Annotated in this window: 52 protein-coding genes and 4 pseudogenes; 25 read left to right on the top strand and 31 right to left on the bottom strand. The window is 69.5% G+C overall.

Annotated elements, in window-relative coordinates; translation table 11 throughout:
• Nucleotides 1–451 precede the first annotated feature (451 nt).
• Complete coding sequence (locus tag ACIPSA_RS27960; RefSeq protein WP_402639208.1) at nt 452–583, bottom strand: hypothetical protein; 132 nt, start codon at nt 581–583, stop codon at nt 452–454.
• A gap of 85 nt (nt 584–668) precedes the next feature.
• On the opposite strand from ACIPSA_RS27960, the gene ACIPSA_RS27955 reads away from it, so the two are divergent.
• From ACIPSA_RS27955 to ACIPSA_RS27935, 5 genes are all read left to right on the top strand, one after another.
• Entirely contained in the window at nt 669–974 is a 306-nt protein-coding gene (locus ACIPSA_RS27955; protein ID WP_402639207.1) for a hypothetical protein, read from the top strand.
• A gap of 893 nt (nt 975–1,867) precedes the next feature.
• Entirely contained in the window at nt 1,868–2,782 is a 915-nt protein-coding gene (locus ACIPSA_RS27950; protein ID WP_402639205.1) for a phosphotransferase, read from the top strand.
• Entirely contained in the window at nt 2,779–4,722 is a 1,944-nt protein-coding gene (locus ACIPSA_RS27945) for an ATP-binding cassette domain-containing protein (RefSeq protein ID WP_402639203.1), read from the top strand. Before ACIPSA_RS27950 ends, ACIPSA_RS27945 begins: the two co-directional genes overlap by 4 nt.
• Before the next feature lie 359 nt (nt 4,723–5,081).
• On the top strand, nt 5,082–5,570 hold the full coding sequence (locus ACIPSA_RS27940; protein ID WP_402639201.1) for a hypothetical protein: 489 nt from the start codon (nt 5,082–5,084) through the stop codon (nt 5,568–5,570).
• A 117-nt stretch (nt 5,571–5,687) separates the two neighbouring features.
• Complete coding sequence (locus ACIPSA_RS27935; RefSeq protein ID WP_402639198.1) at nt 5,688–6,488, top strand: maleylpyruvate isomerase family mycothiol-dependent enzyme; 801 nt, start codon at nt 5,688–5,690, stop codon at nt 6,486–6,488.
• A gap of 121 nt (nt 6,489–6,609) precedes the next feature.
• Here ACIPSA_RS27935 and ACIPSA_RS27930 read toward each other — a convergent pair whose 3' ends face one another.
• On the bottom strand, nt 6,610–7,218 hold the full coding sequence (locus ACIPSA_RS27930) for a TetR/AcrR family transcriptional regulator (protein WP_402639196.1): 609 nt from the start codon (nt 7,216–7,218) through the stop codon (nt 6,610–6,612).
• Nucleotides 7,219–7,264: 46 nt separating this feature from the next.
• Between ACIPSA_RS27930 and ACIPSA_RS27925 the strand changes: the two genes are divergently transcribed.
• Entirely contained in the window at nt 7,265–7,729 is a 465-nt protein-coding gene (locus tag ACIPSA_RS27925) for an SRPBCC family protein (protein ID WP_402639194.1), read from the top strand.
• Between the two features lie 81 nt (nt 7,730–7,810).
• A complete protein-coding gene (locus ACIPSA_RS27920) occupies nt 7,811–8,653 on the top strand; it encodes a replication-relaxation family protein (protein WP_402639192.1) in 843 nt (280 codons plus the stop codon).
• 123 nt (nt 8,654–8,776) lie between these two features.
• On the opposite strand, the gene ACIPSA_RS27915 is transcribed toward ACIPSA_RS27920, so the two are convergent.
• Nucleotides 8,777–10,225, bottom strand: coding sequence for an MFS transporter (locus tag ACIPSA_RS27915; protein WP_402639190.1), 1,449 nt, complete (start codon nt 10,223–10,225; stop codon nt 8,777–8,779).
• Between the two features lie 75 nt (nt 10,226–10,300).
• Between ACIPSA_RS27915 and ACIPSA_RS27910 the strand changes: the two genes are divergently transcribed.
• Nucleotides 10,301–10,774 (top strand): winged helix-turn-helix transcriptional regulator, encoded by a 474-nt coding sequence (locus ACIPSA_RS27910; protein ID WP_402639311.1) that lies wholly within the window; start codon nt 10,301–10,303, stop codon nt 10,772–10,774.
• On the opposite strand, the gene ACIPSA_RS27905 is transcribed toward ACIPSA_RS27910, so the two are convergent.
• The 8 genes and pseudogenes from ACIPSA_RS27905 to ACIPSA_RS27870 form a co-directional block, all read right to left on the bottom strand.
• Complete coding sequence (locus ACIPSA_RS27905) at nt 10,762–10,971, bottom strand: hypothetical protein (protein WP_402639188.1); 210 nt, start codon at nt 10,969–10,971, stop codon at nt 10,762–10,764. The genes ACIPSA_RS27910 and ACIPSA_RS27905 overlap by 13 nt on opposite strands.
• A gap of 157 nt (nt 10,972–11,128) precedes the next feature.
• Nucleotides 11,129–11,710: a hypothetical protein gene (locus ACIPSA_RS27900; RefSeq protein WP_402639186.1), complete on the bottom strand. Its 582-nt coding sequence runs from the start codon at nt 11,708–11,710 to the stop codon at nt 11,129–11,131.
• Between the two features lie 155 nt (nt 11,711–11,865).
• Nucleotides 11,866–12,303: a helix-turn-helix domain-containing protein gene (locus ACIPSA_RS27895; RefSeq protein WP_402639184.1), complete on the bottom strand. Its 438-nt coding sequence runs from the start codon at nt 12,301–12,303 to the stop codon at nt 11,866–11,868.
• Nucleotides 12,304–12,429: 126 nt separating this feature from the next.
• Nucleotides 12,430–13,023: a hypothetical protein gene (locus ACIPSA_RS27890; protein WP_402639182.1), complete on the bottom strand. Its 594-nt coding sequence runs from the start codon at nt 13,021–13,023 to the stop codon at nt 12,430–12,432.
• 420 nt (nt 13,024–13,443) lie between these two features.
• Nucleotides 13,444–14,028, bottom strand: coding sequence for a DUF6434 domain-containing protein (locus ACIPSA_RS27885; RefSeq protein WP_402639180.1), 585 nt, complete (start codon nt 14,026–14,028; stop codon nt 13,444–13,446).
• 5 nt (nt 14,029–14,033) lie between these two features.
• Nucleotides 14,034–14,336: a hypothetical protein gene (locus tag ACIPSA_RS27880; RefSeq protein ID WP_402639178.1), complete on the bottom strand. Its 303-nt coding sequence runs from the start codon at nt 14,334–14,336 to the stop codon at nt 14,034–14,036.
• A gap of 383 nt (nt 14,337–14,719) precedes the next feature.
• Nucleotides 14,720–15,253, bottom strand: a complete 534-nt coding sequence (locus ACIPSA_RS27875; protein ID WP_402639176.1) for a hypothetical protein — start codon at nt 15,251–15,253, stop codon at nt 14,720–14,722.
• Nucleotides 15,254–15,312: 59 nt separating this feature from the next.
• A pseudogene (locus ACIPSA_RS27870) lies at nt 15,313–16,019 on the bottom strand (hypothetical protein); the annotation flags it as partial.
• Nucleotides 16,020–16,206: 187 nt separating this feature from the next.
• On the opposite strand from ACIPSA_RS27870, the gene ACIPSA_RS27865 reads away from it, so the two are divergent.
• Complete coding sequence (locus ACIPSA_RS27865) at nt 16,207–16,560, top strand: VOC family protein (RefSeq protein WP_402639174.1); 354 nt, start codon at nt 16,207–16,209, stop codon at nt 16,558–16,560.
• Between the two features lie 351 nt (nt 16,561–16,911).
• Here the strand turns inward: ACIPSA_RS27865 and ACIPSA_RS27860 are convergent, their stop codons facing one another.
• Nucleotides 16,912–17,250, bottom strand: coding sequence for a hypothetical protein (locus ACIPSA_RS27860; protein WP_402639172.1), 339 nt, complete (start codon nt 17,248–17,250; stop codon nt 16,912–16,914).
• 479 nt (nt 17,251–17,729) lie between these two features.
• Here ACIPSA_RS27860 and ACIPSA_RS27855 point away from each other — a divergent pair, with 479 nt between their 5' ends.
• Nucleotides 17,730–17,915, top strand: coding sequence for a hypothetical protein (locus tag ACIPSA_RS27855; protein ID WP_402639170.1), 186 nt, complete (start codon nt 17,730–17,732; stop codon nt 17,913–17,915).
• Between the two features lie 69 nt (nt 17,916–17,984).
• Nucleotides 17,985–18,197, top strand: coding sequence for a hypothetical protein (locus ACIPSA_RS27850; RefSeq protein ID WP_402639168.1), 213 nt, complete (start codon nt 17,985–17,987; stop codon nt 18,195–18,197).
• Nucleotides 18,198–18,334: 137 nt separating this feature from the next.
• On the opposite strand, the gene ACIPSA_RS27845 is transcribed toward ACIPSA_RS27850, so the two are convergent.
• The gene (locus ACIPSA_RS27845; RefSeq protein ID WP_402639166.1) at nt 18,335–18,571 is read right to left on the bottom strand and encodes a hypothetical protein; all 237 of its coding nucleotides are present in this window, start codon (nt 18,569–18,571) and stop codon (nt 18,335–18,337) included.
• Nucleotides 18,572–18,609: 38 nt separating this feature from the next.
• On the bottom strand, nt 18,610–18,750 hold the full coding sequence (locus ACIPSA_RS27840) for a hypothetical protein (protein ID WP_402639164.1): 141 nt from the start codon (nt 18,748–18,750) through the stop codon (nt 18,610–18,612).
• Between the two features lie 301 nt (nt 18,751–19,051).
• Between ACIPSA_RS27840 and ACIPSA_RS27835 the strand changes: the two genes are divergently transcribed.
• The gene (locus ACIPSA_RS27835; RefSeq protein WP_402639162.1) at nt 19,052–19,198 is read left to right on the top strand and encodes a hypothetical protein; all 147 of its coding nucleotides are present in this window, start codon (nt 19,052–19,054) and stop codon (nt 19,196–19,198) included.
• A gap of 58 nt (nt 19,199–19,256) precedes the next feature.
• Here the strand turns inward: ACIPSA_RS27835 and ACIPSA_RS27830 are convergent, their stop codons facing one another.
• Nucleotides 19,257–20,195, bottom strand: a complete 939-nt coding sequence (locus ACIPSA_RS27830) for an Ig-like domain-containing protein (RefSeq protein WP_402639160.1) — start codon at nt 20,193–20,195, stop codon at nt 19,257–19,259.
• Nucleotides 20,196–20,553: 358 nt separating this feature from the next.
• Here ACIPSA_RS27830 and ACIPSA_RS27825 point away from each other — a divergent pair, with 358 nt between their 5' ends.
• Nucleotides 20,554–20,712, top strand: coding sequence for a hypothetical protein (locus ACIPSA_RS27825; RefSeq protein ID WP_402639158.1), 159 nt, complete (start codon nt 20,554–20,556; stop codon nt 20,710–20,712).
• Here ACIPSA_RS27825 and ACIPSA_RS27820 read toward each other — a convergent pair.
• Nucleotides 20,694–23,864, bottom strand: coding sequence for a BTAD domain-containing putative transcriptional regulator (locus tag ACIPSA_RS27820; protein ID WP_402639156.1), 3,171 nt, complete (start codon nt 23,862–23,864; stop codon nt 20,694–20,696). The two genes, ACIPSA_RS27825 and ACIPSA_RS27820, sit on opposite strands and share 19 nt — an antisense overlap.
• A gap of 509 nt (nt 23,865–24,373) precedes the next feature.
• On the opposite strand from ACIPSA_RS27820, the pseudogene ACIPSA_RS27815 reads away from it, so the two are divergent.
• The 4 genes and pseudogenes from ACIPSA_RS27815 to ACIPSA_RS27800 form a co-directional block, all read left to right on the top strand.
• A pseudogene (locus tag ACIPSA_RS27815) lies at nt 24,374–24,811 on the top strand (FAD-dependent monooxygenase); the annotation flags it as partial.
• Nucleotides 24,812–24,870: 59 nt separating this feature from the next.
• On the top strand, nt 24,871–26,391 hold the full coding sequence (locus ACIPSA_RS27810; protein WP_402639153.1) for an FAD-dependent oxidoreductase: 1,521 nt from the start codon (nt 24,871–24,873) through the stop codon (nt 26,389–26,391).
• 300 nt (nt 26,392–26,691) lie between these two features.
• Nucleotides 26,692–27,300, top strand: coding sequence for a GDSL-type esterase/lipase family protein (locus ACIPSA_RS27805; RefSeq protein WP_402639151.1), 609 nt, complete (start codon nt 26,692–26,694; stop codon nt 27,298–27,300).
• Nucleotides 27,301–27,399: 99 nt separating this feature from the next.
• Nucleotides 27,400–27,939 (top strand): GNAT family N-acetyltransferase, encoded by a 540-nt coding sequence (locus ACIPSA_RS27800; protein ID WP_402639149.1) that lies wholly within the window; start codon nt 27,400–27,402, stop codon nt 27,937–27,939.
• Here ACIPSA_RS27800 and ACIPSA_RS27795 read toward each other — a convergent pair.
• Together ACIPSA_RS27795 and ACIPSA_RS27790 are read right to left on the bottom strand one after the other, a co-directional pair.
• Nucleotides 27,872–28,543 (bottom strand): hypothetical protein, encoded by a 672-nt coding sequence (locus ACIPSA_RS27795; RefSeq protein ID WP_402639147.1) that lies wholly within the window; start codon nt 28,541–28,543, stop codon nt 27,872–27,874. The genes ACIPSA_RS27800 and ACIPSA_RS27795 overlap by 68 nt on opposite strands.
• On the bottom strand, nt 28,531–28,794 hold the full coding sequence (locus tag ACIPSA_RS27790; protein ID WP_402639145.1) for a hypothetical protein: 264 nt from the start codon (nt 28,792–28,794) through the stop codon (nt 28,531–28,533). The genes ACIPSA_RS27795 and ACIPSA_RS27790 overlap by 13 nt, the downstream gene beginning before the upstream one ends.
• 475 nt (nt 28,795–29,269) lie before the next feature.
• On the opposite strand from ACIPSA_RS27790, the gene ACIPSA_RS27785 reads away from it, so the two are divergent.
• The gene (locus tag ACIPSA_RS27785; protein ID WP_402639143.1) at nt 29,270–29,923 is read left to right on the top strand and encodes a TOPRIM nucleotidyl transferase/hydrolase domain-containing protein; all 654 of its coding nucleotides are present in this window, start codon (nt 29,270–29,272) and stop codon (nt 29,921–29,923) included.
• 692 nt (nt 29,924–30,615) lie between these two features.
• Here ACIPSA_RS27785 and ACIPSA_RS27780 read toward each other — a convergent pair.
• From ACIPSA_RS27780 to ACIPSA_RS27770, 3 genes and pseudogenes are all read right to left on the bottom strand, one after another.
• A pseudogene (locus tag ACIPSA_RS27780) lies at nt 30,616–31,032 on the bottom strand (oxidoreductase); the annotation flags it as partial.
• Between the two features lie 133 nt (nt 31,033–31,165).
• Nucleotides 31,166–32,035, bottom strand: coding sequence for an aldo/keto reductase (locus ACIPSA_RS27775; protein ID WP_402639141.1), 870 nt, complete (start codon nt 32,033–32,035; stop codon nt 31,166–31,168).
• A gap of 110 nt (nt 32,036–32,145) precedes the next feature.
• Nucleotides 32,146–33,411 carry an MFS transporter gene (locus ACIPSA_RS27770; protein ID WP_402639139.1) on the bottom strand — a complete coding sequence of 422 codons (1,266 nt, stop codon included), beginning with the start codon at nt 33,409–33,411 and terminating at the stop codon, nt 32,146–32,148.
• A gap of 137 nt (nt 33,412–33,548) precedes the next feature.
• Between ACIPSA_RS27770 and ACIPSA_RS27765 the strand changes: the two genes are divergently transcribed.
• Both ACIPSA_RS27765 and ACIPSA_RS27760 read left to right on the top strand, forming a co-directional pair.
• On the top strand, nt 33,549–34,100 hold the full coding sequence (locus ACIPSA_RS27765) for a TetR/AcrR family transcriptional regulator (RefSeq protein ID WP_402639137.1): 552 nt from the start codon (nt 33,549–33,551) through the stop codon (nt 34,098–34,100).
• Nucleotides 34,101–34,350: 250 nt separating this feature from the next.
• Entirely contained in the window at nt 34,351–35,460 is a 1,110-nt protein-coding gene (locus ACIPSA_RS27760; protein ID WP_402639135.1) for an alkene reductase, read from the top strand.
• A gap of 22 nt (nt 35,461–35,482) precedes the next feature.
• On the opposite strand, the gene ACIPSA_RS27755 is transcribed toward ACIPSA_RS27760, so the two are convergent.
• Nucleotides 35,483–35,707 (bottom strand): hypothetical protein, encoded by a 225-nt coding sequence (locus tag ACIPSA_RS27755; RefSeq protein ID WP_402639133.1) that lies wholly within the window; start codon nt 35,705–35,707, stop codon nt 35,483–35,485.
• 206 nt (nt 35,708–35,913) lie between these two features.
• On the opposite strand from ACIPSA_RS27755, the gene ACIPSA_RS27750 reads away from it, so the two are divergent.
• Complete coding sequence (locus ACIPSA_RS27750) at nt 35,914–36,855, top strand: D-2-hydroxyacid dehydrogenase family protein (RefSeq protein WP_402639131.1); 942 nt, start codon at nt 35,914–35,916, stop codon at nt 36,853–36,855.
• Nucleotides 36,856–37,685: 830 nt separating this feature from the next.
• Nucleotides 37,686–38,591 (top strand): MBL fold metallo-hydrolase, encoded by a 906-nt coding sequence (locus tag ACIPSA_RS27745; protein WP_402639129.1) that lies wholly within the window; start codon nt 37,686–37,688, stop codon nt 38,589–38,591.
• Nucleotides 38,592–38,801: 210 nt separating this feature from the next.
• Here ACIPSA_RS27745 and ACIPSA_RS27740 read toward each other — a convergent pair whose 3' ends face one another.
• Nucleotides 38,802–39,362: a TetR/AcrR family transcriptional regulator gene (locus ACIPSA_RS27740; RefSeq protein ID WP_402639127.1), complete on the bottom strand. Its 561-nt coding sequence runs from the start codon at nt 39,360–39,362 to the stop codon at nt 38,802–38,804.
• Between the two features lie 90 nt (nt 39,363–39,452).
• Here ACIPSA_RS27740 and ACIPSA_RS27735 point away from each other — a divergent pair.
• Nucleotides 39,453–40,935 (top strand): annotated as a pseudogene (locus tag ACIPSA_RS27735) (MDR family MFS transporter).
• A gap of 46 nt (nt 40,936–40,981) precedes the next feature.
• Here the strand turns inward: ACIPSA_RS27735 and ACIPSA_RS27730 are convergent.
• Nucleotides 40,982–42,070, bottom strand: coding sequence for an aldo/keto reductase (locus ACIPSA_RS27730; RefSeq protein ID WP_402639125.1), 1,089 nt, complete (start codon nt 42,068–42,070; stop codon nt 40,982–40,984).
• 164 nt (nt 42,071–42,234) lie between these two features.
• On the opposite strand from ACIPSA_RS27730, the gene ACIPSA_RS27725 reads away from it, so the two are divergent.
• The gene (locus ACIPSA_RS27725) at nt 42,235–42,621 is read left to right on the top strand and encodes a DUF4440 domain-containing protein (protein WP_402639123.1); all 387 of its coding nucleotides are present in this window, start codon (nt 42,235–42,237) and stop codon (nt 42,619–42,621) included.
• A gap of 235 nt (nt 42,622–42,856) precedes the next feature.
• Nucleotides 42,857–43,363, top strand: a complete 507-nt coding sequence (locus ACIPSA_RS27720; protein WP_402639122.1) for a GNAT family N-acetyltransferase — start codon at nt 42,857–42,859, stop codon at nt 43,361–43,363.
• A 178-nt stretch (nt 43,364–43,541) separates the two neighbouring features.
• On the opposite strand, the gene ACIPSA_RS27715 is transcribed toward ACIPSA_RS27720, so the two are convergent.
• The 7 genes from ACIPSA_RS27715 to ACIPSA_RS27685 all read right to left on the bottom strand — a co-directional run bounded on the left by ACIPSA_RS27715 (nt 43,542) and on the right by ACIPSA_RS27685 (nt 55,108).
• Nucleotides 43,542–46,412, bottom strand: coding sequence for a glycosyl hydrolase family 95 catalytic domain-containing protein (locus ACIPSA_RS27715; RefSeq protein ID WP_402639120.1), 2,871 nt, complete (start codon nt 46,410–46,412; stop codon nt 43,542–43,544).
• 191 nt (nt 46,413–46,603) lie between these two features.
• On the bottom strand, nt 46,604–47,554 hold the full coding sequence (locus tag ACIPSA_RS27710; RefSeq protein WP_402639118.1) for an ROK family protein: 951 nt from the start codon (nt 47,552–47,554) through the stop codon (nt 46,604–46,606).
• On the bottom strand, nt 47,551–49,254 hold the full coding sequence (locus tag ACIPSA_RS27705; RefSeq protein WP_402639116.1) for a class I mannose-6-phosphate isomerase: 1,704 nt from the start codon (nt 49,252–49,254) through the stop codon (nt 47,551–47,553). The genes ACIPSA_RS27710 and ACIPSA_RS27705 overlap by 4 nt, the downstream gene beginning before the upstream one ends.
• A gap of 7 nt (nt 49,255–49,261) precedes the next feature.
• Nucleotides 49,262–51,961: a hypothetical protein gene (locus ACIPSA_RS27700; protein WP_402639114.1), complete on the bottom strand. Its 2,700-nt coding sequence runs from the start codon at nt 51,959–51,961 to the stop codon at nt 49,262–49,264.
• Nucleotides 51,958–52,875, bottom strand: a complete 918-nt coding sequence (locus ACIPSA_RS27695) for a carbohydrate ABC transporter permease (protein WP_402639111.1) — start codon at nt 52,873–52,875, stop codon at nt 51,958–51,960. Before ACIPSA_RS27695 ends, ACIPSA_RS27700 begins: the two co-directional genes overlap by 4 nt.
• The gene (locus ACIPSA_RS27690; protein WP_402639108.1) at nt 52,872–53,762 is read right to left on the bottom strand and encodes a carbohydrate ABC transporter permease; all 891 of its coding nucleotides are present in this window, start codon (nt 53,760–53,762) and stop codon (nt 52,872–52,874) included. The genes ACIPSA_RS27695 and ACIPSA_RS27690 overlap by 4 nt, the downstream gene beginning before the upstream one ends.
• Before the next feature lie 74 nt (nt 53,763–53,836).
• Nucleotides 53,837–55,108 (bottom strand): ABC transporter substrate-binding protein, encoded by a 1,272-nt coding sequence (locus ACIPSA_RS27685; RefSeq protein WP_402639105.1) that lies wholly within the window; start codon nt 55,106–55,108, stop codon nt 53,837–53,839.
• Nucleotides 55,109–55,111: the final 3 nt, after the last annotated feature.

Raw genomic sequence — 55,111 nt, 5'->3', positions numbered from 1 at the left:
TCCTGTAGGTCCCCGCCGCAGTCGTCGCCGCCCGGCTGGTCGCGGTACTGCTGCTGGCAACCGGCGGGGGCAGCTGGTCACCCACCGCTTCCTGCTCGGCCTGCCGGTCGCGGCCGGGGCGTCGGCTCTGGTCCTGGCCACGACGATCGGGATCTTCCTCCAGCCCCGACGCCGCTTCACCCTGCCCCCCCCCCGCGCACGGCACCGTACGACTGTCCTCTGGCAAGAGGATCGACGCACTCACCTTCAACGGCACCAACCCCGGCCCGGAACTGCTGCTCGAAAGGGCCAGTCGGTGGAGGTCACCCTGCACTGGCACAGCGTGGACGTCTAACGCTTCGTACCCGACCGCACCGACACGTACTGGTACCACACGCACCCGGACTCCGAACGCACTCTGGAACGCGGCCTGTTCGATGCGCCTCTCCCAGAGGACGGCCAGCAGGGCGCGCTACAGAGCGTGTTCACTCATCTGCGGCCGGGCGGAGAGGACCAGATCGGCGCCCTCGACCCAACCGGCAGCGCCGAACGCCGCGCGGTCGCGGCCGGCCTCCCGGTGACGGGACACCGCGTTCCGGGTCACCGCCCACGACGGCAATCGGATCGGCGAACCGGGAGAACTGAAGCCGGGCACGGGCCTGTTCCTCGCCGCCGACGGCCACTACGACGTGGCCTTCACCATGCCGGACGGCCCGGTGACGCTACGGCTGGACACCTCCGAGATCCTCGACAAGGCCGGCCTCGCCGTCAGCCCCGACGGGCGCGCCGAGCCCGCCACGCTGAAGCGGGGTAAGCTCTTCGACCGCCTGTCGTACTCGTTCACCTTCACCGGGTACGCATGCGCATCACCGCCCGGGGCCATCGACCACCCCATGCACCTGCACCGCTACCGGGCGGGTGATCTCGCGCAACGACAGGGCGGTCACCGGCGGTTCGGAGCCTCCCCTCTGGCGCGGGGAACTGTTCACAGCTGACGAACCGCCACGTCCTGCGCCGGCGGGAGTGGCCATGCTGCTCCTTCGTCACCTCTCCACGGCACCCTGCCGGCGCCCTGCCAGCGGCCGGACAACACCCCGCAGGGGCCGTCGCAAAGGGAAGCGTCGAGCGTGTCGGCGCATCGGTCGGCTGTGGCCCGGATCGGGCAGACACCTCCCGCCCGAGCGGCCGACGGCGAGGGTGCTGATGCTAGCCGCCAACGCGCTCTTTCACGGTGTCGCCACCTGGCTCCGCACCGTGGATGCTGCCGGGCGTGCGCAGATCGAGCCATCCCGCCTGGCGCTCAACCACGGGACGGCGCACTACGGATCCAGAATCCTTTCTTCCACCTCCGGCCCAGGTCAGCGGCCGGACGGCCTTCGTCGGCCTATCCGCGTAGCACCCGCTCGGATTGTCCGGATCACGGTCCCCTTCCCCGCTGATTGTCAGTGGCGTGCACCAGGGTGCCGTCCGCAGTCCCCGTCCGCGTCCACGTCTCGCCGAAGGAGACCGGTGCAGTCGCCGCCTTCACGCAATCCCCCGCTCGGGCTACGCCCCCTTCGCCGTCCCCTTGACGAGTGAATCGAACGAGCAGGTGCCACGCGCTCAAGCCGACGGCACTTGCCCGCAACGTCACGCATCGAACTTTCACTCGACCATTCGCCCGATGCGACCCGTATCGGCCTTGTGATCAGGACCGTTGTCCGGAGTGCTCTGCCCGTTCCACCTACCGAGGAGAACCCGTGAATCCCGTGCTCGTACCTGCCACCCCTCAGCCTGCGTTCGAAAACCCTCCGGCTCAGGCCACCTCCCCGACCGCTCTCCGACGCCCCGTTGACGCCCGCCGCGTTCTGTTCGCATCCGCATCACGCCCGTCTACGAGGTGGGGTGCGTGACCAACTCGACCATGCCCTCGGCGGCCCTGCTCGCCTGGGCCGCCAAGGAACTCGGTACAGACGTGTCCGTGGCACAGGACGCATCGTCCAAGGCACACGCCGCATCCCAGCCCCGCGAGAACTCCCGTGTCTGGGCCCTTGGTCGCCCTGATGGCATCCGGTTCTACGTCAAGGTCACGCCGAAGCCGGTGATGTACGAGCGGGAGACCTTCGCCCTACGGCACGCAGTTCCAGCGCTCGGCGCCGGCCACGGCCCACAGCTGCGCGCCTCGAGCGCCGCGCACCTGGCCCTCCTGTTGACCGCTGTCCCCGGCGCTCCGCTCGAGAGGCAGACGCTGACTCCCGCCGAGGAACTCCGCGCGCACCGGCGCGGTGGTGCTCTGCTGGCCCTGTTGCACGCGGCCGGTGAACTGTCAGGCCCCCACCGTGTTCAGGCCGAGCGGGCGCTGCAGACAGCCGCCGAGGGTGCCGACAAGCGCCTGCGACAGGCCGCAGACCGGCTGGCGCCGGCCGAGCACAAGCTGGTGCGCGACCTCGCAGCGCAACTGCGCGATCTGCCACCCCTCCCACTGGCGTTCATCCACGGTGACGCCTGGCACCGCAACCTCCTGTGGTCCCAGCACCTGGGGCAGGCCGCGTGGATCGACTTCGAGCGGTCACGGTTCGCGCCGGCAGTACAGGACTTCGTCCTGATGAGCTGCGGGATCTGGGCGGATCGGCCCGACCTGCGAGCTGCGTGGTTCCAGGGATACGGTCGCGACCTGCTACCCGAGGAACAGCACGCGCTGAAAGGGCTGGCGGCCCTGGACGCGGTGAACTGCCTCGTCTGGGGCCCCGCGCACGACGATCCCGCCGTCACCGTGCGGGGACGGCGCACCCTGGACCGGCTCATGGCGGGGGTGTTCGCATGACGTCGCCCCAGGACAAACAGGTGGCACCTGCGGTCGAGGCGGCGCCCGACACCGGCGAGACACTGGCCGTCCCGGCGGCACGGGCAGGGACTTTGCTACCGGCTGCGCCGCCCGAACTCGACTACAACGGGCGCAAGCACCGGCGGGCCATGGACGACGCGACGCTGTGGGAGATGGCCCGCCGGATCCCCACAGCACTGGCACAGACAGCCCGGCTCGCCTGGTCCGTCGACCGGCGCATGACGATCACTATCGTCGTGTGCCAGCTGCTGTCCGGCCTGGGGACGGCGGTGATGCTCAGCGCCGTCGCCGACGCCCTGCCGAAACTGACCACCGCCGAGACGCGCCAGGGGCTGGAACAGGCATGGCCGGCGCTGACCGTCGCGGTCCTGGCCATGGCCACCGGGGCGACCATGTGGATCCTCGCGGACTGGGCCACCCGGCGCCTGAACCCGAAGATCGCCTCGGCCGCCGACCTCACCCTGGTCGACCTGCACATGCGCGCCGAGCTCTCCGCTTACGACACCGAGGGCTTCACCGACCGCAGCCAGGCCGCGGAGATCGGGGCGTTGCGCGCCGTAGACCTCGCCGACGACGCGAAGACGCTCACGAACGGCCTCGTCCAGCTGGTCTCCGCCGCGACGGTCCTGACCTCACTGCACCCGCTGCTCCTCGGCGTGCTCCTGCTGTCCGTAATTCCGCGGGGCCTGGGTGGTGTGATCGCCGCCCGCATCGACTACCGCGTCCACGACCGGACCATCTCCGCCCGCAATGTGAGGGGCATGATGCGCTGGTGGCTGACCACCGCGGATCTCGCCGACGAGCTGCGCGCCAACACGATGCGCCCGTACCTGCACTTCTGGTACCGGACGATGTGCGACCGGGTCGAGGGCCGAGAGCTCGAAGGCGCTCGCCCGTACCTGCTCGTGACCCTGCTGGCCGCTTCGCTGGCAGGTGTGTTCACGCTCGGCATGTGGGCTTCGCTGGCCGCACTGGTGCTCACCGGCGCGATGTCGGCGGCGATCGCGGGCACGGCCGTCGTCGCCTCGCAGACCGCTGGACGCGCACTCAACTCCATCGTGCGCTACGGAGCGGTGATGTTCCATCACGGGCTCTACCTCAGTGACTACTACGCGTTCGTCGACGAGGTCCGGTCCATGGCCACGGCCCGGGGCACCACGCAGGTCAAAGCGCCCCAGCAGATCAGCCTCCAGCACGCCGGCTTCACCTACACGTCCAAGGACACCCCGGCGCTGCACCCGATCACGCTCACCCTCAACCGTGGTGAAGTCGTCGCCCTGGTCGGCGAGAACGGCGCCGGCAAGTCCACGCTGATCAGGTTGCTCACCGGGCTGACCACGGCCACGGAGGGAGCGGTGTTGTGGGACGACACCGATCTGGCCACCGCGGACGCGGAATCGGTGTGGCGGCACGTCGGTCTCGTCCCGCAGAAGAACGGGCACTGGCCGTTGGCGGCACGGGAGAACATCACCCTCGGCCAGCCTCGGGAGCACAACGACGACCGAGTCTGGGCGGCCGCTGAACAGGTCGGCATGGCCGACGCGCTGCGCGCTCTACCCGGACGACTCGACACCCTGCTGGCCCGATCGGTCTGGGGCGGGCACGAGCTGTCCGGCGGGCAGTGGCAGCGCCTGGCGTGCGGACGAGCCATGTACCGAGAGCCCGCCGTTCTCGTACTGGACGAACCGACCAGCGAGATGGACGCCCGCGGCGAGCACCAGATCTTCCGCGAGCTGCGCGCGATGGCGCCGGGCCGCATCACGATCGTGGTCACTCACCGGCTCGACAACGTGAAAATGGCTGACCGGGTCATCGTTCTCGACGGGGGCCGAATCCGCGAACAGGGGCGCTTCGAGGACCTCATCGCCACCGAGGGCAGTCTGCTCGGCGAACTGCACGCCCTCTCTCAAGACCGCTGACCATCCACACCACGGGGCCGTGCCGGATTGCGGCACGGCCCCTCGCCCCTTCCCCGACGCCTGACCAGGAACAGAGCAATGCCCAGCCTCACACCACCAGATCACACGAGCCGGGCGGTATGCGGTTGAGTTGCTCATTCCCTTCGCCAGGAGGCGAAGCTACTCGCGCTTCTCTGCCGGCGGAGCGGGTCCGCGCGTCGCCGACCTTGTCGACTCCCGGCGCCTGCCCGATCACTGAGTGTCGGTCAGTGTCAGAGAATCCGCTGGTGAGCAGTCTCGCCATCCCCCAGACTCGGATGTGTGCGCGGGGCCCTCAGTGATCAGCACACAACACCCGTGACCGGAGGAGGGGAACGAGGATGGCCCATCTGCGACTCGTCTGGGTCCTGGCCGGACGTGGTTGGGCCGACTGCGTCGTCAGCGACCACCAGGCGGAAGCCGAAGTCACGGCCTCCTATGTCACCGCTGCCCCCGAAGATCTCCTGACGGCGGTGACCCGGCTGATCGCCGGCCAGACCGAATGCCGAGCACAGTTCGAGGCCGAGCCCACCGCCTTCCGATGGATCTTCTACCGTGAAGGCACCAACGTCTGGATCCGCCTACTAGAGCTGGCCCACGGTAGTGACCACGACAACGCTGGGACCGAGATCTGGTCCACCCAGCAGAACATCGACGTCGTTGCCCGAGCAGTGATCCGCTGCTTCGACGAGGTCGTGAGGGAGTACGGCGAGAGCGCATACCGCGGCAAGTGGGGCGAGCACTTCCCCCGCACCGAGCTCGAAGCCCTCAGGACCGTGTGGCGCACACGTACTTGGGTCCCGTCAGTCCCGAGGAAGCCCTCTGACTGATCGTTTCAGAATGAGGACACCGCATCATCCGAGGGCGCGCGGCCCGTGCCGCGAGCCCGCTGCGTCGGCGATGAAAGTCGCTGTCCGGTTGCCGGAGCGCAGTGATAGGCATCCGGAGTGCAAAACACTCTGGACTTCCCCGACCTGCTGCGACTGATCGACGAGCGGTCGACCGCCTTCCGCACCGCGATCGCCGCCGCGCCCAGCCTCGACGTGCAGGTGCCGACCTGCCCCGAGTGGACGCTGTTCGACCTGGTGCAGCACCTGGGCGAGGGGCGCCGCGCCTGGGCCGCCACCATCGCCGCAGGGCCTGACGCCACGACCAAGTCCGCACCGCAGGGCGACCCGGCCGCACCTCTGGAGCGCGAGGCCCTGTTGGCCTGGCTGGCCGAATCGACGCAGGAGCTACTGGACGCACTGCGGGAGGCCGGCCCGGATCGCGGTTGCTGGGCGTGGTGGGGCAAGTCTCAGTCGCCGCAGACCTGCGGTGCCGCCGCCCGACGCCAGCTCCACGAGATCGCGGTGCACACCTACGACGCCCAGCTCACCCTGGGCGCCCCGCAGCCGTTACCGGACGAGGTGGCACTCGACGGCGTCGAGGAGTTCCTGTACACCATCTGCACAACGACGGTCGCCTGGCCGCACGAGCCCGCTGCTGTCGATTACCACGCCACCGAGGGCCGCTCCTGGCGCAACTGGCTCTCCGCCGAAGGCGCACGAGCCGCCCGCCTGTCCACACCCGGCACAATGCCCGCCACCGCCGCGAACGAGGACCCGGACGCGGCCGACGCCTCCGCCCGAGGCACGGCCAATGAGCTGGTCCTCGCCCTCTACGGCCGTATTCCGTTGGACTCCCTGAAACTCGACGGCAACCGACGCCTCTTCGACCAGCTCGTGGCCTGGGACCCGAAACGGTAGGACATGACGGTGCGCCACCTCGTCCGCCCCGAGGGCACGCCTCGGCCGTGGATCGAGTCATGGCACGTCCGTCCCCCCACCCTCCTGAGCTTCATGAGCGTCACCGCAATCGTCGACTCCGTCACTTCGAGCCGTAGTACAGCCTGAGGAACTCCTCCATCGCCGCGTCGACGCCGGCGCGGTCACCGGTGGCAAGCAGGTCGAGCAGCAGACCGCGGACGGTGGCGAGTCCCAGCCTGGCGCGATTCCGCGCCGTGGCAGGGTCCGCCCCTACGGCGACCTCGGCAGCCTCCAGCGGCCCCAGCCAGTCGTTCACGAGCCCTTCGAGGACTGGGGCGGCCTCGGGACGGCCTCGTAGCGCGTGCGCGTAGATTTCGAAGAAGAGCCGCTCCTGGTCGGCCAGTCGAGGGTCCGTCAGCTGCTGCCAGAGGAGCCGCGCAGCATCGGCGGGCAACACACCGGGTTCGAGGCGGAGCCGGGACAGCAGATCGCGCTGGCGCTGCTCCGACGTCCGGACGATCTCGACGAGCAGCTGTTCCTTGGAGCCGAAGTAGTGGATCAGCATGCGGTGACTGACGCCGATCGCGGCGCCCAGGCCGCGCAGGCTCAGGTCCGCGATGCCGTGTGCCGCAACGTAGTCGACGGCCGCGTTCACCAGTTCAGCGCGCCGGTCCCGGTCCGTGCCGGGCGCGGCCTCGCTTTGAGGATGAGAGCCGTCCGCATTCACCACGTCGCAAGTGTACCAATTGGTACATGCGCTATGTACCGTGTGGTACATGAAGTCTGTCACCGTGTCGATCGACGTACCGCAGACGCCCGAACAGGTCTACGACTTCCTCGATGTCATGGCTCACCATGAGCGATTCACCAACCATTACCTGACCAACTGGCGCTACAGCGGCCCCGACCGGGGCATCGCATCGTGCGCCACGGTCACAGCCGCGCTGGGCGGCACGACGACCGACGTCACCGTCGAGGTCGTCAAGTGCGACCCACCGCGGCGCATCGTCGAACGGAACGTCAGCGCGGCCGGCCGACGCCTGGCCCACGGCACCTACATCATCGAACCGCTGCCGACCGGCGGGAGCCACGTATCGTTCACGTACGCCTGGGCGCGCGCCCCGCTCGCCGAGCGCCTGCTGGCACCCGTCGTGCGAGCCGCTGTGCGGCGCGCCAACCGCACTGTCATGCGACGCCTGGCCACCGAGTTGGCTCGCCACACATCCGGTGCCGGATCCTGACACCCGTGCACATGCCGGCTCTTCTGCCCCCGCACCGTACGACAGGGGCGACGGCGGCGACGCTGAACGTGCACGCGGGCGGTGGGGACCGGCTGGCGCTGGCAGGTTCCGGCCCAGTACCGGATGGCGACGACGGAACTGATGCACCCGGTGATCGCACCCGAGGTGCGGATCGAGCAGACCCGGATCCGCCTGGCCAAGCTCCGCGACGAGGGCCTGGTGGACCGCGTCACCCTGCCGCAGGCCGGACGCACGCGAGTCTGGGCCACCCAGTACGGCGTGCACCTCGCATGCGAGTGGCCCGAACTGCGGGACTGGCGGCCGCCGAGGCTGATCGCCGACCGCACCGCCGCCAGGCTGCGTGTGGGGCACGCGCTGACGGTGGGGGAGACAGGGCACGTCTTCCTGCAAGACGCCCGCCGCCGCGTCGACGTGTGCCGGCCACTGGACTGGATTCCCGAGGTCCACCACCCTCTCGGCAACGGCAAGCGGCTCCAGCGAGTAGCAGACCTGCGCGCCGTGATCATGGAGCCGCCGGATCTCCCGGTGTCTCAGCTCCCGGGAGCCTTCAGTCGCGGTGGCAGCCGGCCGCCGGACGACGACCGTGCCGACCTCGGCACCCTCAGCCAGGCCGCGAACCCGCGGCCATCCCTCACGGCGCCACGGCTCGGGCTGCCCATAAAGGTCGGTGATGGTGTCGACGGCGGTCAGGCCACGCGACTTCGCGAACTGCTCGCCCTGCTCGACGCGCACGTACAGCACGGCCCGTCCGACGGGGGAAGTTTCGTTGTGCCGCCGCTCCGTAGCTGTCATGGGGACCTCGTGGTGACCACCGCCGACGTCGTCGCCGAACTCCTCTCCCTCGCGGCCGAACTCAAGGTAGGCGGCCTTGCCGCGGACCCGCTCCCCACGCCATTGCCGTAGGTCGAGTGGGCGTAGGAGACCCCCGACGAGCCGGGCCGACGTATCGTCCTGACCTCCTGACGCCCGCCGTGTCCGACTACCTGCACGGCCCCAACTTCCGTCGACCGAGGGGGCAGTGGTCGGTCAGGACGCTTCCGTCAGAGCCTGCGCATCCGCCTCGGGCTCCTTCGACGCGGTGGACGCCGTCCGGCCCGAGCCGCCGCCACGGCTGAGGTGCACACCGAACGCCGACGTCGCCAGGCCCAGTACGGCGGCTGTGCACCAGACGATCCGGAAGTCGTGAAGTGGGTCGGCACCGATGCGTGAGCCGACCACCGCGACCAGGACTGCGACGCCGACCGTGGTCGAGATCTGGCGGACGGAGTTGACCAGAGCCGACCCGGTCGCCGCACGGTGCCCCGGAACGGCGTGCACACCGGCGGCCACCAGAGTGCCCAGGGCCAGACCGACACCCGCACCGGTCAACAGCTGGCTGGGCAGCAGGTCACGCAGATAGTCCGGCGTGACGGACGCGCAGCACGCGAGCCAGACCATGCCGCCGGCGAACAGCAACCCGCCCGCGGCAACGAGCGGTCCGTGCCCGAAGCGCTGCGCGGCGCGGGCGGTCAGAAGGCTGACGACCGGCACGAGGGCGGGACCGGGAACCAGGGCGACACCGGTGCGCAGCGCGCTCCAGTGCCAGACTTCCTGGCACCACAGCACATTCGACAGCAGCATGATCGCGAAGGCGACGCCGAACACGAGGCTGCCCGCGTTGGCCGCTCCGAAGCGCGGCAGTCGCAGCAGGTCCAGCTCGAACAGCGGGTGGGGGTGCCGCAGGGACCTGAAGACGAACGCGGCACCGCTGATCACAGCAACGGCCAGGAGCAGTACGGTCATAGCGCTCGTCCAGCCCCAGTCGGGTGCCTGCACCAGCGCCCCGGACAGCGCCGTGACCGAGGAGATGACCAGCAGGGCGCCGGGGAGGTCGGGCAGCGGTCCGGCCTCCCGGGCGGCCGGCTTCGGCAGGACCGATCGGCCGGCGACGAGCGCCGTGATGCCGATGGGCACGTTGACGGCGAAGACCCACCTCCAGTCCACCTCGGCCAGGAGGCCGCCGGCGACGGGCCCGGCGGCCGCGGCGAGTCCGCCGACCGCAGCCCAGTTCCGGGTGGCCTCGGTGCGGCGCTCGGTCGGCACCGACGCCAGCAGCAGGGCCAGGGACGTCGGAATCTGGGCGGACGCCCCGACGGCCTGCACCACCCGGGCCACGACGAGGGTCCCCAGGTTCGGGGCCAGGGCACAGGCCAGCGACGCGAGGGTGAAGACGGTGATCCCAGCGAGGAAGACCGGCCGCTGGCCTATGCGGTCGCCGGCACGCCCGGCCACCACCAGCAGCGCGGCGAAGGTGATCGCGTAGGCGTTGAGGACCCAGGACAGCGAACCGAGGGTCGCGCCCCTGCCACCCCCGGAAAACGTCTCTCCCATGGCCGGAAGCGCGACGTTGACGATCAACAGATCCAGGTTGGTCATGAAGACCGCCACCAGGACGACCACGGCGGCCGTTCGAGGGCGCTTTGGAAATCGAAGCATCGCAGTCATGGCGCAAGCCAAGCACAGGGCGGTTTGGAAATCAAACCCTGTCGGAGTGATACTGGGCCGGTGACCATGCGCATCGATCCCCAGGACATGGCCGGACGCCCCTGCTCGCTCGCGGCCGCCCTGCAGATCGTCGGCGACCGATGGGCCCTGCCGGCGATCCGCGAGGTGATGCTCGGCAACCACCGGTTCCGACAGATCGCCAGGAACACCGGTGCCCCCACTGACCGCCTGGCGGCGCGCTTGAAGGCGCTGGTGGAGAGCGGCGTCCTCGAACGGCGCCCGCTGCCGGACGACGCACGCTACAGCGGCTACTACCTGACGGAGGCGGGGCGCGATCTCGGAGCCATCACCCGCGAGCTCATCGGCTGGGGCGACCGCTGGGTCGTCACCACGCCGCCCAGCCGAATCCGTCACCGGGACCACGACCTCGTCACCCGCACGGTCTGCGAGACCTGCGGCGAGCAGGTCCACGGCGAGGACATCCACCGGGAGGAGCTGATCCCCGGCTGGGACGCGTCCGGCCCGGTTCAAGCCCCGTAGACCGTGCGGTGGCCGTCGATCCCGCCCCGGAACGGGCGCGTGATCTCGGAACGGTCGCCGGCCCGGAAAGTCCCGCGGATGATCGAACAGGCGTCCGGGCTGCGCACTCGCCGACGGTCCATGGCATGCGCGCAAACCCGGCCCTGTTCATGCGCGGCTTCCACGAGCACCGCGGCGCCGGCTGCGATGTCGCGCAAGCACCCGCCAACGCGTCGGACAATCTGCGCCGACGGGGGGCCACCCCGCCTCGCATTGGGCAGCCTTCCAAGCGCCTGGCCCCTGATCCTCTGTTGCGCGCCTTCGTGTCCCGAACCCGCACCTTCCTGGGACCGTTGTCGGTGGCTTCAGCGCGGCTCAGCCGCTGCCGCCGGTGCCGCCACGACCCCCCATGCCGCCGGTCTCGCAGCCGAGACCGAGGCAGATCCCGCCGGTGCCGCCCTTGCCGCCGCGGCCGCCGTCACCGGTGCCCACCGCGACCCCGCCCGTCCCGCCAGTGCCGCCGTTCGCGCTGCCGCCGCAGATCCCCGCGCAAATCCCGCCCTTGCCACCGATGCCGCCCTCGCGGCCCGGTTCGCCGGTCGTCCCGGTGCCGCCGTTGGCGCTGCCCTCGCACAGCCCTGCACAGATCCCACCCGTGCCGCTGGTGCTCCCGTTGACGGTTCCGTTACAGCTGCCCGCGCACACCCCGTCGCCGAAACGGACGCTGCCGTCGCCCACCGTGACGGTGCCGAACGACCCGCCGCCGAGCTGCCCGCCACCGCCACCCGACTGGGCCCCGTCGGCGGGAACCTGCCGGACGGCAGCCGTCGTGGCCGTATGGCCCTGCGGCATCGCCGCCGCCATCGCGGTCGGCGCCAGTGCTCCGGCCGCCAGACCGGCGGTCAGGGCAGTCGAGACAGTGAGACCAAGACGGGCCTTCCAAGAAGGCATACGCATGACATTCGCCTTTCCAAAGAATTGCTTTCCGTACCGCATGTTTCACCGCACCGGATAAATCCGGTCAAGGGTCAAGGGCCTGTCGCCAGGGCGGGAATTCGGGACCTGACAGGAACGCCCCGACCCGCACCGAGCCGGGGCGTCTGGGATGCCTCTCAGGAGCCGAAGAGGGAATTCAGGTCCACCAGCGCGGCCCAGTCGCCCTCGCGGAACTGCTTTTCCCAGGTGTCGATCTCTTTCTCCGAGATCTTGTACTTCTTGGCGACGTCGGCCTTCTTCACGTGCCCGTACTCCACGGTCAGCACGATCCGCAGTTTGTCCACGATCGTGAGCTCCGACTTGGGCTTGTCAGGCAGGTCGCCGAACGTGAGGCAGCCGGGCCTGCCGGGCTTGCCCGGCTCCCCCGGCTCACCGGGCGCACCGCCCTTGCCACCTTCCCCACCCCGGCCGCAGTGGGAATGGCCGGCCGGGGCCACCTGGCTGATGCCTGTGGTGACACTCGGCGACGCCTGGGCGGCACACGCAGTGCCGGTGGCGATGGCCACCGAGGCCACTGCCAGGACGAGCGGACGCCGCCAGTGAATTCTGGACATGGGGTTCTCCGTTTTCCTTGAGCGAGGATGTGCTCTGCGGGCGCTGCGCCGGAATGCTCCGGCTCCGCTCGCGGTGATCGATGGGGGCGGAGGTCGTGCGACCCCCGCCCCACCGGGGTGGACGGGTCAGAAGATGCTGCCGCCGCCGGCGCCACCGCCGCCGCCCTGGCCGCCGAACAGAATGCCGAGCCCGCCGGCACCGCCCTTACCGCCGTTGCCGCCCTCGAAGACACCGAAGCCGCCGTTGCCGCCCTTGCCGCCGTTGCCGCCGATGACACCGTCGCCGCCGCCACCACCGCCACCGCCGTTGCCGCCGAACAGGCCGGTACCGCCGTTGCCGCCCCTGCCGCCGTTGCCGCCGATGACACCGTCGCCGCCGCCACCACCGCCACCGCCGCCACCGCCGGTCAGGATGCCGTTGCCGCCGTTGCCGCCCTTGCCGCCGTCGCCGCCGATGCCCAGGACGCTGCCGCCGCCGGAGCCGCCGGAGCCCCCGCCGCCGCCGATGAGGCCGCCGCCTCCGTCGCCGCCGTCACCGCCGGCGCCACCGCCATGAACGAAGCTCACGGCGCCCGTGGCGGGCATCGGAGCGGCCATCGCGGCGGACGCCGGAAGGGCGATGCCCCCGGAGATCACCGCGGCCGAGGCGACGAGCGTCGCGAGCCGGAAGCCCCGGCGCTTAGGACGGCCGTCGTTATGCGTGTGAAAAATACGAGTCATTGTTCTTCTCCTACCGATACAGGGATTCTTCTGCGTGCCCCGAGAATTCAGGGCGACGGTCGGCGGACCAGTTCCTACTGGAATCTCGATTCCTTCTGGATATCCTCTCCGGATTTCCTCTCCGGTGAGGCCCGCACTTCAAGTACGCCCCATCGGCTTCACACAGTCACGTTCCGACGAGTCGTGACTTGACCAAGCGGGATCAATCGGGTAAAAGCCCACAGACGAGCCGCCGCGGTATCCCTGATCGGTCCAGTTGTGCTGCATGCGTGGTGGGGCCCGCCGACTACTGCCAGCCCCATCCGTACGTCGGCGGCGGGCAGTTGGGCGGACTGTCGTACCGCGTGGCCGACCTGGAGCAGTGGGAACCCTGGTTCATGTGACGGTTCGAATCCGTCTTCGTCCGACGAGCGTGTGCCGTCAGCCGCCGCTGGGGGGTTTGGGGAGTGCGCGGTGGGCGTACCAGGCTTCGAGAGCCTGGCCACGGGTGCCGGCCGGGTTCTGGCGATGCCACGCGCTGGTGAAGCGGTTGAACTCGAACTGCTCCTCGATCTCGCGGGGCCGGTCCGCGTCCGGGCGTGTGGCATGCCAGTGGGCAACCGCGTCCGCCAGGGTCCGGCCAGGATTCTGAGCGATGAAGTCGCGCATGAAGACGTCGAAGTGGAAGCCGGGACCGATCGCCTCGATGAAGAACCTCCGCAGGACCTGACTGCACCGCTGGCCGACCGGGATCACGGTGTCGCCGTTGACGGGCTCGGCCAGTTGCGCGGCCGCCGGGCGACGGCGGGCCGGGGCGGTCGGCAGCGGCAAGCCGTCCAGCGCCGCGGCGAGCCGGGCGGTGAGCGCTGCCTTGCCGCCATGCCGCGCGACGCCCATCGTGCGGGCGAGACCGGTGAGCTCGTCCAGCGTCCAGTACCAGCGCAGCAGCTCGGCACCGGTGAGGTCGGCCGTCAGCGGCGGCCTGCACTCGGCGGCTGTCGTACTGGTGTTCCAGTCCTCGTTCATGGCCGTCATTCTGCCGGGCTGCGTCCTACGGGTTCGTCCGTTCTGGTTGTGTCTCGGTGGGCCGTTCCTGGGGCTGGGCCGGTCGGGGCCGCCCTTGCCGATGTCGAGAACTCCTCCACACCGCGATGACCACCCTCGTCGCCGTCGCCGTCGCCGTCGCCGTCGCCGTCGCCGTCGCCGTCGCCGTCGCCATCGCCATCGCCATCGCGATCGCCCACCTTCACGCCGACGACCCCGATCCACCCGATCCACCCGACCTGCTCGATCTGCTGGACCTCCTGGAGCGGCGCGTCCTGGGCGTCGCCCAACGCGCCGCACTCGCCTCAACACTCCGCTGCCCCCGGCCGGATCCATCCCGGCCGGGGGCGGCGTGCGTTCCTGATCGCTTCCGCATGCCCGGACGAGCGTATGGAGACGACGAACATGTGGAGACCCTGTGGGCCGGCTGCCGCGTGCTGCCTCCCCGTGCAAGGTCCGGATTTGGGGAGTGCTGGTCCTGCGATCGCCGGACCTTGGGTTCCAGCGTCGTACATGGCCGTCACCACCTCGGAGAGAACGACCACCCGGCCACGGCCGCGGCTGTGGTACGACGTCATGTCGTTGACCCAGTCGTCATGTCCCGGGACGCTGTTTCCGATGGGATTGGCCGTTGCCAGCTCCCATCGCTTCACGGTGCGGTCGGCCCCTGCGGTCACGGCGACGGCACGTCCGCCCGTCCGCCCGCAGGCAATCGCCGAGATGCCGCCCTCATGGCAGGTGACAGGTGCCTCGTCTGCCTCGGGTTCCCACCGTCGGATCGTCTCGAATCGGCGCTGCCGGTGACGAGGCACGCACGGCCCTCCAGCCGTCCAAGAAGCACTGCGGTCACCGTGCCGTCGTGAGTGAAGGAGGCACCCGGTGATCCGTCCGCGGACCACAGCCGAGCGGATGTGTCAGAACTTCCGGAGGCGAAGCGTAGTGGTTCGACGGGGTCCGCACACAGCGCCATCACATGTGCGTTGTGCTCGGTCTGCGGTTCACCCCGTGCCGAGCCGTCAGCGAGATCCCATTGCCGGACCAACCAGTCGAATCCGGCGGGCACGACGACGTGGCGGCCCTCATGCCGGGTGATCGCGACCGCCCTTACCGCCCCCTGATGCCCGGTCAGCGGTTCGCCGAGGGCTGCGCCGGTAGCCAGGTCCCACCGGCGAATCGTGCCGTCGGCACCGCTTGAGACGACGATCATCCTTCCTGCAGGTATTCGGGCAGGTCCAGGTCGATGCAGACGTGACCGCTGCCGAGGGAGACCTGGCTCGCCAGCAGTCCCAGCACGGTTGCGCAGACAGCGCCCACCGCCATCGTCGGCGCCGTGGTTCGGGTGAGCAGGCCGGGCAGCAGCCGCAGCGCCCACCACACCACGGCCAGCATGACCGCGTCAGCGGCTCGATACAGCGGCCAGTCGCCGAGCGGCGTGGTCGCCGGGCCCGTCCAGCCGCCGAGGAGCAGCCACTCGCGCAGCAGGTCGCCGGGCTCGGACAGCAGCCCTCTACCGCCGCACGAGGTCTGGATCCAGGCCGCCACCGAGCCGTACGAAAGAATCACCAGCGACAGCGCGACCACCGCGGTCCCGACGCTCGCGGCCAGACGGGCAGCGTGCGGCGGCACACTTTGCCGGGGCAGCGGGTCCACATCCTTGGCGGTGGCACGCGCCACGAGCACCGTGAGCAGGGCAGTAAGCAGCGCTGTGAACACCATGACCGGCCCGCTCGACGCAATCACACCCGCCAGCTGCGGCAGGACGCGGTAACTGCCGTGCCCCCAGGATGCGATCAGCCACGGCGCGGAGACCGTCACGGCCACGTTCCGGCCACCAGGCCCCAGGCCCACAGAGCGAGCAGCGTGGCCGGCGTACGGCCCAGCGCCGGCGGAATCCTGCGGACCAGGAGCAGCGCGCCGGCCAGGAAGAACACGAAGACCGCCACGAACATGATCTGCATCGCGGTGCTGTACAGATCGGCATGCCCGTTCCCCTGCTCCGTGCGATGCTTGCCGGGCAACTGAGCGACCTCCGCGACAGCTGGGTCACATGATGACGTCCGCGTCGGGTGCCGACCGTGCCCGCCATCGTTGCTGCACCTCGTTGACGATCGACAAGGGTGGTGCCGGCCCGTCCGATCACCGTCCTGGCAAGATAGCGGCATGGAACATGTGCTTGGGATCGGTGGATACTTCATGCGGGCGGCCGACCCGGCGGCCCTGAGCGCGTGGTATCGCGATTGCCTGGGCCTGAACGCCGATGAGAACGGCTTGTGGCGTCAGGAAGTTGGGCCGACGGTGTTCGCGACGTTCGAGTCCGAAAGCGACTACTTCGGGTCCCCCGCCCAGCAGACCATGCTCAACTTCCGGGTCCGCGACCTGGATGCGATGCTCGCACAATTGCGCGCAAAGGGAGCGGACGTGGCCGAGGAAACGCAGGACATGGACGGTGTCGGTCGATTCGGCTGGGTCACCGATCCCGAGGGCAATCGGATCGAGCTGTGGCAGCCCGCCTGACCGCGTCTTCACGCAGGCGGTGACGTGCTGGTGGACCACCAGGTTCTCGAGGTGTGAACCTTGGTCAGGCCGGCGCCTGCGCCTGCGCACCGTGGCCGACGTGTCCGCCTACGCCGAGGCCGAAGACGTCACACTGCGCATCGCAGGGCACCGAAACCCAGGTCCGTCGGCCGAAGGTGCTACACCGGGACACACTGCGTGATCACCTGCCCGGTCTCTGACCGCGCCGCCGAACAAGCCGCCCGCCACCGGCCCGGCGCCGAACTCGTGCCGCCTTCCCCAGAGACAGCTGACACGTCCGACCCAAGTCACGTCGGCATGCCCTCGTAACGGCGGGGGCATGCAAGGACGTCAGCCGTCTCCGCAGGACGGGGCCTGTTTCACCGACAGGACGCCGGGCGTGCCCTCGGTGACGCCCGTGATCCCCAAGGGGCCGTCGCCATCGCCCACGCTCTTCACGGTCCAGTCGTCCGGCAAACGGGAGAGCCCTTCCGCGGGCCACAGGAGTAGATCGGCTTCCGACACGGGATCCGGCGAACTGTTGATGATGTGTAAGCGCTTGACGAACGGGGTCAGGTATTCCGTCCAGTAGGACACGCGCAGGGCCCGGGCACAGGTTTCCTGAAAGGCCGCCTGGTGCGCCTGCTCCAGCTCGCCCTGCGAGACGAGCGAGTCGTAAAGCGTGGACACGCCCGTGAGCAGCAGTCCCGCGAGAGCGGCGACGACCGCCGTGATGGTTCCGGCCCTGCCCCAGTCGATGCGGCGCCACCACCGCCGGAGCCCCGCCGCCCTCCGGGTCCGGGCTCGGACCCGGAGGGCGGACCCGGCCAGGTCTCGGCCGCCGCCCGGCCAGTCGTACCGTCGTCGCCGGTTGCCGGCCGCTGCCCGCCATGCCACCCTCCCCCTCGCGTCAGTGGGACAGTGAGGACGCAAGGGCTGTCTGCCCGGATGCGCTGCGCCCTACGACACCGGATGCTCGGTGGGCCCGTGGTGGTCGGTAGGCATCTCCTGCCCCGTCCCTCTGCCGCTTGGAGGAGCCGCGCAGTTACCTGAGGCGTCGCGACTCAGGCTCCCCAGTTGGGTCAGTGGCGCCCGCAGTTCCCCTCCGGCGAAGAGACGAGGCCTGTGCTCTGATCCTCGCCCGCGGGCCCATACGAAGCGCTGACCTGGTGACGGTTCTGACCTCCCAGATAGCCACGCTCGTCGGCTTCATCGCCGGGCCGCACGACGACCCGGACGCGGTGTTCACCGGCCTGATCCACGAACAGGTCGCCCGTGCACGCCGGCAGCGGGACGCGCGCAAGAGCGTCCCGGAGCAGCAGAGTGGTGGCGGCGGTAACGCACGACCGTCATGACAAGGCCGCCCAGGTCCCGGTCCGGCGCCAGGAAGACGCTCCGCCCACGGCGCCCCGGCCTCCGAGGAAGTGGGACAGGGCGCGGCGTTGCTGTTCCGCGCGGGCAATCTGTTCGGCGATGACGTCGCGGTCGACGTACTGGTCGACCGGGGCGAGGACCCTACCGCGGCGGCGCGCCCGCCGATGGCCCTGCCGTGCCCTCTCTCCCCCGGGTCCGCCGCTGTGCCGACGGCCGGGCGCGGCGCGCTGCCGAAGCACAACGATGAGCACGGCGATCAGTAGACACACCGCCATGAAGGCGACGTGCTGGCCGAACTACGACCAGCTGGGGCCGAAGACCAGTACGTCGAAGAGGCGTGTCAGGGCGTTGAAAGCGAGCAACGCCGCCAGCACCCCGACGCATCCCCAGCCGGAACCCTTTATTTCTGCCCCCTCCGCCGCAGCCGGGACCCGACGTAGGCGATCGCCGAGACGACCACGGCAAACATGACCGTGTCCTCGGCCAGGGTGCCCAGCGCGCTCATGACGGAGTGGCCGAAGGTGACGGCGGTCGCGAAGTGCGCGATCGCGATGGCGAAGAGCATGAGGGTGAAGCGCAGCAGCGAGAAACCCCGCTTCTCCCGGTCCCGCGTCGCCGTCTTCTCTGGGTTTTCCATGGCTTCCTGGCCCAGCCTCGACTTGGTCACATTGGTGATCAGTTCACCAGTCCGGAGAGGTGGAGATGCAGGCTGACCTTGTTGGCGACCTTCGTCTCGACCGTCTCCGCGGCCTTGGCGATGAACGGCCTCGCCTCACGCAGGAAGGTTTTTCCGGCACTGCTCTTCGGGAACTTCATGGTCGCGTACCCCAGCACTCCAGCGTGTTTCCACGTAGTGCGACACCGCGGAGGAGAGTCCCGAAGCTATCGCACTGCACAGGGCGAAGACCGCGCCCGCGCCCGCCATGCCGACCCTCGCCGAGCGACCGTACGCGAGAAGGGAACCCGGGAACTGTCACTGCGCGAACCGGCCCGTGAGGCCGGAGTCGGCCCGGCCGCACCGAGCCGCCAGTTCACATGTGTTGAGGCACGCGACCATCACGCACGAACTGACCGGCTGCCTCGACGACGTCGTCAGGGGCCGCGAAGATGCGGCGGAGTGAGCGGATTCGAGCAGGCGTGGCCACGCGAGGCGGCCGCACTCACGCCGGAGTTCGGTGCCCTGTTCGCTGACCTCGGCCAGCGGTTGGACGAGTGGGGTGTGCCGAAGGGCCGACCGTTTCCGATCAGCCCCAAGAGCGAGTAGGACGGTGGCCTCGCGGTCAACATCATCGAGTGCTGACCGGCGCCGCCACCGCAGCGCATCACAGCGTTCCGGTCGTCCCCTCCCCGGATCCGCTGCCCGCGAGCCACTCGTCCCATCCCAGGTTGAAGTCGGCGTAGCCGTTGTCGGCCGAGGCCTTGGCACGGGTCGAGCCGGTGATGGTGACGGGGTCGCCCTGCTTGACCTGGCCGTAGAACCACTTGGCGTCCGACATGGACAGGTGGACGCAGCCGTGCGAGCCACGGGCGCTGCCGCTGCCCGGATTGGGGTCGCCGGTCGAGAAGTGCACGTACGTGCCGGACTGGGTCAGGTGGACGTCCCAGGGCAGCGTCAGGTCGTAGTAGTTGGGGCTGCCCTTGTCGCAGCTGATGCCAACGCTGCAGGAGGTCATGTGGACCTTCTCCTGCTTGTCGATGACGGCCATCGTGCCGTTCCACGTCGGATACTGGGGGCTGCCCGCATTGATCGACAGGGTGCGGACCGCCGTGCCGTTGCGGGTCACCTTCATGGTGTGGCCAGTCACCGAGACATCCGCGCGCACGTCGTCGCCGACCTTGAAGGTGTGCGTGTAGGCGCGCACGCCGTAGCGTCCGTTGCCGTTGCTGACGCCCTTCATGTCAGCGTCGATCTTCACTGTCGTACCGGAGGGCCAGTACGCCTTCGGTCGCCAGTCGGCGCGCCTGTCACCGAACCAGTGCCAGGCGCCGGCCACCGGCTGCGAGGTGCTCACCTTCATGTGCTTCTCCACCGCGGCCCGTGCCTTTGCCGCCACCGGGTTCGTGAAGACCACCGAGATCGGCATGGCCACGCCGACCGTGGTTCCCGTCTGCGGGGTGATCGTCTCCAGCAGCATCGGCGGGCCCGCGGGCTTCGTCGGTGACGGAGAGGAGCTCGCACTCGGCTTGCCCGACGGCTTTGCGTCGTCCCCGCTCGCCTTGTCACTGCCGCCCCCGCCGCAGGCACTCGTACCCACCAACATGGCACCCGTGACAAGTGCGATCCCTATGCTGCCCTTGCGCCGTCCCACGCCTGCCCCGCTCTCTCGCTCCTCGGCCCTGACGGGCCCGACTTCGTGTCAGACAGCGAGGAGGTGGCCGCAGTTGCATGCGTCGTGTAAAGCGTGTCCCAAAACTCGGTGTGCACCGCCGGATCGGGGACGCTGAGGGACGCCACATCGCCGCCTCCCACCTTCACAGCGATGGAGTCGGCGCCGCGCGCCCGCCGTCGGCGCGTCTGAGCGGGCCTGCGTGTCGGCGGCGGCATGCGTGGGGGACGGACCCCGCCGACGACCGTACGGCCGTGTTGACCGGAGCCGGCCCACGTTACGGCCGCAGCAAGTGCCGCAGGTCGTCGAGCTGGGCTTCGGGGTGAGGCGGCTGGCCGAGCCGGAGACGTTCGAGAAGCAGCCGGGCGATCCGGTGGGCGTACCGATGGCGCGCTTCGACACGCCCGGCCGGATCACTCGGGATCTGCCAGATCACTCGGGATCGGGGTGAGCCGTCCTGAGTTCCCGGGACAGCCAGGCCGGGTCGACTTCGGTCACGGCCATCTGCCCGTCCATCTCCCAACCCTTCCCGTACGCCGCGGCGAAGGCTTCCTCGCCCAGCGCGGCCCGCCCCCGGCGGGTGAGGTCGCGAACCTGCCGATCGCTGCGGTCGTGAGCGCCGCGCAGCCGGGAGGCGGCGCCGAGCAGGACGGCGGCCTTGTGATACCGCCCGTGCGCCTCGGCGAGTGCGGCCGCGTTTACCGTCACCAGCGCCAGGATCGGCAGGTCCCGGGTCCGAAGCGCCGCCGCGTACGCCTTCGCCAGCGCCTTCCCCGCACCGGCCGGGTCGCCCGCCTCCAGGCAGAGCGAGGCCCGTGCGCTGCCGGCCAGCGTCCGCGCGTGGTCACCGGGGAACCGGGTGTCGCCGTGCAGACCCCGTTCGGCTCTGTCGAGCAGTTCGCGCGCCCGGTCCAGGTCGCCGAGCCGCACCCGGAAGACGGCCTCCCACGCGTCGACCAGGAACAGCATCTCCGGCGAGTCCGCGCGCAGCGCCCGCTCCCGGGCCGAGTCGACCATCGCGATCACCAGGTCGGTATCGCCGCGCCGCAGGTGCAGGTCGATCCAGCGCAGGTCGCTCAGCACCTCGTCGCCGACGCTCGACGAGCCGAACTCGCCTGCCAGCGACCGGGCCTCGCGCAGGTCGGACAGTGCGCCGTCGAGGTCGTCGTCGTACTGCCGCAGCTGGGCGCGCAACGGCAGCACGTTGGCCTGGCCCCAGCGGTCGCCGGCCTGCCGGAAACAGGCCAGGGCCGCCTCCACGTCGGTGCGCATCCTGTCGAGCTCGCCCGCGTTCTCGGCGAACTCGGCCCGGAACATGCGGGCCAGCCCGGACAGCCACACGTCGTCGCCGTCGGCCAGGTGCTCGATGATCGCGGGCGTGGTCTTCTCCCCCTGAAGGAACGCGAGCGGGAGCATGGTGAGCGCGCCGTACGGCCCGGGCAGTTCCGGGTACGCGAGGAGCCGGTCGGCCAGATCGCGTATCTCGGCCTGGTCGTCCGAGGCCTCCTCGGCGGTCGTCGCTGGCCGGGTGTGGACCTGGTTGAGCAGGTAGATCGCGCGGGCGCAGTCGCGGTCGGGTGTCGGCTCGCCGCCGGGCACCGCCAGTGCCTCGCCCAGCCAGTAGGCCGCGTTGGAGTGTCGGCCGGACATCTGCCAGTACCAGGTCAGGTTCAGGGCGAGAGCGACCGCGCCGGGGGCGTCGCCGGTGTCGCATCGCCTGCGCAGGGCGGCGAGCGTGTTGTCGTACTCGGCGCTGATGACTCGCATGGCCGCCAGCTGACCGGGGCCGCGCAGCTGCGGGTCGTAACGGGCCATCAGCTCGGCGAAGTAGTCGGCGGCCAGGTCGCGGACGGTGCCGAGGTCGCCTGTATCGGCGAGGCGGTCGGTGCCGTACTCGCGCAGCGTCTCCAGCATGCGGTAGCGGCCCGGATCGGGCGCGAGCTGCAACAGCGACCGGTCGACCAGGCCCGCGAGCAGCTCGGGGATTTCGGCGGCCGGCACCGCGTTGCCGGCGCAGACCGCGGTGGCCGCGGCCGGCGTGACGCCGCCGGGCAGGATGGAGACGCGTTCGGCGACCGTACGCTCGTGCTCGCTCAGCAGGTCCCAGCTCCAGGCGATGACCGCGCGCAGCGTACGGTGCCGGGGCAGCGCGGTGCGGCTGCCTGTGGTGAGCAGCCGGAACCGGTCGGACAGCCCGTCGGCCAGCTCGGGCAGCGACAGCGTCCGCAGCCGGGCCGCGGCCAGTTCGAGGGCCAGCGGCATCCCGTCCAGGCTGCGGACCACCTGCCGGACCTCGGGCAGCGTCGTCTCGTCGACCTCGAAGCCCGGGCGCACGGCCGCGGCCCGCTCGGTGAACAGGCGTACCGACGCCGCCCGCCGAGCCTGCTCGACGCCGTCGTCCGGGCCGGGCAGCGCGAGCGGGCCGAGCGGCACGAGCGCCTCGCCGTCGACCGCGAGGGGTTCGCGGCTGGTGGCGAGCACGCGCAGCCCGGAGCAGCGAGAAAGCAGTGCCGCGACCAGGTGGGCCACGGCGTCGATCAGGTGCTCGCAGTTGTCGACGAGCAGCAGGCTCTCCCGGCCGCCGAGCTGGTCGACGAGTACGTCCAGCTCGTCGACCTCGGCCCGCGCCCGGGCCTCGAACATCACGCCGCCGCGCAGCCCGATCCCGGCCAGCAGGGCCGCGCCGACCTTGGTCGGCTCGGTGACCGAGGCGAGGTCGATCATCCGGACGCCGTCGCGGTACTCGTGACGGTGGCTGCGGGCGGCCTCGACGGCGAGCCGGGTCTTGCCGGCACCGCCAGGACCGAGCACGGTGACCAGGCGCCCGGCGGCGAGCAGCATGTCGATCCGGGCTAGGTCGTCGTCGCGCCCGATGAAGCTGGTCAGCGGCGCGGGCAGGTTGGTCGGCCCGGTCTGCGCGGCGTCGGCGGCCGGGGCGGGCCGCTCGGCGCGCAGCAGGCGCAGGTGGCGCTCGCGCACGGCGGCGCCCGGGTCGGTGCCGAGGCCCTCGGCCAGGGTTTCGCGGACCCGCTCGTACACGGCCAGGGCCTCGGCCTGGCGCCCCTGGGCGGCGAGCGCGTCCATGAGCAGCGCGGCCGCCCGCTCGTGGACCGGCTGCTCGGCGAGCAGCGCGGTCAGGCGGGCGGCGGCCGCGTCGGCACGGCCCAGGGACAGCTCGGCGTCGGCGAGGTCGGCTACGGCCTCGACCGAGGCGTAGGCCAGCCGGGTCGCGACGGCGGGCGCCACCGCGGCGACGGCCGTGGGCTCGGCGCCGGGGTGTTCGCCCCACAGCGCCACGGCCTCGCCGAGCACGGCCGCCGCGGCATTCGGGTCACCGGCGCGCAGGCGGTCACGGCCGGCGGCGGCAAGCTGCTCGAACCGCAGCACGTCCACGTCGGCCGCGTCCACGTCCAGCCGGTAGCCGCCCGCGACCTGCACGACGTCGCCGGCCGAGCCGAGGGTCCGGCGCAGCCGCGACACGAGGGCCTGCAAGGCGTGGGCGGGGCCGGCCGGCGGGTCCTCGGCCCAGATCGCGTCGACCAGGACGCCCTGTGCGACCGCGCGACCGCCGGCGAGCGCCAGCCGGACGAGCAGCCCCTGCAAACGCGTACCCGGAACGGGCAACGCGTCGTCATCGCGAGACGCTTGTAAGGCGCCGAGCAGCGTGATGCGAAGCCGCGTATCCCCGTCCATCCCCCGATCTTCGCGCGCGCACCCTTGAGTCCCCAAATCAGTGCAGTGCGCCGGCTTTTCCCCTCTGTTCAGGGGCGCCACCTCCGTCAAAGACAGCCCCAGGCTCTCGTTGGCGCATCGTCACCGGCATGCTGCCGTGATCGGTCCGGCAGGAAGCCGGCGTCCCCGCCCGTACCGGAACGCGCGCCACCATGTGACGCCTGCCGGGTGCGCGAACGCGGCACTGACGCGTTGCAGTACGGGAGTGTCAGCGCCATGTGTGCCGCTGTCAGCGCCGCGTGTGCCCTGTGTGAGCGGCCCGCGTGAGTCTTCGAGTGCCTGACATTCCAGAGGCCGACCGGAGTTCACCGGGCGACCTCGATCCCGAAGGAGCCACCACCATGAGCATTCCTGTCACGATCATCGGCGCCGGACTCGGTGGACTCGTCCCGGAGGGCCGTCAGACGATGCGGGTCCTCGACCGGGACGGGACCGTCCTGATGGACAAAGCCGACGACTGCACGGGCGGACGCCCCGAGGTGCAGCGCGGCGAGCTGCGTCGGATGCTGATCGACTCGCTGCGGGTCGGCACGGTCCGGTTGGGGCGCAAGGTCAGCAGCACCCGTGCCGTCGGCGAGCGTCGCGACGAGGTGACGTTCGCCGACGGCGGCACCGCCGTCGCCAGCCTGCTGGTCGGCGCGGACGGCGCGGATGGCGCCGATGGCGCGGACGACGCGTGGTCATAGGTCCGGCCGCTGCTCTCCACCGCCACACCCGAGTACGCCGGCACGTCGTTCGTCGAGACCTACCTGTACGACGTCGACACCCGGCACTCTGCCGCCGCGAAAGCGATGGGCGACGGGTCGACGATCGCACCCACCTCGGTTTCGCGCACCAAGTCAAACGTTCTCACAGCCCTTCGGAAAGAGGAGTTCTCATGCATGACGTAGTAGTCGTGGGCGCTGGGCCGGTCGGTCTGTTCCTCGCCTGCGAGCTCGGCCTCGCAGGCTGCTCCGTCCTGGTGCTCGAGCGGGAGCCGAAGCCCCGCTCCCCGTGGAAGGCGAACCCGCTCGGGATGCGGGGCCTGACCGCCGCGTCGGTCGAGGCGTTCTACCGCCGCGGGCTGCTACACCCGCGGCTGACGGCCTCGGGCGTCCACGACGATCCCGACGCGAACCGCGACGCGGACGAGCCGTCACCGCCTCGCAGCGTGGGCCACTTCGCCGGCATGATGCTCGATCCGGCCAACGTCGACGTCGCCGCCCTGCCGTTCCGGCTTCCCAGCCCGGCGCTGAAAGGCGTGATGACCAACCTCGAAGCGGTCGAGACGGTGCTGTCCGAACAGGCATCCAAGCTCGGCGTGGAGATCAGGCGCGGCGTCACGGTCTCTGCCATCGCCCAGGACGGTGAGACCGTGGTCGCGCACGCCGGCGAGGACGAGTACGCGGCACGCTGGCTCGTCGGCTGCGACGGCGGCCGCAGCACGGTGCGCGGGCTCGCGGACTTCGACTTCGTCGGCACCGAGCCACAGTTCACCGGCTACGCCGTGCTCGCCACCATCGCCGATCCCGAGAAACTGCGCCCCGGGTTCAATCTGACACCGACGGGCATGTACCTGCGGACACCCGCGGAAGGGTACGTCGGCATGATGGACTTCGACGGCGGCGCGTTCGACCGCTCGCAGCAGCCGACTCGCGACCATCTCCAGGCAGTCCTGCGCCGTATATCCGGCACCGACGTGACGCTGAGCGACGTCCATCTCGCGTCGAGCTTCACCGATCGCGCGATGCAGACGACGACCTACCGGCAGGGGCGCGTCCTACTCGCAGGCGACGCCGCTCACATCCACTCCCCCCTTGGCGGGCAGGGACTCAACCTCGGCCTGGGCGACGCCATGAACCTGGGATGGAAGCTCGCGGCGACCGTGCGCGGGTACACGCCGGACGGGCTTCTCGACACCTACACCCGTGAGCGCCATCCGATCGGCGCAGGAGTGCTCGACTGGTCGCGCGCCCAGGCGGCGGCCATGAGGCCGGACCCGCATTCCCAGGCGATCCAAGCATTGATTCGCGATCTGCTCGGGACCCGTGACGGAACGACCTACGTGTTCGAAAGGACGTCGGGATCGTCGATCCGCTACGACCTCGGCAGCGAGCACCCGCTGGTCGGCCGCAACGCCCCGGACCTTCGTCTTCGGGACGGCACTCGTCTCGGCGACATGATGCAGGACGGACGAGGCGTCGCGCTCGATTTCAGCATCGACCGATCCCTGCATGGTTCAGCGACGGGCTGGGAAAGCCGGATCCGGTATGCGGCCGGGGCGGCGCGAAACGACATCGGATTGGGTGCCGTGCTCGTCCGGCCTGACGGCATAGTCGCCTGGGCAGGTGATCGCGACCCCGACCGTGAAGCGTTCGAGCAGGCCGCCAGGCATTGGTTGGGTGGCACGGAAATCTGAAGCAGCCACCTCGTTCCCTTCCGTTCCTGTGGGCGCTGCAAGGACGCGAAGGAAATCGTGAGCAGCCATGGATGCAACCGGTCCCGCTCGCCCTCGTGCCGAAGGGGAGCGTTCTCCGCATCGTCGGCGCAGCCGGTGCGGGCTTTCCACGCCCCGTGCCTCCGACCGGTCTTGGGCAGCTTCGTGTTCCGCATGAAGGGAAGCAGCCAAAGGTTCCACAGCGGGATCATCAGCCGCCAGAAAGTCGACGCACACATCCGATGGGGACTTACTCTCCTCAACCGAGTTTCAGGAGCACACATGACAATCACCCTCCGACCGGGAAGCACCGTGATGTTCACCGGCGATTCGATCACCGACTGCCAACGGCTGGAGAGCGAACAGCGTCTCGGATTCGGCTACCCGCTGCGCGTTGCGGGCGAGTGGGGACTCCGGCACCCGGACCGGGCAGTGACCTGGCTGAACTCCGGGATCGCGGGCAGCAAGGTCATGGACCTCGAAGCCCGATGGCAGGCGGACGTGCTGGACGCGCGCCCGGACGTGGTGTCGATCCTCGTCGGCATGAACGACGTCGGCTGGCACACGTACGCCCCGGACGGTTACGTGATCCCCGAGGAGGGTCTGATCCTCATCGAGCCGTTCCTCCTGCCGATTCGCGGCCGTGTGGAGGTCGGCGACACGCACTTCGGCGAAGAGGTCCGGAAGCAGTGGCGGGCCGACCTGGACCCGAAGATCCAGGTCGTGCGCGAGCTCGCCCGCAAGTACGGTGCGCACCTGCTCGCCGCCGACGGCCTGTTCGCCGAGCTCGCCGCGACGACCGGGCCGGAGTACTGGGCTGCGGACGGCGTACACCCGACACCGGCCGGTCACGCCGCACTCGCGGCGGCCTGGCTGCGCCTGGTCGCGTGACCGGGCCTCGCGATCGCCCGCGACACCGGCGATCGTGAGGAGTTCCGAAGAAGCAAAAAGGGATTGCCTCAGAGGGAAGGCTCGCGTTGGCTGGGCAGCATGGCTGAACTGCATACCGACCGCCTCACCCTGCGTAGATGGCGTGACTCCGACCTTGAACCATGGGCGGCGATGAACGCCGATCCCGAGGTTCGTGAGCACTTGGGCGACGTACTCACCCGTGAACAGAGCGATGCCTCTGTGGCATGGTTCCAGGCCGACTTCGACCGGCGAGGCTACGGGTGGTGGGCGGTCGAGGTGCGGGCCACAGGCGAGTTCATCGGCTTCGCGGGCTTGGACCAGGTGGATGACGGCATGCCGTTCACCGGAGTGGAGATCGGCTGGAGGCTCACCCGATCGGCCTGGGGCCAGGGCTACGCCACCGAGGCCGCGCTGGCAGCACTGGCCTACGGCTTCGACACGCTTGAGCTTCTCGAGGTCCTCGCTGTGACAACAGCCACCAACCTCCGTTCACAGGCTGTGATGCGCCGGATCGGCATGACCCGGGACCCGGCCGACGACTTCGACGACCTCACCGCGCCCGAAGGGCCACTGCGCCCGAACGTGCTGTACCGAATCGCCCGCAGTACGAGGATTTGACGTTCTCGGCCGGATCGCTTGTCGGCTGCGGATGCCCCCTCTTAGTCGGCCCTGTTTTCGTACAGCTACGACGAACCGCGTTCGCGCGCTGCCCGGCCGGGAGTCCGGTCCATACCTGCCGCACCGTGCCGACCGGTTGGGGCCGGCCGAGGGTCTCCCCCGAGATCGGGCTGGTGCCGTACGTCCAGGCCACGTCAGCAGGCGGCAGCACCGGCAGCACGATCACGGCGGACAGCGCGGCCGAAACGGCGGTCCCGATCATCAGGCCGCGCAACCGCTCCGGGCGCGAGTGCAGCCACCCGTCGAGTCCCACCGCGCCTGCCGCCAGCAGGCGCACGTACAGCCCGCCCAGGTAGTACACCTGCACTCCGGTCGTCACCGCGAACAGCACGAACAGCACGGCGTACGCGGTCACCAGGCACCGCCACAGCGGCCGGCCGGACCGCCACAGGAACCGCAGGCCCGGCGCCCACAGCACCGTCATCGTCATCGTCATCGTCATCGTCATCGTCAGGCAGGACATACCGAGCTGCCCCACGATCCAGGTGACGATGTTCCCCGCACCTCCGTGCTCCCCGTTCAGCGCCCGCGTCATCGGGAACATGGCCCAGCCGTGCCGCGCCTCCACCACAGGTCGGGCAGCATCAGCAGCACGGCGATCACCGCGCCCGCGAGCAGTCGGCGGTCGGCCGAGGTCCGGCGGGCCGGGCCGAGCAGCGCCGCGGCCAGCAGAACGGTCCCGAAGATCGCCGCGAGGTGGATCGCGATCGCCGCGAGCAGTTGCGCCCGCCGCGCGCCGCCGAACTCCCGCGCGGTCAGCCCGCCCACCACCACCGTGCCCGCGACGGCGAACACCCGCCGGTCCAGCGGTGCGATCCGCCCGCCGTCTTCCCCGGTCCTCCCAAGCGGCCGGATCGTGGCGAATCGAGCGGCCCTGCCGGGTGGTGGTGAGTCGCTCCGCGCCGCGCAGGGCGGCGGCGTGGACGGAGACGGTGGCATCTGCTGTTGTCTGACGGAGCGTCAAGATGCACTGTAGTAACGGATTTACCGCCAAGCCAGCCTCTACCGTGATCATCCCGACTGCGGCGGCTGCCCGTGGAGCGGGAGGGACGACGGTTTCCGAACCCTGCCCATGTGTGTGTCAGAGCGGCGGAGTGCCGTCGCCGAAAGTGTCGATGTGCCGGTGCTTCCCCCTCGGATCAGATCACTCGAACCTGATCGCTCATCCGAAGCCGCACCTCCTCCGATTTCTTGAGTCATCGTCCCCCGGAAAACGTGCGTGCGTACTGGATCTCGGCCGTGCCAGGATGGCGTCGGGAAGCGAGGTCTCATGGACATGTCAAGGCGATTCCGCCTGGCGCTGGTCGCGTGGGCGGCCGGCGGAGCGGAGGCGGGTGTGGCCGCCGCGGTGGCGCGGGAGCTTGCCGGCGGTGTGCGGACGGTCGTGCTCGTCGAGGGAGGCAGTGATCAGGTAGCGCTCGAAGCACTGGCCACACGCTACGGTCGCGACCTCGGTGCAGAAGGCGTCGCGGTAGTACCGCTCGGGGGTGCGATGAGCATCGGGCGTTTCCTGGACGTATGTGGCCCTCAGGGGCTCGACCTGCCGCTGGCCGGTCTCTGCGACATCGGCGAGGAGCGGCACTTCCGGCGTCATCTTGAGCGGGTCGGGCTCGGGCCCGGTCTCACGCACGCCAAACTGGAGACGTTCGGGTTCCACGTGTGCGTCGCCGACCTGGAGGACGAGCTGATCCGCGCTGTCGGGGCCGAGGGCGTGCAGCAGGTGATCGAGGCCCAGGGCGAGATGCGCCCCTTCCGCACCTTTCAGGGCCAGCCGGCACAGCGGGAACGGCCCGTGGAACACCAGCTGCGGCGCTTCATGGGCACCCACAGCGGTCGCAAGGCGCTGTACGCGCAGGCGCTGGTCGCGCACCTGCACCTGGAGCGTGTTCCCCGGCCGTTGGAGCGCCTCCTCACGCATGTCTGACACGGCCGACGCCAACACCAACGCCAACGCAGACGCCAACACCGTCGCCGTGCCGGCGTGCGGCCCTGCCCGAGCATCGGAGGACCGGCGTCGCTGGTCCCCTGTCGAGCCGTCGGTGTCCGGTGCCTGAGGCCAGCAGCCTGGCCTGCTCCCATGGCGACCCGCGCCCGGCGTTGAGGAACTGTCCGACATCGACTGCGGCCCGGAGCGCGACGCCCCAGGCCGGACGAGGAAGCAGAACTGCTCGTCGCTGCGGGAGGTCGCCTGCGGCGGCGCAGCGACGCACTTGCCCCACCCTCGAACACCCAGCAGTCGGGCCGGTCACTCTGGACTGCGATGTGCTGACCGACGGCGACTCCGAGCTCAAAATCGTGATCACGACCGCCGCGTCTGACAGCCCTGACGAGACCAAGCTCCGGCTCGCCGAGATCGCCGGCCCCACGCAACTTCGCGCGTAAAGGGAGCGGGCGCGCGTCCCCTCCAACGCCGCAGCGCGGCCCGACGCCCCTCGCCCCGCGCACGCACCGCGCCGCGAAGTCCGGCAGCGACGAAGAGCACCCACTGCCCGAACCGATTGCCCACCCCGGTCCTGGTACCCCGCGGATCGAGCGGGCCCCAGTGGCTTGCCTGAGCAGGACGGGCGGACGCGGAGCGCGCCCACGTCCGGCGAAACCTCGGACAACCTTGCGCGGGCGGCCGCCGATGCCCTCCAACTGGGGAGAGGTCGCGACCAGCACGCTCGTCGCGGCGCCCTGGGCGATCGTCTTGAACCGGAACGGCGCGCCCTGGATCGAGCCGAACTCCCCGGCCGCCTCAAGGGCACGCAGCTGTGCGGCCTGCTCCGGATCCATGTAGCGCGACAGGTTCGTCGACATGATCACGCCGGGGTGGACGGCATTGGCGGTGATCCCGTCAGCAGCCCAGCGGCTGGTCGCTCCGGCGGCGAAGAGAACGTTGGCGGTCTTCGACTGCCCGTAGGCGAGCCACGGGTCGTAGGGGCGGGAGGTGAAGTTGATGTCGTCGAACTCGACGGGCGAGGCGTGGTGGCCGCGGGAACTCAACGACACGATCCGCGCGTTGCCGGCCGCCGCGAGTGCGTCGTGGAGACCGAGCGATGTGCGGAGTGCCTCGTCTGCTCCTCGCTGAGACGAATCGTCTACTCGTGCTGTGGATCTCCGCGTATGGATCGTTCATGGCCTGGCGCCACCGGGAAGGAGCGCGCCAGGCCGGCCGGGCCGCCACTTACACGGCCTGGCTGAGTGCCTGGAACTCGGCGTCGCTCAGGGTGATCTGTGCGGCCTGGGCGTTCTCCTCGACATGAGTCAGGCGGGAGGTGCCGGGAATGGGGAGCATCACCGGTGAGCGATGCAGCAGCCAGGCCAGAGCCAGCTGGGATGGGGTCGCGCCGTATGTCCTGGCGAGCGTGTCCAGCGGGCCGCCCGGTCGTGCCAGCCGGCCGGTGGCCATGGGGAACCAGGGGATGAAGGCCAGGTTCTCCCGCTCGGCGTAGTGCAGTACGTCCTCGGCCTGGCGGTTGGCGAGGTTGTACAGGTTCTGCACGGAGACGATGTCCGCGACGGTCCGCGCTTCCTTGATCTGCGGGACCGTCACCTCCGACAGGCCGATGTGGCCGATCTTGCCTTCCTTCTGCAGCAGGCGCAGCTCGCCGATCTGGTCGGCCGGCGGTACCTGGGGGTCGATGCGGTGCAGCTGGTAGAGGTCGATGCGCTCCACGCCCAGGTGGCGCAGGCTCAGTTCGGTCTGCTGCCGGAGGTATTCGGGCCGGCCCAGGGGCCGCCAGTCACCCGGGCCCGAGCGGGACAGCCCGCCCTTGGTGGCGATCACCAGCCCCGCCGGGTAGGGGTGCAGTGCCTTGCGGATGAGCTGCTCGCTGACGAACGGGCCGTAGGAGTCCGCGGTGTCAATGAAGTTCACGCCCAGCTCGACGGCCCGGCGCAGCACGCGCACGGCCTCCTGGGGATCCTTCGGTGGACCCCACACACCGGGGCCTGTCAGCTGCATTGTTCCGAATCCGAGCCGGTTGACCGACAGGTCGCCGCCGAGCCGGAAGACTCCGGAAGCGTCGGCAGGACGCGAGGATTCCTGTGCCATGGTCTGTACTCCTTGCTCTCGGGTTGGCGTCTGAACGTGGTGAGGACCAGCGGGTATGGCACGGACCGATAGCCCCGAGGGGGACGGTCGGTGCTCATGGGCGGCCCTGCTCAGGACCGGGAGCGGGATGTCGCGATCACTTTCGTGTCCTCTGCTCGGCGAAGGGCGGGTCGGCGGTCCGTGTGGATGCGGTACTGCGTGAGCAGTCCGACGGTGGCGGCGGCGATGACGGCGACGCCGTAGCCGAGGACGGTGTTCAGCAGGCCGAGCGGGGCGATCAAAAGCCCTGCGATGAGCGCCGGTACTCCGAAGCTCAGGTAGGCGACCAGGTAGACGGCTGCGAAGAGTCCGGCCCTCTGGTGGGGCTGTACGAGCGGGGCGACGGTGCGGATGGCGCCGGAGAAGGAGGCACCGACGCCCACGCCGCCGATGAGTCCGCCCAGCCACAGCAGAGGGAGTGTTCCGGTCGCGACACCGGCCATGTTCACCGCGGTGCCGAGCAGTACGCCCGTACCGCCGATGAAGACGGTGCCGCGTGGAGTCAGACGGCCGAGGAAGAGGCCGGCCACGGCGGCCGCGGCAGGTTGGATGAAGGCAGTCGCGCCGTTCAGCAGACCGCTGTGCAGGCCCAGCAGGTCCCGGATGATGGTGGGCACGAGCCCCATGAACAGGCCGGCCAGCATCCACGCGGCCATGTGAACAGGAATGCTTGCCACGAACTCACGGCGTGCGGTCTGAGGGACAGAGACGCGGGGAATGAGGGAACGCACCGCGCCGGAACGCTTGGCAGCGGTCTCCGCGGAGTAGGCGGCGACCCCTGTGCCGACGGCCATGATCACTGCGAGGGCCGTGAACACGATCACCGTCGCGTGGCTGCTGAACTGGACCGCTGTACCGGTGAGCAGGGCTCCCAGGCCCAGTCCCCCGGCCGGAGCGATGCTGGTGATGATCGTGCCCAGCTTCTTGCGGTGTTCCGGGGCGTGTTCCACGACCGAGGCGGAGAAGGCGCTCGTTGCCGCACCGGTGGCGATGCCCTGGATGGTGCGCGCTGCAACGACCCAGCCGATGTCCGGGGCGAAGACGAACAGGAGCATCGCCCCGAGCTCCACCAGGAGCGACCCGACCAGGACGGGCCGACGTCCGATGTGGTCGGACAGGGATCCGGCGACCAGGAGGGCCGCCAGCAGGCCGAGCGCGTAGGAAGCGAAGGCAACCGTCAACACCCAGGCGGGAAAGTGCCACTGCTGCTCGAAGACGACCAGCAGCGGAGTGGGCGCGCCTGCGGCCACATAGAGCGCCGCGAGCACGGCGGCCGACCCGGCGAACGCCGCGGAAGGCGCAAGCAGCCTCCGGGCGGGGGCAGGCTCAGGGCTCATATGGACCGGGCTGCGGTCAATCCTTGATTCGACGAGGCGGAACACTTCAAAGCCCCCTAAGGCCAGGATTTGTGCTTTAGGGGCAGCATAGACCTGCGGAAGGCTTAACGCAAAGCCCCGTGCGTTACCGTGGGCCCATGGTTACCGAATCCTCCCCGCGACGGCGCACCGGCGGCCGCAGCGCCGCAGTACTGGCGGCCATCAGGAAGGCCGTCGAGGAGCTCATAGCCGAACGAGGCAGTGACGCCATCACCATCCCGATGGTCGCGGAGCGCGCCGGAGTGAATCACTCGAGCATCTACCGGCGATGGGACGACGCGCGCACCATGATCAACGACCTGGCGACCTACCGACTCGACCCCGAGCGCGACCTCCCCGACACCGGAGAACTGCGGGCCGACCTGACCGCGTGGGCTCAGGAGCTGATCAGCCACTACAGCATCCCGGTGAACGCCGCCATCCTGCGGGGCGGAGCCGCCACGGCAGGCGAGAGCGAGGCGGACTGCCTGCGCGACCGACGGACGGAGGCAGCCACCTTCGCCGCCCGGCCCGGCAGCACCTTCAGCGGCGACGACGTCATCGATCGCGTGGTGGCCCCCATCATCTACCGGGTGATCTTCCTCCCCTGGACACTGTCCAAGGTCGACGCGCGCACCTACGTCGACGATCTCTGCAACCAGGACTCCTGACCCCCGCCTCACCACCCACTCCACACCGGTCGCGAACCACCCGGCCCACAGCCGATCTCGGCACCCCCGGAGGAGCCACCGACGAACCGCCCCGGAGCTTGAAGCCCAGAAGTTTGCGTTAAGGCGAGGAGCTGCTAAGCTCACTCTAAAGCGCAAATCTGTGCATTAGGTGGCGGATGATGCCGCCTGGAATGCGACCCGGCGCCCTTCCCGCGGATCGCTGGGCTTCGCCTTACACCAGGAGACTCAAGTGACGAGTTCGACGCAGCCCCTGCTTCAGCCGTACCGGATGCAGGACGTTCCTCTGGCGAACCGCATGGTCATGGCCCCGTTGACGCGAGCACGCGCCCGCAACCGTGACCTGCTGCCCAGCGATCTTCACGCCCGGTACTACGCTCAGCGGGCATCGGCCGGCCTGATCATCTCCGAGGGCGTATGGATCAGCCGTGACGCGGTCGGCTGGCACGACGTGCCGGGGCTGTTCACGGACGAGCAGGTCGCGCGCTGGAAGCAGGTGACGGACGCGGTCCACCGCGCAGGGGGTGTCATCTTCGCCCAGCTGTGGCACACCGGATCCGCCTCGCACCCCGACTTCTTCGAGGGCCGGCCGCCTCTTGCGCCCTCGGCTGTCAATCCGGGGCTGCTGGCCCCGACGGCGACGGGCCGCAAGCCCACCGTGGAGCCCTCGGCGATGTCGGCGCACGACATCCGGCAGACGGTCGCCGACTTCGCGACGGCGGCTCGCAACGCCATGAAAGCGGGGTTCGACGGCGTACAGCTCCAGGCAGGCTTCAACTACCTGATCAGCCAGTTCCTGAACCCCCGTACCAACCTGCGCACAGACGTCTACGGCGGCTCGGTCGAGAACCGCGCCCGCTTCCTCTTCGAGATCATCGAAGCCGTCGGCGAGTACGTCGACCTGCGCCGCCTTGGCGTGAAGGCCGGGCCCGCCTGGTCGGAGACGGGAGAATTCGTCTCCGGGAGCGAGGCGCTGGCCGAGAGCGAGTACGTGCTCGGCCGGCTCAACGACTACGACCTGTCGCATCTGCTGCTCATGGGGATGATGACCGACCCCGCAGGGGGACCGCTGGAGGACCTGGCCGGTGATGAGATGTTCCGGCACTTCCGCAAGGTCTATCAGGGCACCATCATCGCGAACGTCGGGTTCGACCAGCACCGGGGCAACACAATTCTGGCCGACGACCTGGCGGATCTGGTCGCCTACGGGCAGGCGTTCATCTCCAACCCGGATCTGCCGGCCCGGTTCGCCTCCCACGCGCCGCTCACGGAACCGAGGCACGACCTCTTCTACGGCCCGGACGCCGCCGGCTACACCGACTACCCGCTGCAGGAGAGATGACCAGGTGTCGAGCCGGGCGGCCTCAAAGGCCGGAGACCCGGCCCGACACCCGGCGCAGGCGGGCGCCCAGCACGATACCTGCGTCCCTCGTGACCAAGGCACCCGCATGACCAAGGCCACGGGTCTGGCCGTCGGCCTCCCAACCGGCCGCAGAGCGGTGCTCCAGACCTACGCCGGTCGCTCGCCGTACCGAGGCGATCTCCGGCGCATCGGCCACCGGGCCGCCGATGGGCGGCAGAACGCGCATGCTGAACGATGAGATCAGGAAAGTAGCGCTCGATCTGACCCAGCGGGCCGCACGCTGTGCGGCATGCCGCTCGCGCGGTCTTCCGCAGGAGGCGGAAGCCGTTGAGGGCGCTCTGGTGGATCAGTGGCGGAAGCGTGCCGTCAGCGCGACTCCGCCTGATGACCATGACGGCCTGAAATGCCGATGACGAGAGCTGGTGACTGACCATGAAGGTCGCAATTCTTGACGATTATCAGAATGTTGCCCTCAGCCTGGCGGACTGGGGTTCGCTGCACGCTCAAGTAGATGTCTTCAACGAGCCGTTCGACGACGGGGCGGCAGTCGTAGCGGCTTTGGCCGATTACGACGTGGTCGTGGCGATGCGGGAAAGGACACCCTTTCCGGCGTCGACACTGAGCCAACTGCCAAAGCTGGCCTTGCTCGTCACCACGGGGCCCGGCAACGCGGCGATCGATATCGATGCCGCGCGGCAGCTGGACATCACCGTCTGCGGCACAGGGTACTTCTCGTATCCGACGGTTGAGCTCACGTGGGGACTGATCATCTCAGCAGCACGTCTGATCCCTCAGAACGCCGAGTCGGTACGCCGCGGCGGCTGGCAGGTGGGGCTGGGCACGAGCCTGCACGACGCCACTCTGGGGGTCCTGGGCCTGGGCCGGCTGGGTACCCGTGTGGCGGAGATCGGCAAGGCCTTCGGCATGGAGACCATCGCCTGGAGCCAGAATCTCAGACCGGAGGAGGCTCAGGCCAAGGGAGTAACGTACGTTTCACGCGACGAGTTGTTCGCCCGCTCGGATGTACTGAGCATCCACGTCGTGCTCAGTGACCGGACACGCGGGCTGGTCGGCGAGCGTGAACTGCGCTTGATGAAGCCCACTGCAATCCTGGTCAACACATCACGTGGGCCTGTGATCGATGAGGCTGCACTCCTGGACGCCCTGAATGAGGAGAGGATCGCAGGTGCGGCACTGGATGTCTTCGATCGCGAACCATTGCCTGCCGACCACCCCCTGCGTTCTCTGCCCAATGCCGTGGTGACACCCCACATCGGATATGTGAGCCGGGACCTGTACGAAGTCTTCTACCAGGACGCGGTCGAAGACATCACAGCTTGGGCCGCAGGCTCTGCCCTGCGAACGTTGACCTGACGACAAGGGACGTGGGCACCCGCGCGGCACCGGATCCGGGCCGGCCGATTCGCGGACATGGTGCTTCTCCCCGCCGGGCCGCGGGAGTTCGAGTGGGCCCTGCTCCAGCATCGGCGGACCGCTCATACCCTCTGCGGCGCTCGGCGCGATCCTCATGGCCGAATTCGCCCTTCCTGCCTGGGACATGGCAGCAGCCACCGGACAACGGCTCACCATTCCCGTGTCCTTGACCGAAGCCACGTTCGCGACGTACTCGCGCGAGGCACTCCGCATGCGCCGTCTCGGCCTTCTGGCGTCCCAGTACCCCACGGCGCAAGCACGCCCCTGTTCGACCGCGCACCCGCCCGCAGCGGCAGAAACCCCCGATGGACACCAGCCACGCACTGTCCGCGGAAGCCGCTGACGTCCTGCGTGGGACGCGCGTGACCGGGCAATGCCGGTGATCGAACCAACCCGCGGCACAACCGCCGCCCGACAGCGTGTCCGCGCGGCGTCGTGACGGGCCGGTGAGGGTGGACCAGCCAGACCTGGGTTCAGCAGGGCCCGCATGGGCGGTCCGCACACACCCGACGAACGCAATGCTGGTAGTCAAGGCTGACGCTTCTGCGGCGATGAGGCCGGCCCCCTTCCTACCGGGGCCGCAGAAGAAAACGGTCGCCCCGACGCCGACCCGCAACCGTCGCAGGCCAGGCCAGGCCAGGCCCGAGACGGTCCTCACGTCGGCCGGCATGAACCCCCTCACACACCAGACCCCTCACGGGCACCCGAATCACATCAGAAACCACTGCGGTTCCACCGTCCACCGGACGGGCCACACAAAGGAGATCACCATGACCCAGTTCGCGCCTGTACCCGACTTCGCCCTGGGTCCGGACATCCCGGAGTCCGGATATGCCATCAAGGACCTGGGCGGCGGCGCCTACTTCGTCACCCAGGGAATGATCAACACGATGTTCGTGGTCACGAAGAACGGTGTCGTACTGGTGGACGCCTCACCGTTCCTGGGCGACAAACTGCTGGCGGCCATCGAGGAGGTCACCCCGAAGCCCGTCACCCACCTCATCTACAGCCACGCGCACGCCGACCACATCGGCGCGGCCCACCTGGTGAACCGGAACGGCCTGAAGATCATCGCCCACGAGATCACCGGCGACTTCATCAAGGAGTCCAAGGACGACCGGCGCCCCCTGCCCACCGAGACCTTCAAGGGCCGGCACAAGGAAATCGACATCGACGGGGTGCGGTTCGCCCTCGACTACACAGGGGACTGGCACCAGGCCGGCAACCTGTTCATCCACCTGCCCGAGCAGAAGCTCATGGGAGCCATGGACAGTTTCACACCGAAGAGCGCGCCGTTCTTCCGCCTGTACTTCTCCGCGCACGTACCCGCGTACTTCGACGCCATGGACCAGCTGCTGGAGTACGACTTCGACACCATCGTGACCGGCCACATGGCCCTGCCCGGCACCCCCGAGGACGTCGCCACGAACCGGGAGTTCATACACGACCTGCGCACCTCTGCCTCCGAAGCCCTGCGGACGGTCGACATGAAGGAAGCCTCGGCAGCCGCCAAGGTGCCGGCGAACAACAAGCAGGCGGAGATCAAGGTCTGGATGGACGCGGTCGTCGCCCGCGCGGCCGAGCTGATGCCCTCCTGGGACAAGCGCCTGGCAGGCACCGACATCTTCCTCCCCGACAACCTCAACGCCACCGCATGGAGCGTCTTCATCGACTAGCAGCGGGCCCCTCAATGGTCGGGCGCGGTGTGTTGGCCTTGTGCCGAGCCGGCCGCACACCGTGCTCCGCCGCAGAGCGAACGGAGGTTCCGTCGAGAAGTTCCAACCCGACCGGGTCGACCGGCGCCGACCGCGGGGTGCCGGGCGCCACGGGCTGCAGGGCGGCGTCTGACAGGCCTCCGTGAGCCCCGTCTGCGAGAGCTGCCGCGGTCAGCGCACCAGGGGGAGGAAGATCGTGTCGACGATCTCTTCGAGGACGTGGTCGGGTACGGGGGCGAAGGTCGTGAGGATTTCGTGGCGCAGCAGGTCGAAGGGGAGGGACTTGATGCGTTCGCTGAGGCGTTCCAGTTTGATCTCGCCGCGGCCGACGGCGCGGTCGAAGAGCACGTCGGCGGTCTTCTCCCGTCCCGTGGCGAGGAGTTCGCCGGGGCTGGTGCCTGTCTCCTGGTAGTAGCCGGCCAGGTGCACGCTCATGACGGTGACGAGCTGGACGCGCGTGGCGTTGATCGTCCGCATGACGGTGAGGACGTCCTCGCGCAGGCTCCCGGTGTCGGGGATGTCGACTCGGGATTCCTCCAGGATGTGGGCGATGGCCGCCCGGACGAGCTCGTCACGGTCGGACCAGCGGCGGTAGAGCACCGGAGGGCTGGTGCCTGCGCGCTGGATGACGGCGTCCATGGTGAACCTGGCGTAGCCGTTGGCCGTGAGTTCTTCCCAGGCCGCATCGAGGAGCGCCTTCTCCAGTGCAGCTCCGCGGCGCCGCTCAGCCATCCACACCCCCATTAGATAGACTTGCCTATCTTATTTTAGCGCCCTCCTCTGGCGCCCGTAAGATACGACTCTATATCTTATGGGCTGTTCGTGAGCACTTCCCACGGGACCCGGACCGGGACCGCGTCTGCGGCGCCGGACCCCGACCGCATCGATCCTGCCGTGTGGCGCATAGCGTTCACCATCATCGTCGGTGCCCTCGCCGTCGTCTTCGACACCACCATCGTCACCGTCGCCCTCAATGACCTGGCCAAGGAACTGGGCGCTCCGCTGTCCACGATCCAGTGGGTGAGCACTGGCTACCTGCTGGCCGTGTTCATCACCATCCCTCTAGCCGGATGGGCCCAGTCCCGGCTCGGCGGCAAACGCCTGTGGATCGCCGCGCTGGGCGTGTTCCTGCTCGGCTCGGTCTCGTGCGCACTGGCGTGGAACGCGACCAGTCTCATCGTCTTCCGCGTCATCCAGGGCATCGGCGGCGGCATCATGATGCCGCTCATGGCCACGCTGGTCATTCAGGTCACCAAGGGCCGCAACATCGGCAAGGTCATGGCCACCGTCACCCTGCCCACCGCGCTCGGCCCGATCCTCGGCCCGGTCCTGGGCGGCGTCATCCTGAGCCTGGCCGACTGGCGCTGGATCTTCCTCGTCAACATCCCCTTCTGCGTCGTCGGGGGCTGGCTCGCCTGGCGCAACCTGCCCGACGACCGTCCCGCACCCGGCCGTCCCCACGCCCGCCCGCCTGGACATCGTGGGCCTGCTCCTGCTCTCCCCGGGGGTTGCCGCCATCATCTACGGACTGTCCCAGGTGGAGGGCAGCGCGGGCTTCACCACCGCCGGGGTGCTCGTGCCGCTGATCGGCGGGCTCGCCCTGGTCGGCGGCTTCACCGCCTGGGCACTGCCGCGCGTCGGCGCGCTGGTCGACCTGCGGCTCTTCCGCCACCGCGCGCTGGCCTCCTCCTCCGCCCTGGGCTTCCTGGCCGGCATCACCCTGTACGGGGCGATGCTGCTGCTGCCGCTGTACTGGCAGCAGGTCCGCGGCGAGGACGCGCTCGGCGCCGGACTGCTCCTCATCCCGCAGGGCGTCGGCGCACTCATCGCGCGCACCCGGGCCGGCAACTACACCGACCGTAGCGGCCCCCGATGGGTTGCCTTCGCCGGATTCGCTCTCGTCACCGCGGCCACCGTGCCGTTCGCGTTCGCCACCGCCGACACCAGCAAGGTGCTGCTCATGGCCGCACTGCTCGTGCGTGGCATCGGCATGGGCACCACCATGATCCCGCTCACCGGCGCCGCCTACAGCGGACTGGGACACAAGGAAATCCCGGACGCCAGCATCATCACCCGTGTCGCCCAGCAGATCGGTGGTTCGGTGGGCACCGCCGTGCTCGCCGTCATCCTCCAGCACACCGCCGGCGACGCCCGCACCCCGGCCGCCCTGGCCGACGGCTTCGGCGACGCCTTCTGGTGGTCGGTCGCCTTCACCGCCGTCGCCGTACCGCTCTGCCTGCTCCTGCCCGGCCGCCCCGAGCCACCGGCCTCGGCCGGCAAGGCCGAAGCCGGAAACGCCGTCTAGGTCCAGCGCCCGAGCCTGCGCTACGTGCGCACTGGCGGCTATCGGGTCAGGGGGTGGTGGTGGGATCCCAAGCGGTGACGAGGTTCTCGTCGAGAGCGTCGGGGGTTTCCATCTCGTCGTCTGTGAGGGTGAAGTCGAACACGTCGGCGTTGCCGGCGATACGGTCGGCGTGGGTGGACTTGGGCAGGACGACCAGCTCGTGCTGGAGGGCCCAGCGGATCAGTACCTGTGCGGTGGAACGCCGGTGGGCGTCGGCGATTCGGACCAGCGGCGGGTCGTCGAGTTTGCGGCCCTTGGTGAGCGGGCTGTACGCCTCCACCTGGATGCCGTTCTTCCGGCTGAGGTCGATGACGTCCGCGCGGGAACGGTAGTTGTAAGGGCTGAGCTCGAACTGGTTGACCGAAGGCAGGTGTTGTGCGTGGCCGAGCAGTTCTTCCAGATGATGCGTCATGTAGTTGCTGACTCCGATGGCGCGGGCCTTGCCCGTCTCCAGGAGGTGTTCCATGGCTCGCCAGGTTTCCTGGCGGATACCGGGCACAGGCCAGTGGACGAGGTAGAGGTCGATGTGGTCGACGCCGAGTAGACGGCGGCTGCGCTCGAAGGCGTCGAGGGCCGACTGGTAGCCGTGATCCGCGTTCCACAGTTTGGTGGTGACGAACACCTGGTCACGGTCGAGGCCGCTGTCGCGCAGCCCCTGGCCTACGTCCACCTCGTTGCCGTACACGGCGGCTGTGTCGATGTGCCGGTAACCGGCGTCCAGCGCGGCGGTGACCGCCTGCTGGGTGGCGCGGCCGGCGGGGCTACGGAAGACGCCCAGGCCGAGGACCGGGATGCGCACTGCGTCGCGCAGTGGCAAGGTGTCGGCGGGGCCGGTGGGGGCGCGGTGGGGTTCTGGAGTCGTACTCATGGCGTTGTGGCCTTTCTGTGCGCGGGCGCCCAGGTTCCTGGCGGTGCCGATGCACGCGCCTGCGGCGTCCGGCTGCGCCCACTGCTCCTCGGTGACGGTGTCCACCGGGACGGAGACGACATCCGCGCCGACATCTGCGGCACCGCGCACCACGGCCTCGGCAATCCCCACGGTGTGGCGGTAGCCCGAGTAGGCGACGTCGACAGTCGGGCGGTCGGAAGTGGGCATGGCAGCAGTGCTCCTGGAAAGGGAGTCGCGTGGTGTGCCGCCCAGCCTTGCACGCGAACCGAGCGCTGTGAGGGGTAAGAAATTCTCCCCCGTTTGCCGTGCCCCGCGTGGCAGCGGGTGAATGCGGTTGCGGCGTGGTCGTTGGTCTCAGCGAGAATTCCTCCATGGATGATGCAGCAGATGATGTGAACCAGGCGATCGCGCGCGAGTTGCAGCTCATGGATCCGCGTGTCCGCGCCTCGCGGGAACAGGCCGCGCAGCTCCTTGACCCGGAGTTCGTGGAGGTCGGCGCGTCGGGGCGGCGGTGGACGTTCGAGGCCATGCTCGCCGAACTACCCGACCATCAAGGCAGTTCGGAGGACGGTCCTCGTTATGAGCCCTCAGAGATTTCGGGAGTGCTGCTCGCGCCGGGTCTGGTGCATCTGACCTTCGAGGCCATGCTCGGCGAACGCAGGACCAGGCACAGTTCGATCTGGCGCAAGGGGGAGGGAGCCGCGGGCTGGCGGATGTATTACCACCAGGCCACGCGCGTGCCGCCCGGCGTGGATTGACCGATGCCTCAAGGCGTCCACCAGGACACTCTGGCGACAGGTCCGCACAGCCACCCGGTATACTCCGCAGCAGTAGTGAGGCCTTCCTGGCCCGGATATCCATCCGGGCCAGGAAGGCTTTTTTCATGCCCTGGGGTTCCCTGTCCCCTGTGCTCGTACAGGCACCGATCCAGTCTTTGACCACTGATCCGAGCCTGCGGCGCCCGTGATCAGTCCGTCCTTGCGAAGGAGTTTCATGCCAGACGTCGTACGCCCCGCCGACGCTGCCGATCGCCCCATCATGGAGCGGCTGTGGCTGATGTTCCGTCACGACATGTCGGAGTTCGGTGATCTGCTGCCCAACCCGGACGGAACCTTTCGCAGCGATCGGCTTCAAACAGCCTTCGCTGACGCCGATTGGGCGCCGTACCTCCTCATGAACGACAACCGTCCCGTCGGTCTCGCCATCGTTCGTGGCGTGACTGGCCCGACGCGCGTGCTGAACAGCTTCTTCGTCGTGCGCGGGGCACGAAGGAGAGGGATCGGAATGCAGGCCGTTCAGGAGGTCACGGCGACGCATCCAGGTGCGTGGGAAGTCGCCTTTCAAGACGCCAACGTGGACGCGGTTCGATTCTGGCGCCGTGTCGCCAGGGAGATCGCCGGCGAGGCATGGGCTGAGGAGCACAGGCCGGTGCCACACCGGCCGGACCTGCCGCCGGATGTCTGGATCTCGTTCAGCGTCCCCGCGAAGACCTACGACTGAGACCGAGGCCAGAGGGGAGCTCAAGATCGCGGGCCGCTTTCGAAGGGTGGAACTCCGGGCCACCGCCCGTGCCCATCTACTTGGAAGGCTCTGCGTGGAGCCCTGGCGAAGCTGGAAGCGGAGGAGCGTGTCGGTTGGCCGGCGGCTGGTGGCCGTCGGCCAACCGGGTTCTACGGCATCAGTTGATGCTCACGTCGTCGATGTAGCCCCGGTAGCCGCCGGTGGCGCCGGGCCGGTCGTAGCCGAGGAGGATCTTGCCGACCGCGTGCCCCGCCGCGACCGTCCCGAGGTTCACCGTGACGTGGTTCCACTCGTCCAACTTGAGGTGGCCGCACTGCTTGGCCGGATGGATGTCGGTGCCGGACTGGTCGGTGGCGCCGGAGTCCCGCAGGTTGCTGCCGTCGGTGAAGATCATGTCGATGGCGACGCAGGTACTGTCGTCAGAGCCCGCGGCCACCCATGGAGTGGTGGCGTCGGACTGCGGGAAGATCCAGTAGCTCAGCGTCGTGTCGCCACGGACGGTGAGCGGCGAGCCGTTGAAGCCGTAGACCTGCATGTACGCGTGGTCGTAGGTCCCGCCGTTGGCGTAGCCCGAGTACATCAGCGAAGCGTCGCCCGTGTGGGCCCGTTCGCCGGTGCGCAGGGCTGCTTGAGGTCCCGAGAGTCCGCAGCAGAGGCCAGTGACGCCGTAGTCGCCCCCGCCCTTGACGTCGACGGTGTCGACGGTGTCGGTCCAGGTCGGCTGGGTCTGTCCGGCTTCGAGGCTCGTGGAGAACGAATCGGTGGTCGAGGGCTTGGCCGGCTGGGCCAGTTCGGTGCGGATGGAGAACAGGCTGGTTCCCGGCGGGGCGAGGTCGATCGTCTCACCGACGGAGGTCTTCAGCCTGATCATGGTGCCCGAAAGGGCTGCCTTGTGGACGCCGTTGGCGTAGTACTCGATGGACTGGCCGGGCCACGGGTTGGTGAAGGTGAGGTTCCCGCCGGACTGGCTGGTGATCCGGACGTACTCGACGGCGTTGTTCCGAATGCTGCTGGAGACCAGGAAGTTGCCGTAGGCGAGCAGGCCGCCGAACTTGGCGTTCGAGTCGGCGGTCCAGTTCGGGAAGACCTTGATGTCGTGCTGGAACGACTGCAGGAGCATTTCGTCGAGCCCCGAGGTGGTGACGTTGAGGTTCTCGACACCGCCGCCGTAGTGGTGCACCGCCATGTTCGGGTAGGAGTGGTCGGTGGCCTCGGCGTGCAGTTCGTCCATCAGCGTGCTGGGGTTGTAGCCGACCATCGCCGCGGCCGCGTACAAGGTGGCCGGGGAGTTGTCGCTGTGCCAGTTGTCGAGCTGCGTCACGGTGTTGCGCGCGGTCTGGAGCAGGTCCGCAGAACTGTTCAGCCCGACCTGCAGGCCTGGGTAGACGGCCTGAATGGCGACGTCGTTGCCGTCGCTGACCCAGCCGGCGCCTTCGGAGGTCTGTCTGAAGACGGTCTGCCCGTTTCTCGACATCGTGGGCAGCGGCGCGAGCTTGTCGTCGATGTGCTGCCAGGTGGGGATGAGCGAGTCGTTGACGCCCAGGTCCCTGCTCATGTCGATGAGGCCCTGGAACAGCAGGTGCACCAGGCCGAGCGAGAGGATGCTGTTGGTCTGCGGGTAGGCGCCGCCCTCCTGCGGCGCGTCGTTGTGGATGTTGTACGTGCCGGTGGCCTCGTCCCAGGTCAGGTAGTCCTGCCAGAACAGTCCGACCTGTTCGAGGTAGGGAAGGACCTTGCGCGCGTAGGAGGCGCTGCGCGAGTACTCGTATTCCATGACCATGTCGCTGGCCAGGTTCACGGCGTCGGACTTCTGGTTGTACAGGTCGTCGGCGGCGCTGGTGCCGTTGGGTGAGATGCCCACGGGGTAGAGCACGCCCTTGTAGCCGTTGGCCGCGGCCTTCGCCTTGCCCCTGGGCATCCAGTCCAGAACGGGGTCGTCGTAGGAGCCCATCTGGGCTATGTGGTTGGTCGACAGGGCCGGGTAGAACGCCGCTTCGTAGTTGTAGTTGGCGTGGTAGTCGCCGTACCAGTTCATGTTCCCGGTGATCCAGTTGCCCCACAGCCCCGGGGCGTATTTCCCGGCACGTGAGACCGAGCCGAGCAGGTAGAGCGAGCCGCACCAGCTCTTCTCGACGGCCTGGTCGGGGATCTGGACGAACGACCGGGACCAGTAGTCCCGCCACCAGGATTCGTGTACCGCGTGCAGCTTCGCCAGTGAGCCGCCGGTCAGCGAGGAGGCCATGTGGTGGGCGTCGGACTCGTAACGGGACGTGTCGTGGCTGCTCTTTATCGCCGCGGCGACGGTGTACGTCACGCCGGGCTTGAGGGTCAGGCTGATCCGGTTGCCCGACAGACTCGCGGATCCGCCCAGTACGGTCGCCGCGATGCGGGCGTGGGGGTTCCCGGGGGCGGAGGTGGTGCCGGCCTGCACGTCGGCGTCGAGCACGCCACCGCCGGCCGAGGTGGTCGGGGTGTTGCCGAGACCGTCCTGCAGGGTGACGGTCGCCGCCTGCGAGCGCGAGCCGGACAGGCGCAGGGTGGTGACGAACAGGTTCTCGGTCGCCGAGACCCAGCTCCTGGACGAGAGTTTCTCGCCGCCGAGGCTGTAGGTGCCCTCGACCTGTGCATGGGCGATGTTCTGTACGGCGTGGTAGCCGGCGCCGGCCAGGCCGGGGACGGACAGCACGATCCGGCCGAGGGGCTCGATGCCGTTGGTGGCGGTGGAGAAGAAGTCGTTCTTGCCGAGATAGAACGTCTGGTCGTCGATCGAGCCGCCGACCGCGACGCCGACGTCGCCGTTGCCCATCAGCGGGGCGTCGACGGTCTCGCCGTTCGACAAAGTGGTGGGCGGGGAACTCCATTCACCCTGGAACCGCGCCACCGTGCGCAGAGCCTGGGTCGAGGTGGGATCGCTGACGGTCTGTGCGACGGCGGGCGAGCCGCCTTGAACGGCGGTCAGACCGATGGCCACGAGGGTCGAGGCCAACAGGGTACTGACGCGCCGCCGGTAGCGGAGCTGGGATCTCACTGCGGTGTGACCTTTCGTCTCATCCGGTGGTGCGCTGCCCCGCCCTTGTGTGAGCGGGCGTTTCAGGACGGCCTGGTACGGCCGCGCGGTCGGGGCGCCGGATGCTCTGCGGTCCAGGCGGTGACCCGATCCTTGTGCAGGCGGGTGCGGCTCGGATCAGCTGCCGGGCACCCGCCGCCGAGGGCCTGTACTCACGGAGCCGGCCGTCGAGAACCGAGCGTCTCGGTCGTCGCGACCGGAGCTGTGGCCAGGTACGCCGCGCCGAGCAGTGGAGCCTCGGCCGGGTGCCTCGCCGCGGTGACGACGATGCTTGCGGTGCCGACCGGATCGGTATCGGCGATTCCCGCTCGCAGTGGTCCGGCCATCAGATCCCATGCCCCTGCCATGCCACCGCCGACGACGAGAACCGTTGGTTCGAATGCCGCGAGCAGCGGCCCGAGTACTCGTCCCAGGGCGCTGAACGTCTCGGTGAAGACGCGGGTGGCGGCGCGGTCCCCGTGTCGCGCTCGCTGCGCCATCTCCCGGACATCGGGCGGCGCTTCGCCCGTGGCCTGTGCGTACGTCCGCCGCAGCGCTCGTCTGGACACCGTCTCTTCCAGGGGCCTCTCCGCGTACCGCAGGGCGTGGAGCCGCCCTTCAGGGGGGACTCCGGGCCCGTTGCGCAGGATGCGGCCGTCACGCAGGAAGCAGGAGCCCACACCGGTTCCGAGGGTGATCCCGACGACGGAGCGGTGTCCACGCGCCGCCCCGGCCCACCATTCACCGAGCACGAAAGCGTCCGCGTCGTTGCAGAAGCTGATGCGGGAGGCGTCGGGCAGCGCCGCCGTCAGAGCGGCTCGGAGATCGAAGCCACGCAGGGCGTCGAACTTGCCGACCCCTTCGTACCGTCCGATGCCGCGTTCGTAGTCGAAGGGACCGGGCAGTGCGACAGCCCATCGGGTCGGGCGCCGCGCGGGCAGGTGAGCGGCGCACCGGACGAGGGTCGACAGGATCTCTTCGGCACTGCCGTCACCGTCCAGTGGCTCACGGAACGATCGGCGGGACCGGAGACTGCGGGTCTCGATGTCCACGCTCGCCGCGGTCACGTGTGTGCCGCCGACGTCCATCACCGATACGACGGTCCCGTTGTCCGGGCTGCTCATCGCACCAGCGCCTTGACGTAGCGGACCGGGCCCGTGCCCAGGGGCCGCACCCGGTAGGCACCGACGGAGGCGGGCACGGTCAGTGTCTCGGCGTAGGCCAGCACGTAGCGGTGTCCGCCGCTCGTCTCCAGCAGGATCCCGTCGCCCTCCACGACGTTGACCACGTGGAACCGGTGGTCGGTGTCGTCGTCCACTGCGGCGTCCGCGGCCAGTTCGAGACGTCGTACCTCGAAGAACATCTCCGGGAGGCGGCCGATCACGTCCTCGCGCCAGCCGTCGCCCGAGCGCAGCGTCCGCGGTTTCTGGACCAGGTCCCTTGCCACGGCCTCCCCCGACCGGGCGGGGTCGAGATTCTCGAACGCGTGGCCGACGTGGACGGGCCGTTGCCTGCCTTCGCGGTCTGTGCGCAGCCAGTCGTAGAAACGGAGACTGTACAGGTAGGGCGTCGCGCTGATTTCGAGTACGACGTTGCCCTCGCCGCTTCCGTGTGGGGTGCCGCCCGGGATGAGGAAGAGCTGGTGCCGGTCGGCGGGGAAGGTCTGGACGTAGCGTTCGATGTCGAACGGCACGCCGTCGTGGACCGCTCGGTCCGCCTCGCGGCGGAAGGCCTCCAGGTCGGCGTCCTGGCGCAGGCCCAGGAACACCTGCCGGTCGGACCCGCCGACCATCATGTAGTAGGTCTCGTGCTGGGTGTAGGGCCAGCCGAAGACCCGTCGCATGTAGTCCGGCTGCGGGTGGCAGTGGACGGACAGGTTTCCGCCGCCGACGGTGTCGAGGTAGTCGAAGCGGATCGGGAACGAGGTGCCGAACGTGGCGTGCACGGGTTCTCCGAGGAGCTGCTCGGGGTGCAGAGCGACCAGTGCCTGCAACGGGACCTCGACGCGCGCTCCGTCCGGGGTACCGACGAGGATTCCGCTCTCCGGCGCGATGAGTTCGTAGCCGAGGGCGGTGTTGGCTGCCGTGGGGTTGAGGCCGAGCTCCTTCTGGGCCCAGTGGCCGCCCCAGGAGGTGGTGTTGAAGGTGGGCCGGGTACGGAAGGGCCGGGCGGCCAGACCGGCGAGGGCGTCGCGCAGCGCGGGTCCGTCCAGCCAGGCCGGGGCCTGGGGGTCCTGGGTGTCCAGCCACAGGTCGACGTCGGCGATGATGCAGTCACGGTGCCGGTCCAGGACGGGCCAGTCGATGTAGAACAGGCGGCGGGTCGTGCCCGCTCCGGTGTCGGCCGGCTGCCCCAGATTGCGGCTCGTCCCACCGGTGATGGCGGCCTCGGCATACCGTTTGGGCAGGTCCGCGTACCAGAGCGTGTCGTGCGTGACCAAGGCCGCTCCCGGGCCGAAGACAACGGTGACGGCGCTCGTCGCGGCCTCGGGCCGCGGAAGCGCGGTGAAGAAGTCGGCCAGGCCGGCCCGGGACAACGGGGCGAAGTCCGGGTCGTCCTCCAGCACCGCGGACGCGGTGAGGGCGACTATGTCCGGCCACGCGGCAAAGTGCTCGCGTATGTCGATCTGCTTCACCGTGATGTCGCGGGCGGCCAGCGCGTCGCGGATCTCGGCGACGGCAGTCTCCCAGTCGACGGCCACGGGGCCGTCTACGGCGAGGACCAGCCCCGGCGCGAGGCCGGCGACCGCGTTACGGTATCCGGCACCGACCTCTCCGGTGATGCTGTGGCAGGGTTCGGCTTCGTAGCCACGAACGGGCGACATGGCGATGTCAGTCCTTCTTCGAGTGTGCCGAGGTGTGTCGAGGGGTTCCGGAACTCGGAGTTCTCCGGCCCAGTTCGGTGAGCGTCCCGACACCCTCGACGGACAAAGTGGCGGGCAGCCCGGTGGGCCCGCCGGTCGCGAACGTCGGGTTGATCCCGAAGAGGGCCGAGAGCACCGCCTCGGCGCCGGCCGCGCCGGCGATGCAGTCGCGATTGGCCACGCCGCGCTCGGCCACTCGGGCCCGGTGCCCTCCGTCCGGTCCGGTGATGATCTCCATGGCCTGGCCCCACAGCCCACCCGAGGCGGCGGACGAGAGCCCGCGCAGGAGAGCGATCGCCCGGTCGCGGTGTCCGAGGCGGGCCAGGCCGTGGGCGGTGACGCCGGGCCAGGCGGGAAACGCGCCCGCCGCACCGTGGTCGGGGCGGTCGGAGGCGGCGGCGATCGGGTCGTCGGGGCTCAGCGCCCGCATCCAACCACCCACCAGCAGACGGTCGGTGACGAAGTCGGCCATCTCCCGCCGTGTCTCGTCCGGGAGGTCGCGGTGGAGGGCTGCCGCCACGAGGCCGAAGTCCAGGCAGTGCCCGATCGTGTCGGTCCCGTCCGGGCGGCGCACCCGCCATCGGCCCGACCCGGCATACAACTCCATGAGCGCGTCGGCCAGTTCAGCTGCTTCGGCCTCGGCCCGGTCGGCGTCCTCTTTGCGGCCGAGACGCCGGTACAGTCCCGCCAGTGAGCGCGTCGAGCCGACGTAGGCGCCGTTGAAGGAAGCGACCACCCCGGTGTAGTTGGGAACGCATTCCAGCAGGTTCCAGGGATCGTCACCGAAGTCGGCGAGCACGCCGCCGGTGGCCGGGCTGCGTTTGTCGCGCCATCCGAGGCCGAGCCGCTCCAGGTGTTCCAGGACGGTCGCCGCGCCGGTTGTCTCGTCCAGGAAGGCGATGTCGCCGGTGACGCAGACGTAGTGCTCTATCAGCCGGAACAGGGCGTAGTCGTTGGCGCTGTAGGCGTTGCCCAGGGGTCCGCCGCCGACGGCCTCGACACCGAAGGAGTCACGGTAGGGCCCGGCCAGGACACGCAGCAGCCAGGAGCGCAGGCCGGCCGGTTCCAGCAGGGCGTACACCCGGCTCCACTCGCAGTGGTCCCAGAAGTAGGTGGTGGTCGGCCCGAGCCGGGGGCCGCCGGTGAGGAAGACCGGCTCGCCGGGCCGGATGCGCATGCTGCGCATGTACAGCGCCTGCAGTGCCCCCATGTAGTAGGTGCGCGCGAGTCCGGCGTCATCGGTGGTGAAGGTCGGCAGGTGCCCGGAGAAGTCGGGGTTGCCCAGGGTGAACATGCTGGTCCAGAGCCGTCGCCAGCCGTCCTCCCCCTCACGCAGCGTCTTCCCCGGGTCCGCCGCGGCGGCGCGGGCCTGTGCGGAGACGGCGCCGGCGTCGGTTCCGTACGCACAGGTGATCGCGATGGTCATGCTCCGGCCGGGCTCGATCCGGCACGTCCAGGTCGCGCGGCCGCCTGCGCCCTCGGCCCGGAGCCCGGCCGGCGGCCCGGCGAAGGCGTAGGCGGCGCGGGCCGGCGACCGGGAGTCCGCGAAGGTTACGGTGCCGTCCTCGATACGGGACACCCAGCGGCGCGACTCGGTCCAGTGCCGGGTACGTGCGATCTCGGCGCCCGCGAGCCGCAGCACGACGTGGTCGGCGTCGATGTGCGCCTCGACGCGGTGCCAGTCCCCGACGGAGAGTGCGGTGTCGGTGAACTCCCGCTCCCCCGTGATGCCGAGCCACAGCCGGCCGTCAGCGACACCGATCTGGAGGGAGTCGGGGTGGTTGCCATGGGTGAGGACGGTCCCGGACTGCCTCGCCGCATCCAGTCGCAGCTCGAAGGCGATCGTCAGGCCCGGGGCGAGGGCGAAGGTGTCCAGATTCGCCTCGTCGTCGGGCGCCAGCGCGATCGCCTCGTCCGCCCTCAGGGTCACGCCGCCGTCGGCCGCCTCCACCCGAAGTCCGCGTACGGTCGCGGCCACGCCGATGCGTCGCTCCGGCACCTTGTCGTGGCTGACGTGCGCCGGGAGCGCGTCGTCGAGGAGCATCGGACCGTGGTCCTCGTCGCGTTGGATCCCCGGAATGCGGGGCTTGCCCAGCCGTAGCCGCCGGGGTGCGGGCGACAGCAGATAGGACGGCCCGCGTCCGCCGGTGGTGGCCCGGATGCGCTCCAGTGCCATGAAGTCGTGGTGCTGGCCGTGGTTCCACGGGCCGTCGTACAGCCAGCCGTAGCCGACCTCGGAGTGGGCGACCATCGCGAACAGGTCCTGGGACAGCTCGACCGTCCTGGCCTCGCCGGTCTCGTTGGTGACCACGATGCGCCACAGGAGCAGATCCCGGGACAGCGCCATACGGGTGTCGGTGGTCAGCAGCAGCCCGTCGCCGCGGTGCTCGCGGGTCACGCCCCACGGCTTCCACAGGAAGCGCTGCGCGGCCGGGGTCGCGCCGTCCACATGCAACTCGCCTGTGTGGTAGCCGAAGGTGAACGGCGGTGCGGCCAGCCAGGACAGGGAGGTCAGGTCGTGGTTGACGTGGCCCTGCCCCTGCTGATTGCGCAGCGAGGGCAGGTGCGCGAGCTCGTCGAGGCCGACCCAGTGCCCCGCGACGTCGTCCAGGTCGGGGACGCCGGTCTTGCCGATGTCCAAGGGGCCGGGGTCGGTGTTCGAGGTCACTTGGTGGCTCCCGAGGTGAGTCCGGCGATGAACTGCTTCTGCAACGCGAGGTAGCCGGCGACGGGGACGACCGCCGCCAGGAGCATCACGCCGAACAGCTGGGCGTAGTTGGTCGAGTACTGGCCGACCGACAGATACAGCCCTGTGGTGATCGTCTGGCCGTGCAGCGGGCCGAGGATGAACTGCGGGTTCATGAAGTCGTTCCAGATCCACAGCGACAGGAAGATCGCTACGGTCGCGGTGGCCGGGCGCAGCAGCGGCATGACGATCGTCCGCCAGATCCGCAGCGTCCCGGCGCCGTCCACGGTCGCGGCCTCGATGATCTCGTCGGGGATCGAGCGCAGGAAGCCGGAGTAGACGAAGACCGCGAACGACAGGTAGCCGCCGCCGACGTTGGCCAGGATCAGCCCCGCATAGGTGTGGTCCAGATGCAGGAAGGTCAGGATGCGGATGGTGGGCAGCAGGACCACCGCGGGCGGGATCATCAGGCCGGCGGCGAAGCCCGCCAGGACGATCCGGCGCAGGCGGGCGGAGCGGCGGGTCAGCCAGAAGCTGAGGGCGGCGCCCAGCGGGATGATCAGCAGCACCGAGGCGATGACGGTGACCGCGGAGTTGGTCAGGCCGATCTGGACGATCCGGTCGGGCCGGGCCAGGGCATCGGTCAGGTTGTGCGTCGTCGGCGGGGCGGGGGGAGCCGCCGGGTCGCGGATGATCTGGTGCTGCGTCTTGAAGGCGTTGACGATCGTGAGGTAGATCGGGCTGACGAAGGCCAGGGTGAGCAGTCCGGCGGCGACGAGGTGCCCCTTCGCGGCCCAGGCGCGGCGGTCGGTGTGCGGCGGGGGTGCGGTCTGCGGGGCGGTTCGGCTCCGGGACGTCGGTCGTTGCGCCGGCCGGTGCGATGTCGACGCGGTCACAGGTCCACCTCCCGGCGGCGCAGCAGGGCGGTCACGGACAGGGCGATGACGGTGGAGACGACGAGAAGGAGCATCGCGACGGCCGAGGCGTAGCCGTAGCGGTCGTCGGTGAAGGCGAGCTGGATGATGTACAGAGCGGTGGACTGGGTGGAGTCGGCCGGGCCGCCCGAGGTGAGCACCGCGATGATGTCGTAGAGCTTGAGCATCGTGATCAGTGAGATGGTGACGCTGATGGTGGTGCCGGGGGCCAGCATCGGGAACGTGATCCGCCGGAACCGCTGCCAGCGCCCCGCTCCGTCCACCATCGCGGCCTGGTACAGCTCGACGGGGATCGACTGGAACGCGGCCAGGTGCACGACGGTGGTGAAACCCGTCAGGACCCAGGCCGCGACGAGCCCGACGGAGAGCATGGCCAGGTGCGGGTCGCCGAGCCAGGTGATCGGCTTGCCGATGATCCCCAGGGAGACCAGGACGTTGTTGAGGATGCCGTCCCGGGCCAGGATGTAGCGCCAGACGTAGCCGACGATCACGCCGGACAGCACCTGCGGCAGGAACGCGACGGTACGCATCATCCGGAAGCTCAGCGACGTCCTGTCGAGCAGCATCGCGAACCCGATGCCGGCGGCGTTGGCCACGATCGTCGACGCGCAGGCCAGCAGGAGCGTGAAGCCGAGACTGGCGGCCAGGGCGCTGTCGTGCGTCATCTCCGTGTAGTTGGAGACGCCGACGAAGTCGGCTCGCGCCAGGAGCGGGTTCTCGTTCGTCAGGCTTTTCCAACCGCTCATGATCACAGGGACGATGATGAACAGGACGTACAGGCCCAGCGCGAGAAGCGCGATCGATCCCAGGGCGGGGTCGCCACGGCGTGGGCGGACTCGGGTGGTCATGGCTCTTCCCTCGGAGGAGATCTACGGGATCGGGGCCGGCGCCGGACCCGGTACGCCCGGCGCCGGCGCGGGGGTCACTTGGTCGCCGCGTCCCAGGCGGCGTCCAGCTTGGCCAGCTGCCCGTTGATGTCGTCCGACGAGAAGAGCGCCTGACTGGCCGAGTAGAAGGCGTTGTTCAGTCCGGAGGGCATGGCGTCGTCGTTGGCCGCCCAGCCGATCGCCGAGACCTTCGTGTTCTGCTGGGTGACGTAGGAGTAGGAGTCCTTGAAGACCTGGGTGACGTCGACGCCGTAGTCGGCCAGGGTCTTGCCCTTGAGCATCGGGAACGCGCCGTCACCCTCGATCAGGGCCTTGTAGTTGGCCGGGTCCAGCGACCAGGCCTCGGCGAACGCGGTCGCCTTGGCCCGGTCGGCGGTCTTGGCGCTGATCGCCATGGAGCCGCCCACCGCGAACGGCACGACGAGCGACCCGTCCTCGGTGGGGGTGAGGAAGGCGCCGAAGTCGTCGGCGTGGTCCTTGGGCACCGAACCGAGGAACCAGCTGCCCATCATGTACATCGCGCTCTTGCCCGACGTGAAGTTCGTGATGGAGTCGGCGTACTTGACGCCCAGGGCGCCGTCCTCGAAGTAGCCCTTCTCGACCATCGTCCGGTACTTGGCCACCGCCGCCTTGACGTTCGTGTCGCTGAACTTGACCTTTCCGGCGTAGCGCTTCTTGAGCCAGTCCGGGTCCTTGCCCAGCACGTCCGCGGAGAGGATGCCGACCAGCGGCATCGACGCCGCGAACGGGTCGCCGCCGCCCAGCTCGACCGGGGTGATGCCGGCCGCCTTGAGCTTGGCGCACACGGCCATGAAGTCCGACCACGTCCGGGGAGGCGCGGCGATGTGCGCCTTGGCGAACAGCTTCTTGTTGTAGAACACCTCGGGGATGATCTGCGAGTTGGTGGGCGGAATGTAGACCTTGCCCTTGTAGGCGTTGCCCATGGGGAGCATGAAGTTGGCGTTCACCCACTTCTGGTCGTACGGCTTGAGCAGCCCGGCCGTCGCGAACGTCGACGGGGTGATCGACTGGAGCAGGTCGGGGAACTGCCCGGAGGCCTGAAGCTGCTTGGCGTACGCGTCCCGGTCCGTGCTCGGAGCGACGATCTTCTTGACCGCGACGTCCGGGACCTTCTTCTTGGCGTTGGCGATCGAGGTGTCCCAGAACTTCGCGGTCAGGCTGGGGGTCTCGAAGGTGAGATAGGTCAGGGTGGTGCCATCCTTCGCGCTTCCGGTCGCGGCGGCAGAGCATCCGGTGAGGGCGAGCCCTGCGGCGAGGCAAGCAGCGGTCAGACGGTTGTGCCGCATGAA

Source organism: Streptomyces sp. NPDC086549 (assembly GCF_044746205.1).
Taxonomy (GTDB): Bacteria; Actinomycetota; Actinomycetes; order Streptomycetales; family Streptomycetaceae; genus Streptomyces.
Note: the sequence above shows the minus strand (reverse complement) of the source record. Positions and strands in the feature narration are given on the sequence as shown.

What these genes read in the sequence shown, in the direction of transcription:
- ACIPSA_RS27805 (WP_402639151.1), top strand. Translation starts at nt 26,692, where the DNA reads ATGACAATCACCCTCCGACCGGGAAGCACCGTGATGTTCACCGGCGAT.
- ACIPSA_RS27865 (WP_402639174.1), top strand. Translation starts at nt 16,207, where the DNA reads ATGGAACATGTGCTTGGGATCGGTGGATACTTCATGCGGGCGGCCGAC.
- ACIPSA_RS27720 (WP_402639122.1), top strand. Translation starts at nt 42,857, where the DNA reads ATGCCAGACGTCGTACGCCCCGCCGACGCTGCCGATCGCCCCATCATG.
- ACIPSA_RS27890 (WP_402639182.1), bottom strand. Translation starts at nt 13,023, where the DNA reads ATGACTCGTATTTTTCACACGCATAACGACGGCCGTCCTAAGCGCCGG.
- ACIPSA_RS27765 (WP_402639137.1), top strand. Translation starts at nt 33,549, where the DNA reads ATGGTTACCGAATCCTCCCCGCGACGGCGCACCGGCGGCCGCAGCGCC.
- ACIPSA_RS27750 (WP_402639131.1), top strand. Translation starts at nt 35,914, where the DNA reads ATGAAGGTCGCAATTCTTGACGATTATCAGAATGTTGCCCTCAGCCTG.
- ACIPSA_RS27710 (WP_402639118.1), bottom strand. Translation starts at nt 47,554, where the DNA reads ATGAGCAGCCCGGACAACGGGACCGTCGTATCGGTGATGGACGTCGGC.
- ACIPSA_RS27785 (WP_402639143.1), top strand. Translation starts at nt 29,270, where the DNA reads ATGGACATGTCAAGGCGATTCCGCCTGGCGCTGGTCGCGTGGGCGGCC.
- ACIPSA_RS27810 (WP_402639153.1), top strand. Translation starts at nt 24,871, where the DNA reads ATGCATGACGTAGTAGTCGTGGGCGCTGGGCCGGTCGGTCTGTTCCTC.
- ACIPSA_RS27800 (WP_402639149.1), top strand. Translation starts at nt 27,400, where the DNA reads ATGGCTGAACTGCATACCGACCGCCTCACCCTGCGTAGATGGCGTGAC.
- ACIPSA_RS27895 (WP_402639184.1), bottom strand. Translation starts at nt 12,303, where the DNA reads ATGTCCAGAATTCACTGGCGGCGTCCGCTCGTCCTGGCAGTGGCCTCG.
- ACIPSA_RS27725 (WP_402639123.1), top strand. Translation starts at nt 42,235, where the DNA reads ATGGATGATGCAGCAGATGATGTGAACCAGGCGATCGCGCGCGAGTTG.
- ACIPSA_RS27775 (WP_402639141.1), bottom strand. Translation starts at nt 32,035, where the DNA reads ATGGCACAGGAATCCTCGCGTCCTGCCGACGCTTCCGGAGTCTTCCGG.
- ACIPSA_RS27770 (WP_402639139.1), bottom strand. Translation starts at nt 33,411, where the DNA reads ATGAGCCCTGAGCCTGCCCCCGCCCGGAGGCTGCTTGCGCCTTCCGCG.
- ACIPSA_RS27830 (WP_402639160.1), bottom strand. Translation starts at nt 20,195, where the DNA reads ATGTTGGTGGGTACGAGTGCCTGCGGCGGGGGCGGCAGTGACAAGGCG.
- ACIPSA_RS27875 (WP_402639176.1), bottom strand. Translation starts at nt 15,253, where the DNA reads ATGATCGTCGTCTCAAGCGGTGCCGACGGCACGATTCGCCGGTGGGAC.
- ACIPSA_RS27755 (WP_402639133.1), bottom strand. Translation starts at nt 35,707, where the DNA reads ATGCGCGTTCTGCCGCCCATCGGCGGCCCGGTGGCCGATGCGCCGGAG.
- ACIPSA_RS27740 (WP_402639127.1), bottom strand. Translation starts at nt 39,362, where the DNA reads ATGGCTGAGCGGCGCCGCGGAGCTGCACTGGAGAAGGCGCTCCTCGAT.
- ACIPSA_RS27910 (WP_402639311.1), top strand. Translation starts at nt 10,301, where the DNA reads ATGCGCATCGATCCCCAGGACATGGCCGGACGCCCCTGCTCGCTCGCG.
- ACIPSA_RS27925 (WP_402639194.1), top strand. Translation starts at nt 7,265, where the DNA reads ATGAAGTCTGTCACCGTGTCGATCGACGTACCGCAGACGCCCGAACAG.
- ACIPSA_RS27685 (WP_402639105.1), bottom strand. Translation starts at nt 55,108, where the DNA reads ATGCGGCACAACCGTCTGACCGCTGCTTGCCTCGCCGCAGGGCTCGCC.
- ACIPSA_RS27915 (WP_402639190.1), bottom strand. Translation starts at nt 10,225, where the DNA reads ATGCTTCGATTTCCAAAGCGCCCTCGAACGGCCGCCGTGGTCGTCCTG.
- ACIPSA_RS27940 (WP_402639201.1), top strand. Translation starts at nt 5,082, where the DNA reads ATGGCCCATCTGCGACTCGTCTGGGTCCTGGCCGGACGTGGTTGGGCC.
- ACIPSA_RS27840 (WP_402639164.1), bottom strand. Translation starts at nt 18,750, where the DNA reads ATGAAGTTCCCGAAGAGCAGTGCCGGAAAAACCTTCCTGCGTGAGGCG.
- ACIPSA_RS27705 (WP_402639116.1), bottom strand. Translation starts at nt 49,254, where the DNA reads ATGTCGCCCGTTCGTGGCTACGAAGCCGAACCCTGCCACAGCATCACC.
- ACIPSA_RS27730 (WP_402639125.1), bottom strand. Translation starts at nt 42,070, where the DNA reads ATGCCCACTTCCGACCGCCCGACTGTCGACGTCGCCTACTCGGGCTAC.
- ACIPSA_RS27795 (WP_402639147.1), bottom strand. Translation starts at nt 28,543, where the DNA reads ATGTTCCCGATGACGCGGGCGCTGAACGGGGAGCACGGAGGTGCGGGG.
- ACIPSA_RS27745 (WP_402639129.1), top strand. Translation starts at nt 37,686, where the DNA reads ATGACCCAGTTCGCGCCTGTACCCGACTTCGCCCTGGGTCCGGACATC.
- ACIPSA_RS27690 (WP_402639108.1), bottom strand. Translation starts at nt 53,762, where the DNA reads ATGACCACCCGAGTCCGCCCACGCCGTGGCGACCCCGCCCTGGGATCG.
- ACIPSA_RS27845 (WP_402639166.1), bottom strand. Translation starts at nt 18,571, where the DNA reads ATGGAAAACCCAGAGAAGACGGCGACGCGGGACCGGGAGAAGCGGGGT.
- ACIPSA_RS27885 (WP_402639180.1), bottom strand. Translation starts at nt 14,028, where the DNA reads ATGAACGAGGACTGGAACACCAGTACGACAGCCGCCGAGTGCAGGCCG.
- ACIPSA_RS27945 (WP_402639203.1), top strand. Translation starts at nt 2,779, where the DNA reads ATGACGTCGCCCCAGGACAAACAGGTGGCACCTGCGGTCGAGGCGGCG.
- ACIPSA_RS27900 (WP_402639186.1), bottom strand. Translation starts at nt 11,710, where the DNA reads ATGCGTATGCCTTCTTGGAAGGCCCGTCTTGGTCTCACTGTCTCGACT.